Origin of the sequence: Stutzerimonas stutzeri, assembly GCF_024448935.1 — a bacterium.
Taxonomy (GTDB): Bacteria; Pseudomonadota; Gammaproteobacteria; order Pseudomonadales; family Pseudomonadaceae; genus Stutzerimonas; species Stutzerimonas stutzeri_AO.
Genome location: NZ_JAMOIE010000001.1, coordinates 1 through 57671, shown reverse-complemented (window position 1 = coordinate 57671; position 57671 = coordinate 1). Strand labels below are relative to the sequence as shown.

Annotated in this window: 44 protein-coding genes and 4 pseudogenes (1 of these 48 running past the window's edge); 19 read left to right on the top strand and 29 right to left on the bottom strand. The window is 63.7% G+C overall.

The features are described from left to right. Positions 1-166 carry the end of a dihydroxy-acid dehydratase gene (ilvD, locus tag NA637_RS00235; RefSeq protein WP_256070363.1) on the top strand. The gene continues 1673 nt to the left of window position 1, outside the view, so 166 of the gene's 1839 nt are visible here — the last part of the coding sequence; its start codon lies beyond the left edge, outside the window; the stop codon is at positions 164-166. 304 nt (positions 167-470) lie between these two features. Here the strand turns inward: ilvD and NA637_RS00230 are convergent, their stop codons facing one another. Next, complete coding sequence (locus tag NA637_RS00230; protein WP_256070362.1) at positions 471-1598, bottom strand: NAD(P)/FAD-dependent oxidoreductase; 1128 nt, start codon at positions 1596-1598, stop codon at positions 471-473. A 104-nt stretch (positions 1599-1702) separates the two neighbouring features. On the opposite strand from NA637_RS00230, the gene NA637_RS00225 reads away from it, so the two are divergent. Next, entirely contained in the window at positions 1703-2158 is a 456-nt protein-coding gene (locus tag NA637_RS00225) for a metallophosphoesterase family protein (protein WP_256070361.1), read from the top strand. Positions 2159-2264: 106 nt separating this feature from the next. On the opposite strand, the gene NA637_RS00220 is transcribed toward NA637_RS00225, so the two are convergent. Together NA637_RS00220 and NA637_RS00215 are read right to left on the bottom strand one after the other, a co-directional pair. Further along, the gene (locus NA637_RS00220) at positions 2265-3002 is read right to left on the bottom strand and encodes a YitT family protein (protein ID WP_256070360.1); all 738 of its coding nucleotides are present in this window, start codon (positions 3000-3002) and stop codon (positions 2265-2267) included. 90 nt (positions 3003-3092) lie between these two features. Then, positions 3093-3608: a dihydrofolate reductase gene (locus NA637_RS00215; protein WP_256070359.1), complete on the bottom strand. Its 516-nt coding sequence runs from the start codon at positions 3606-3608 to the stop codon at positions 3093-3095. 153 nt (positions 3609-3761) lie between these two features. Between NA637_RS00215 and NA637_RS00210 the strand changes: the two genes are divergently transcribed. Beyond that, positions 3762-4874, top strand: a complete 1113-nt coding sequence (locus NA637_RS00210; protein ID WP_256070358.1) for a glycerophosphodiester phosphodiesterase — start codon at positions 3762-3764, stop codon at positions 4872-4874. An 87-nt stretch (positions 4875-4961) separates the two neighbouring features. Here NA637_RS00210 and NA637_RS00205 read toward each other — a convergent pair whose 3' ends face one another. Further along, positions 4962-6152: a CaiB/BaiF CoA transferase family protein gene (locus NA637_RS00205; protein ID WP_256070357.1), complete on the bottom strand. Its 1191-nt coding sequence runs from the start codon at positions 6150-6152 to the stop codon at positions 4962-4964. A 231-nt stretch (positions 6153-6383) separates the two neighbouring features. On the opposite strand from NA637_RS00205, the gene NA637_RS00200 reads away from it, so the two are divergent. The 5 genes from NA637_RS00200 to NA637_RS00180 all read left to right on the top strand — a co-directional run bounded on the left by NA637_RS00200 (position 6384) and on the right by NA637_RS00180 (position 12324). Then, on the top strand, positions 6384-7364 hold the full coding sequence (locus tag NA637_RS00200) for a Bug family tripartite tricarboxylate transporter substrate binding protein (protein ID WP_256070356.1): 981 nt from the start codon (positions 6384-6386) through the stop codon (positions 7362-7364). A gap of 13 nt (positions 7365-7377) precedes the next feature. After that, complete coding sequence (locus NA637_RS00195; RefSeq protein ID WP_256070355.1) at positions 7378-7878, top strand: tripartite tricarboxylate transporter TctB family protein; 501 nt, start codon at positions 7378-7380, stop codon at positions 7876-7878. A 24-nt stretch (positions 7879-7902) separates the two neighbouring features. Next, positions 7903-9381, top strand: coding sequence for a tripartite tricarboxylate transporter permease (locus NA637_RS00190; protein WP_256070354.1), 1479 nt, complete (start codon positions 7903-7905; stop codon positions 9379-9381). Positions 9382-9444: 63 nt separating this feature from the next. Next, on the top strand, positions 9445-10839 hold the full coding sequence (locus NA637_RS00185) for a DUF2868 domain-containing protein (RefSeq protein WP_256070353.1): 1395 nt from the start codon (positions 9445-9447) through the stop codon (positions 10837-10839). A gap of 111 nt (positions 10840-10950) precedes the next feature. Then, a complete protein-coding gene (locus NA637_RS00180; protein WP_256070352.1) occupies positions 10951-12324 on the top strand; it encodes a GTPase/DUF3482 domain-containing protein in 1374 nt (457 codons plus the stop codon). A 120-nt stretch (positions 12325-12444) separates the two neighbouring features. On the opposite strand, the gene NA637_RS00175 is transcribed toward NA637_RS00180, so the two are convergent. Continuing rightward, on the bottom strand, positions 12445-13383 hold the full coding sequence (locus NA637_RS00175) for a DMT family transporter (protein ID WP_256070351.1): 939 nt from the start codon (positions 13381-13383) through the stop codon (positions 12445-12447). 90 nt (positions 13384-13473) lie between these two features. Here NA637_RS00175 and NA637_RS00170 point away from each other — a divergent pair, with 90 nt between their 5' ends. Next, a complete protein-coding gene (locus NA637_RS00170) occupies positions 13474-14421 on the top strand; it encodes a LysR family transcriptional regulator (protein WP_256070350.1) in 948 nt (315 codons plus the stop codon). 81 nt (positions 14422-14502) lie between these two features. On the opposite strand, the gene phoU is transcribed toward NA637_RS00170, so the two are convergent. From phoU to NA637_RS00145, 5 genes are all read right to left on the bottom strand, one after another. Continuing rightward, entirely contained in the window at positions 14503-15225 is a 723-nt protein-coding gene (gene phoU, locus NA637_RS00165; RefSeq protein ID WP_256070349.1) for a phosphate signaling complex protein PhoU, read from the bottom strand. Between the two features lie 106 nt (positions 15226-15331). After that, entirely contained in the window at positions 15332-16162 is an 831-nt protein-coding gene (gene pstB, locus NA637_RS00160) for a phosphate ABC transporter ATP-binding protein PstB (protein WP_256070348.1), read from the bottom strand. Between the two features lie 101 nt (positions 16163-16263). After that, the gene (pstA, locus tag NA637_RS00155; protein ID WP_336605485.1) at positions 16264-17934 is read right to left on the bottom strand and encodes a phosphate ABC transporter permease PstA; all 1671 of its coding nucleotides are present in this window, start codon (positions 17932-17934) and stop codon (positions 16264-16266) included. A gap of 54 nt (positions 17935-17988) precedes the next feature. Further along, the gene (locus tag NA637_RS00150) at positions 17989-20265 is read right to left on the bottom strand and encodes an ABC transporter permease subunit (protein ID WP_256070347.1); all 2277 of its coding nucleotides are present in this window, start codon (positions 20263-20265) and stop codon (positions 17989-17991) included. A gap of 217 nt (positions 20266-20482) precedes the next feature. Next, complete coding sequence (locus NA637_RS00145; protein WP_256070346.1) at positions 20483-21457, bottom strand: PstS family phosphate ABC transporter substrate-binding protein; 975 nt, start codon at positions 21455-21457, stop codon at positions 20483-20485. Positions 21458-21676: 219 nt separating this feature from the next. On the opposite strand from NA637_RS00145, the gene NA637_RS00140 reads away from it, so the two are divergent. Next, positions 21677-22078 (top strand): acyl-CoA thioesterase, encoded by a 402-nt coding sequence (locus NA637_RS00140; protein ID WP_256070345.1) that lies wholly within the window; start codon positions 21677-21679, stop codon positions 22076-22078. 7 nt (positions 22079-22085) lie between these two features. On the opposite strand, the gene NA637_RS00135 is transcribed toward NA637_RS00140, so the two are convergent. After that, on the bottom strand, positions 22086-23267 hold the full coding sequence (locus NA637_RS00135; protein ID WP_256070344.1) for a GGDEF domain-containing protein: 1182 nt from the start codon (positions 23265-23267) through the stop codon (positions 22086-22088). A gap of 173 nt (positions 23268-23440) precedes the next feature. On the opposite strand from NA637_RS00135, the gene NA637_RS00130 reads away from it, so the two are divergent. Then, positions 23441-24349, top strand: coding sequence for an AEC family transporter (locus tag NA637_RS00130; RefSeq protein WP_336605484.1), 909 nt, complete (start codon positions 23441-23443; stop codon positions 24347-24349). Between the two features lie 73 nt (positions 24350-24422). Here NA637_RS00130 and recD read toward each other — a convergent pair whose 3' ends face one another. The 3 genes from recD to recC form a co-directional block, all read right to left on the bottom strand. Beyond that, entirely contained in the window at positions 24423-26273 is a 1851-nt protein-coding gene (recD, locus tag NA637_RS00125) for an exodeoxyribonuclease V subunit alpha (RefSeq protein ID WP_256070342.1), read from the bottom strand. Between the two features lie 477 nt (positions 26274-26750). Next, a complete protein-coding gene (gene recB, locus NA637_RS00120) occupies positions 26751-30305 on the bottom strand; it encodes an exodeoxyribonuclease V subunit beta (protein WP_256070341.1) in 3555 nt (1184 codons plus the stop codon). Then, positions 30302-33769 carry an exodeoxyribonuclease V subunit gamma gene (gene recC, locus NA637_RS00115; protein ID WP_256070448.1) on the bottom strand — a complete coding sequence of 1156 codons (3468 nt, stop codon included), beginning with the start codon at positions 33767-33769 and terminating at the stop codon, positions 30302-30304. Before recC ends, recB begins: the two co-directional genes overlap by 4 nt. Positions 33770-33992: 223 nt before the next feature. Between recC and NA637_RS00110 the strand changes: the two genes are divergently transcribed. From NA637_RS00110 to NA637_RS00105, 3 genes and pseudogenes are all read left to right on the top strand, one after another. Continuing rightward, the gene (locus NA637_RS00110; RefSeq protein WP_256070340.1) at positions 33993-34883 is read left to right on the top strand and encodes a cache domain-containing protein; all 891 of its coding nucleotides are present in this window, start codon (positions 33993-33995) and stop codon (positions 34881-34883) included. 153 nt (positions 34884-35036) lie between these two features. Then, positions 35037-35236: pseudogene (locus tag NA637_RS25590) on the top strand (Na/Pi cotransporter family protein); the annotation flags it as partial. Then, positions 35190-35586, top strand: a pseudogene (locus tag NA637_RS00105) (Na/Pi cotransporter family protein); the annotation flags it as partial. The pseudogenes NA637_RS25590 and NA637_RS00105, both read left to right, overlap by 47 nt. 164 nt (positions 35587-35750) lie before the next feature. On the opposite strand, the gene NA637_RS00100 reads toward NA637_RS00105, so the two are convergent. Further along, the gene (locus NA637_RS00100) at positions 35751-38303 is read right to left on the bottom strand and encodes a TRAP transporter permease (RefSeq protein ID WP_256070339.1); all 2553 of its coding nucleotides are present in this window, start codon (positions 38301-38303) and stop codon (positions 35751-35753) included. Between the two features lie 124 nt (positions 38304-38427). Further along, the gene (locus NA637_RS00095) at positions 38428-39393 is read right to left on the bottom strand and encodes a TAXI family TRAP transporter solute-binding subunit (RefSeq protein WP_256070338.1); all 966 of its coding nucleotides are present in this window, start codon (positions 39391-39393) and stop codon (positions 38428-38430) included. Between the two features lie 124 nt (positions 39394-39517). On the opposite strand from NA637_RS00095, the pseudogene NA637_RS00090 reads away from it, so the two are divergent. After that, a pseudogene (locus NA637_RS00090) lies at positions 39518-39953 on the top strand (AbrB family transcriptional regulator); the annotation flags it as partial. A 40-nt stretch (positions 39954-39993) separates the two neighbouring features. Here the strand turns inward: NA637_RS00090 and NA637_RS00085 are convergent. From NA637_RS00085 to NA637_RS00070, 4 genes are all read right to left on the bottom strand, one after another. After that, a complete protein-coding gene (locus NA637_RS00085) occupies positions 39994-41223 on the bottom strand; it encodes a nucleoside recognition domain-containing protein (RefSeq protein WP_256070337.1) in 1230 nt (409 codons plus the stop codon). 474 nt (positions 41224-41697) lie between these two features. After that, positions 41698-41868, bottom strand: a complete 171-nt coding sequence (locus NA637_RS00080) for a DUF1328 domain-containing protein (protein WP_003282841.1) — start codon at positions 41866-41868, stop codon at positions 41698-41700. 71 nt (positions 41869-41939) lie between these two features. Beyond that, the gene (locus NA637_RS00075) at positions 41940-42176 is read right to left on the bottom strand and encodes a hypothetical protein (RefSeq protein WP_256070336.1); all 237 of its coding nucleotides are present in this window, start codon (positions 42174-42176) and stop codon (positions 41940-41942) included. A gap of 181 nt (positions 42177-42357) precedes the next feature. After that, positions 42358-42801 (bottom strand): ferritin-like domain-containing protein, encoded by a 444-nt coding sequence (locus NA637_RS00070; RefSeq protein WP_256070335.1) that lies wholly within the window; start codon positions 42799-42801, stop codon positions 42358-42360. Positions 42802-43106: 305 nt separating this feature from the next. Between NA637_RS00070 and algB the strand changes: the two genes are divergently transcribed. From algB to NA637_RS00055, 3 genes and pseudogenes are all read left to right on the top strand, one after another. Further along, entirely contained in the window at positions 43107-44453 is a 1347-nt protein-coding gene (gene algB / locus NA637_RS00065) for a sigma-54-dependent response regulator transcription factor AlgB (protein ID WP_256070334.1), read from the top strand. After that, a complete protein-coding gene (locus NA637_RS00060; RefSeq protein ID WP_256070333.1) occupies positions 44450-46237 on the top strand; it encodes a KinB sensor domain-containing domain in 1788 nt (595 codons plus the stop codon). The genes algB and NA637_RS00060 overlap by 4 nt, the downstream gene beginning before the upstream one ends. A gap of 35 nt (positions 46238-46272) precedes the next feature. Further along, positions 46273-46680: pseudogene (locus tag NA637_RS00055) on the top strand (DUF1330 domain-containing protein). Between the two features lie 9 nt (positions 46681-46689). On the opposite strand, the gene NA637_RS00050 reads toward NA637_RS00055, so the two are convergent. The 5 genes from NA637_RS00050 to NA637_RS00030 form a co-directional block, all read right to left on the bottom strand. Beyond that, positions 46690-47466: an N-acetylmuramoyl-L-alanine amidase gene (locus NA637_RS00050; RefSeq protein WP_256070332.1), complete on the bottom strand. Its 777-nt coding sequence runs from the start codon at positions 47464-47466 to the stop codon at positions 46690-46692. Between the two features lie 149 nt (positions 47467-47615). Then, positions 47616-47975 (bottom strand): GGDEF domain-containing protein, encoded by a 360-nt coding sequence (locus tag NA637_RS00045; protein WP_256070447.1) that lies wholly within the window; start codon positions 47973-47975, stop codon positions 47616-47618. Then, complete coding sequence (locus NA637_RS00040) at positions 47944-48813, bottom strand: endonuclease/exonuclease/phosphatase family protein (RefSeq protein WP_256070331.1); 870 nt, start codon at positions 48811-48813, stop codon at positions 47944-47946. Before NA637_RS00040 ends, NA637_RS00045 begins: the two co-directional genes overlap by 32 nt. Positions 48814-48819: 6 nt before the next feature. Further along, a complete protein-coding gene (locus tag NA637_RS00035) occupies positions 48820-49449 on the bottom strand; it encodes a thiol:disulfide interchange protein DsbA/DsbL (RefSeq protein ID WP_256070330.1) in 630 nt (209 codons plus the stop codon). 181 nt (positions 49450-49630) lie between these two features. Next, positions 49631-50263 carry a c-type cytochrome gene (locus NA637_RS00030; protein WP_256070329.1) on the bottom strand — a complete coding sequence of 211 codons (633 nt, stop codon included), beginning with the start codon at positions 50261-50263 and terminating at the stop codon, positions 49631-49633. A gap of 267 nt (positions 50264-50530) precedes the next feature. Here NA637_RS00030 and yihA point away from each other — a divergent pair, with 267 nt between their 5' ends. Next, positions 50531-51169, top strand: coding sequence for a ribosome biogenesis GTP-binding protein YihA/YsxC (yihA, locus tag NA637_RS00025; protein WP_256070328.1), 639 nt, complete (start codon positions 50531-50533; stop codon positions 51167-51169). A gap of 163 nt (positions 51170-51332) precedes the next feature. Here the strand turns inward: yihA and gcvP are convergent, their stop codons facing one another. From gcvP to NA637_RS00005, 4 genes are all read right to left on the bottom strand, one after another. Then, on the bottom strand, positions 51333-54209 hold the full coding sequence (gene gcvP, locus NA637_RS00020) for an aminomethyl-transferring glycine dehydrogenase (RefSeq protein WP_256070327.1): 2877 nt from the start codon (positions 54207-54209) through the stop codon (positions 51333-51335). Positions 54210-54315: 106 nt separating this feature from the next. After that, positions 54316-54705, bottom strand: coding sequence for a glycine cleavage system protein GcvH (gene gcvH, locus NA637_RS00015; RefSeq protein ID WP_256070326.1), 390 nt, complete (start codon positions 54703-54705; stop codon positions 54316-54318). 80 nt (positions 54706-54785) lie between these two features. Further along, positions 54786-55868 (bottom strand): glycine cleavage system aminomethyltransferase GcvT, encoded by a 1083-nt coding sequence (gcvT, locus tag NA637_RS00010; RefSeq protein ID WP_256070325.1) that lies wholly within the window; start codon positions 55866-55868, stop codon positions 54786-54788. Between the two features lie 142 nt (positions 55869-56010). After that, entirely contained in the window at positions 56011-57627 is a 1617-nt protein-coding gene (locus NA637_RS00005; RefSeq protein ID WP_256070324.1) for an ABC transporter permease, read from the bottom strand. Positions 57628-57671 lie beyond the last annotated feature (44 nt).

The window sequence follows — 57671 nt, the reverse complement described above, 5'->3', positions numbered from 1 at the left end:
CAGCGATGAAGAGCTGGCCCACCGCCGCATCGAGCAGGACAAGAAAGGCTGGAAGCCCGCCGCACCGCGCGCGCGCAAGGTGACCACCGCGCTCAAGGCCTACGCCCTGCTCGCCACCAGCGCCGACAAGGGCGCGGTGCGCAACAAGGCAATGCTGGACGGCTGATTCAGCGTCGAAAAGAGCCCGGCGCGCCGGGCTCTTTCATGGTTCGCCGATGGCCGGTTCCAGGCGAATCCGTCCAATCGCGTTGAAGCGGGGCGCGACCAGTTCGAATTCCCCCGCTCACGAACCTCGCCTAGCGCCTCGCTGTCCGGAAGCGCGTCTCCGCTGATGCGCAACTGACCAAGCCAACGCCAGCCTTCCGCCGCAACCCGTCCCGGCACCGGCACCACGCTGGGCTCGCCGCGAAGCAGCAGGACTTCGGCTTGGCCGTCCCGATCCAGATCCGCCGCAAACAACCGACACTCTGTTAGGCATCCCTGATTGCACGCGCCTCCTGAGCGAGGCGCTGGCAGACCTCATCGGCGATCGCCAGGGCCGCGGTCAGTCCTGGCGACTCGATGCCGAACAGATTCACCAGCCCCGCAACGCCATGCTCGGCAGGCCCGTCGATACGAAAATCCGCTGCCGGTTCGCCGGGGCCGCTGATCTTCGGGCGAATGCCGGTATAGGCCGGTTGCAACGCACCATCGGGCAATCCCGGCCAGTAACGGCGGATGGCGGCATAAAAACCGTCAGCGCGACTTTCATCCATCGTGTAATCAAGGCCGTCGACCCACTCCACGTCCGGGCCGAAACGAGCCTGTCCGCCGAGGTCCAGGGTCAGGTGTACGCCCAGCCCGCCAGGCTCGGGCAACGGATAGACCAGATGGTGGAAAGGCGTTGCAGTCGCCAGGCTGAAATAGCTGCCCTTGGCGAAGTAGCGCGCCGGCACCGATTCGGCGGCAAGCCCCACCGTACGCGCGGCGATCTCGGGGGCGGCATGACCGGCACAGTTGATGACGCTGACGGCAGCCAGCGTCATGGGCGCGTCGCCACCGACGTCGACGCGCAACCCCGCGTCCATCACTTCCATTTCCGTGACCGGTGCATGCAGCGCCAACAGCGCGCCCGCGGCTTCGGCATCGCCTTGCAGCGCCAGCATCAAGGCGTGGCTGTCGACGATCCCGGTGCCGGGCGAGAGCAATCCAGCCACGGCATTGAGCTGCGGCTCCAGCATCTTCACCTCGTCCGCGTCGAGTCTGCGCAAGTCGTCGACGCCATTGGCCAGGGCATGAGTCTGCAGCGCGTCGAGCCCTGCCAACTGTGATGCGTCGGTGGCGATGATCAGCTTGCCGCAGCGCCGACAAGGCACGCCGTGGCTGTCGCAGAACCCATAGAGCGCGTCCCGCCCGGCCACGCACAGCCGCGCCTTCAACGACCCTTGCGGATAGTAGATGCCGGCATGAATGACCTCGCTGTTGCGCGAACTGGTGGCTGTGCCGATGGCTGACCCGGCCTCCAGAATCAGCACTTCACGCCCAGCCTGGGCCAGTGCCCGCGCTACCGCCAGCCCCACCACGCCAGCACCGATGACCACGCAATCGACCCGCTCCATTCCTGTTCCCCTTCGATAAGGCGAGCGCCAGACTGCCGCAAGATCGAACCGCGGCCAAGCCTCGCTTGCCCAACATCCATACACTCACGAAAACGGGAGCCACCATGCGCATCGGCATCATCTCCGATACCCACGGCTTGCTGCGCCCCGAAGCGCTCGCCGCGCTCCAGGGTTGCGAGCGGATCATCCATGCCGGCGACATCGGCAAACCCGAGGTGCTGGACAGGTTGCGTGAGCTGGGGCCACTGGACGCAATTCGTGGCAATGTCGACAGCGGTGACTGGGCCACAGCGATCCCCGAAACCCTTGATCTGCGGATCGATGGGCTTCGCATCCACGTCACCCACGACGTCAAGACCATGCAGATCGACCCGGTCGCCGAGGGGGTTGCCGTGGTGATTGCCGGGCACTCGCACCAACCCAAGATCGAGCAGGTCAACGACGTGCTCTACCTCAACCCGGGCAGTGCCGGCCGCCGGCGCTTCAAGTTGCCGATCAGCCTGGCTTTGCTGGACATCGAAGACGGGCAGCCGCGCGCGCAACTGGTCACGCTGGGTTAGGCCGGAGCGCGGGTCTCAGGACGGATTTATCGGTCTGCCCAGGAACCGCACCAACCACCAAGGGGCGAATTCATTCGCCCGACGGGGCCCACGGAACTCCGGCGCGTCAGCTGACCCCCATGTAGCGATCGGCACGGTGATTGACCGCCAGCACCAGATTCAGCGCCACCGCGCCGAGCACCGAAAGGGCCACCTTATCCAGCGGCACGATGAACACCGCCGCCAGCACGATCAGCGCATCGATGCCCATCTGAAAGGTCCCGGCGCGCAGGCCGAACCGCTCCTGCAGGAACAGCGCAAGGATATTCACACCCCCGAGGCTGGCGCGGTGGCGGAACAGCATCAGCAGCCCGATGCCCATGGCGAAACCGCCGAACAGTGCGGCGTAATAGATGTTCAGCTCGGCAAAGCGAATCCACTGCGGCGTCAGCTCCGCCAGCAGCGAAACCAGGCCCACCGCGATGATGGTGCGCAGCGTGAAGCTCCAGCCCATGCGCCAGATCGCCAGCAGGTAGAAAGGGATATTGAGAGTGAAGAACACCAGCCCGAACGGCCAGCCGGCGACGTACTTGAACAGGAACGCAAGGCCCACGGTGCCGCCGGTGAGCAGCCCGGCATGGCTGTAGAAGGCAATGCCCAGCGCCACCATCGCGGTGCCCAGCAGCAGCGCCAAGGCGTCCTCCCAGAGCGGATGACGGACGAAGATGGCAGCGATGGTTTCGGGCTGCTCCGTGTCCGCATGATCAGTGTCAGGTTTCACCGCGTTCGCTTGCGTAGTGCCAGCTTGCACTGCGCCACGTTGCACTACGCCACGTTGCACTACGCCACGTTTGTCATTCGGCATCGGAGATGTCTCGTGTGAAGCGGACGGAAAGCATAAGCGCTGATGCCAGGCCAGGACTTGGCAACAGTCAAGGAAGCTTGCGGGACGGGCTCAGCGGCGCTGCCAGGTCTCGAAACGGTACGCCGGGGCGTCGCCCTCGGCCGGATGTGACTGGCTCTCGGTACGCTGCCATTCGGCTTCTTCGAAGGCGGGGAAAAAGGCGTCGCCTTCAGGGGCCGCATCGATTCGGGTGAGGTAGAGGCGCTGAGCTTGCCCCAATGCCTGGGCATAGAGCTGCGCGCCGCCAATCAGCATCAGCTCGTCAACGCCCTGCTCGCGCGCCCACTGCTCGGCGCGAGCCAACGCGGCGTCGAGTGCAGGGAAGGTCTCGGCACCTTCGACTTGCAGATCGGCCTGACGACTGACCACCAGGTTCAGCCGGCCCGGCAACGGGCGACCAAGCGAATCCCAGGTCTTGCGCCCCATGATGATCGGCTTGCCAAGGGTCATGGCCTTGAAGTGTTTGAGGTCGGCCGGCAGATGCCAGGGCATCCTGTTGTCGAGGCCGATGACGCGGTTGTTCGCCAGGGCCGCGATCATGGCGAGGGGAAGTGAGGTCTGATTCATGGCGGCGAGAATAACAGAGCGCCCGCGGCGCAGTCAGCGCCGTCAGATACACGTCAACATCATCGAACGGTCATCTTCGCTTTACCAAAGTGTCAAGCGGTCGTCATTCTCAGGTTTCAGGCTTACCGCTCCCCTTCCACGAAGACGCCGACAATGGCCCGCCACAGCCGCCCTACCCTGCGCCACCTGTTTGCCGCCTGCAGCCTGCTGCTGCCGATCGCCGCCTTTGCCGCCACGCCCGACGCCTCGGTCGCGGCCAAGAACGCCCGCGACGAGCCCCATCCGCTGGTCATTGCCCACCGCGGCGCCAGTGGCTATGTGCCCGAGCACACCCTCGCCTCTTACGCGCTGGCCATCCTGCTGGGTGCCGACTATATCGAGCCGGATCTGGTCATGACCCGCGACGGCGAGTTGGTCGCCCGTCACGACAACGAACTGGGGCTGACCACCGATGTGTCGCAGCACCCCGAGTTCGCCGACCGCAAGCGCACTCAAATGGTCGACGGTGTGAAGCTCACCGGCTGGTTCAGCGAAGACTTCACCCTGGCCGAGCTGAAAACCCTGCGCGCCATCGAACGCATCCCGGACATCCGCCCCGGTAACGCGCGGCTCGACGGCAGCCTGGAAATTCCCACGTTGCAGGAAATCATCGATCTGGTGAAAACCATGCAGCTGAGCGAGCGCCGCCGCATCGGCCTGTACCCGGAAACCAAGCACCCGACGCACTTCCAGCAACTCGGCCTGGCGATGGAAAAGCCGCTGGTGCGCATCCTCCACCGCAACGGCTATGCAGGCCGCAGCGCGCCGGTGTATATCCAGTCGTTCGAAGTCGAGAACCTCAAGACCCTCAGCGGCTTGACGCAGCTGCGCCTGGTTCAGCTGTTCGGTGGCGGTCAGCCGTACGACCAGCAGGTGCGCGGCAGCAAACTGACCTATGCGCAGATGGCAACCGCAGAAGGCCTGGAGGCCATCTCGCGCTACGCCGCGGGCGTCGGCCCCGAAAAGAGCTACATCATTCCGCGTGACGCCAATGGCAACCTCGGCCAGCCCACCGACTTCGTGCCGAACGCCCACGCCGCTGGCCTGAAGGTGCACCCGTACACTTTCCGCGCCGAGAACCTGTTCCTCCCGACCAACCTGCGCAACGGCGACTCCCCAACCGAGCGCGGCGACATAGAAGCCGACATACAGGCCTTCCTCGACGCCGGCATCGACGGGCTGTTCATCGATCAGCCGGATATCGCGGTAAAGGTGCGCGGGCAGTGATACCCAGCGCCACCCCGCCCGGCCAGGATGGCCGGGCACTCCTACGTCCGGGTTGTCATGTAAAGTGATCGGCGCTGAGCGAGCGAATCAGCCGATCACGCCCGCCTCGTGCAGCTCGGCCAGTTCCGCTTCGCTTTTGCCGAGCACACGGGTGAGCACGCTGTCGGTGTGCTGACCGTGCAGCGGCGGCGCCTTGGCGACAACCGTTGGCGTACGCGAGAAGCGCAGCGGGCTGCGCACCATGCGCACCTCCCCGGCGACCGGATGCTCGGCACTGATGACGAGGTCGCGATAGCCTGCTGTTTCCGACTCCAAGGCTTGAGCGACATTTTTCACTTCACCGACCGGAATCGCCTGGGCGCGCAGGGCTTCGATCAACGCCTCGCTGTGCCATTTTCCGAACGCCTCCTGTAACAGCGAGATCAGCCGCTCACGATGCTCGGTGCGGCCCTTGTTCTGGGCGAAGCGCGGATCGCTGTACAGCTCTGGACGCTTGAGCACGTCCAGACACAGGCGGCGATACTGCTCGTCGTTGCCCACGGCCAAGGCGATGCTGCCATCGGCGGTGTTGAACAGCTGGTAGGGCACGATGCTCGCGTGCGCATTGCCGTACCGCTGCGGCACCTTGCCCGTGTTGAGGTAGCCGGACGCGACATTGGCCAGGAAGTGCAGCGCACTGTCGGACAGCGCGATGTCCACCGACTGACCGAGCCCGGACTTCTCCCGCTCGAACAGCGCCGCCAGGATGCCCTGAACCGCATTCATGCCAGTGACCAGATCGATGAAAGCCACACCCAGGCGCATGGGCTCGCCCTCCTTGTCACCCGTGATCGACATGAAGCCGCTCTCGGCCTGGATGATGAAGTCGTAGCCAGGCCGGTTTTCCATCGGGTTGCCGCGCCCGTATCCGGTAATCGAGCAATGGATGAGTCGAGGATTGACCGCTGCAAGCGTCTCGTAATCCAGCCCGAGGCGCTTGAGGCTCGCCGGCAGGAAGTTCTCGACCACGACGTCGGCTTGCGCGGCCAGATCAAGGATCAGCTGACGCCCCTCGGGTTTACGCAAGTCCACCGCCAGGCTCTGCTTGTTGCGATTGGCGCTGAGGTAGTAGGTGGAGATGCCGGCCTTCGCCGGCGGCATCCAGCTGCGGGTGTCGTCACCCTCCAGGCTTTCGATCTTCCAGACCTCGGCACCGAGGTCCGCCAGGGCCATGGTCGACCAGGGCCCAGCGAGGATGCGTGTCAGATCCAGTACCTTGATGCCTTGCAGAACACTCATCGACTCTCCTTCTAATCTGATCGGGCAATGGAGTCGAAACTGGCGCAAGCGGGTCAAAACCACAACCAGCGGCAGACGCAGTAGCGTTCGATAATCGAACACCATTTCCGTCCAGCGGAGCCTCGGCAGGGCGGCTTCCTTTATGGTGAACGCGTCCGAGCCGCTGGCGATGGCCTATGCCAGCCAGTAGTCGTCGGACACTCACAACAATTACAGGACGGGATTTTTCCTATGGCTCTGACTCTCAAGCGCACCCTGCGCCTGCTTCTGCTGGGCACCATGCTCCCGCTCGCTTCCGTTGCGGCTCAGGCCGCCGAATGGCCAACCGATACCGTTCGCCTGGTGGTGCCCTATGCGCCGGGCGGCACGACGGATGTGCTGTCGCGCAAGGTTGCCGATCTGCTGCAACAGGAAATCGGCTCCGTGGTGGTCGAAAACCGTCCGGGCGCTGGCTCGACCATGGCCACCGGACAACTGGCCCGCGGCGGGCGGGGCGCCGACCACACCATTCTGATGGCGTCTCCCGGGCACACCATCGGCCCGGTGATCTACAAGAAGTTGCCCTACGAGCCGGTGAAAGACTTCAAATTCATCCGCAACATCATCGAAATCCCCAACGTGATGGTGGTGCCGGCCGACAGCCCGTACAACTCGGTCGAAGAATTCATCGAGGCGGCCAAGACCAAGGAGATGACCTTCAGCTCCGCCGGCATCGGCAGCTCGATCCATATGTCCGGCGAGTTGTTCAAGGCCATGACCGGCACCCAGATGACCCACGTCCCCTTCCGTGGCAGCGGCGAGGCACTGCCTGCGTTGCTCAGCGGCGACGTCGACGTCTCCTTCGAAAACATGCCCACCGTGCTCGCGCACATCCAGTCCGGCAAGCTCAAGGCGCTGGCCGTCACCTCCAAAGAGGCCTCTCCGTACCTGCCGAATGTCGAGCCGCTGTCCAAAATCGGCGCGGACCTGGGCCTGGGCGAATTCGTCACCACCGCCTGGTTCGGGCTGATCGCCGATGACCAGATGTCCGACCAGGCCGTCCAGACGCTGCAGACCGCACTGGACAAAGTCATGGAGGATCAGAGCTTCAAGGATTTCGCCGCACAGATCGGTGGCGAGCCGGCGACCGAGGAAGGCGATGATTTCCGTGACTATGTCGCTGAGGACGTTCAGCGCTGGCAGCGTGTAGCCGGTCAGGCCGAGCTGAACTGATCGGAGGCCCGTCATGACCACCGATGCTGCGGTGAGCCGCCCGCGCCGGGCCAATCTCAACACATGGCTGGGCGTGTTCTGGTTGATCGCGGCGCTGGTGTTTCTGTTCTACCTGGTGCCGAACCATATCGACGAAGCCCCCATGGTCGACAACCCCATGCAGTCGCCACGCTGGCTGCCCAGTGTGGCGGGCTGGCTGATCGCGGCGTTGTCGCTGGCGTTGATCGTTGAAGGCTGCTTGCGACCGCCGGCCCGGACCGCAGCCGTCGAATCCGAACGCGCGCCGGCCCGGCGCTGGCTGCTGATGTTGGCCGGGCTGGGCGCCTATTGGCTGCTGTTCGATCTGCTCGGCGCCATCGTCGCCGGTATTCTCGGCACGCTGCTGCTGTTTGCCGCCCATCCGGTGCGCAAGCCCTGGCTCTATCTGCTGGCGATTGCATTGCCGTGGCTGGTAAGCCTGCTGTTCATCCACGTACTGAATGTCCCGCTGCCCTCCGGCACGCTATGGAACTGACGGCGCCCTTACGCGAGTAACCGAATGGAAGGTTTTTCCGAAGTCCTGGACTTGTTTCTCAGCGTCGACAATTTCATCGCCATCTTCATCGGCGTGTTGATTGGGGTGGTCATCGGCGCGATTCCTGGCCTTACCGCGACCATGGCCGTTGCGCTAGCCCTGCCTTTCACCTTTTCGCTGGAGCCGGTGACGGCGATCCTGCTGCTGGTGGGCATCTACAAGGGCGGCATGTACGGCGGTTCGATCACCGCCATTCTGATCCACACGCCCGGTTCGCCGGCCGCCGCCTGCACGTTGCTCGACGGCTATCCGTTGACGCAGCAGGGCAAGGCGAAGAAGGCGCTGCAGATGGCGCTCTACTCGTCATGCATCGCCGATGTGTTATCGAACCTGGCGCTGATCCTGTTCGCCTCCTACCTGGCCAAGGTCGCGCTCAATTTCGGGCCGCCAGAGTTCTTCTGGCTGATCTGCTTTTCGCTGACCATCATCGTCTCAATCGCAGGCGACTCGCCGGTCAAGGGTCTGATCGCTGCCAGCTTCGGCGTCATCGTGTCCATGATCGGCATGGATGCGGTATACGGCAGCCAACGCCTGACGTTCGATAACTACAACCTGATGGACCGGGTCTCCTTCGTGCCGTTGCTGATCGGCCTGTTCGCTATCCCCGAGGTGATCGATTTCTACCTGAAGAAGGCCGGCCCGCATATCCGCGCCGCCTCCAGCGGGGCTGGCCTGACGCTTGGCGAACTCAAGTCCAGCCTGGTCACCATCGTGCGCGGCTCCTTTATCGGCGTAATCATCGGCGCCATTCCAGGTGCCGGCGCCACCGCGGCATCTTTCATCTCCTATAGCGAAGCCAAACGGCGCTCGCCGAACGCCGCCAACTTCGGCAAGGGCGAGCTGGAAGGCGTGGCCGCGGCCGAGTCAGGCAACAACGGCGTGGCCGGCGCAACCCTCATACCGCTGCTGTCGCTGGGCATCCCCGGCGACGTCATCACCGCGATCATCCTCGGCGCCTTCATGATCCATGGGCTGACGCCCGGCCCGGTGCTGTTCCAGGAAAACCTCACCCTGATCTATGCACTGTTCTGCGGGATCATGCTGAGCTCGGCGGTGCTGCTGTTCGTCGGTCACGGCGTGATCAAGTATTTCTCACTGATCGCCGAGATCCCCAAGGCCATCCTGCTGCCGATCGTGCTGATGTTCTGCGTCTATGGCTCCTTCGCGGTGAACAACAGCCTGTTCGACATCGGCCTGATGCTGCTCTTCGGCGTGATCGGCTATCTGTTCAACCGCACCGGCTTCGCCACAGCGCCCTTCCTCCTCGGTTTCATTCTCGGGCCCATGTTCGAGGACAACCTCAGGCGCACGCTGCTGATCGGCCGCGGCGATCCGATGATCTTCTTCCGCGGGCCGATTACCTGGATCTTCATCGTGCTCACCGGCTTGTCGCTGTTCTTCGCCGTTCGGCGTTATTGGCAGGAGCGAATCCGGGCGAGCTGACCATTTCACCCTTGTGACCGGCAGCGGTTATCCTCAGGGCCGAGCCCTTCCCCGAGAAACCGTGTGCCTGCACCTCTCCCACCCTCACCGAATCCCCTCGACCGTCTCTGGCTGACCGAAGCCGTGCGCCTGCGCGAAGAGCACGCCGGGCCGCTGGATGATGCCGAAGCCAATCGCCAGGCCCGCGCGCAGGGCGGCACGCTGCCGGAGCTGATCGAGTTCCGCGCGCTGTGGCTGGCGCGCCGTGACGGCCTGATCGATGCCTTGCAGCACTGGCGCCAGGGCGCACGGCTGGCCGGCTTTGCGCTGGTGCTGCTGGCGCTGTTCACCGGGGCCGGGCTGGGGCTGGCGGCGCTGGGTGATGGCGTGCGACCGGTCAACGTGTTCTGGGCGCTGGGCAGCCTGCTCGGGCTGAATCTGCTGACGCTGCTGGGCTGGCTGCTGGGCTTCTTCTTTGCAGGCGATGCCGGTGGTGCGCTGGGCCGGCTGTGGCTCTGGCTCAGCGAAAAGCTCGCCCGCGACGCCCGCGCGGTGCAGCTGGCGCCGGCCCTGCTCGCGGTGCTGGAACAACGCCGCCTCGGCCGCTGGCTCTTGGGGCTCGGCGTACACGGCTTGTGGCTGGTGGCGATGACCAGTGCGGTGGTGACACTGCTCGCGCTGCTCGCCACGCGGCGTTACGGCTTCGTCTGGGAAACCACCATCCTTGGCGAAGGCGCGTTCATCAGCCTGACCCAGGCGCTCGGCACGCTGCCCGCGCTGCTGGGCTTCAGCGTGCCGGATATCGAGCAGATCCGCGCCAGCGGCGCGCTCGGCAACGGTGCCGACGGCGCCCGGCAAAGCTGGGCCGGCTGGTTGGTCGGCGTGGTGCTGATATACGGGCTGCTGCCTCGCCTGCTCCTGGCGCTGTTTTGCCTGTGGCGCTGGCGACAGGGCCGTGCCCAGCTGCGGCTCGATCTGCAACTGCCGACCTATCGCCTGCTGCGTGAACGCCTGCAGCCCCCTAGCGAACGCCTCGGCATCAGCGATCAGGCTCCGGCGCAGTTGCACGCGCCCAGTGCTGGCACGCAGCTGGACGGCAGCGAGGGCGCGGTACTGGTTGCCATCGAGCTGGACCAGAGACATCCCTGGCCGCCAAAACTACCCAAATCCGTGGCCGATGCGGGCGTGCTGGATGACCGCGAGCAACGTCGGCGGTTGCTCGAGCAACTGACCCGCTTCCCACCGCAACGCCTGGCCATCGCCTGCGATCCGCGTCGTTCGCCGGACCGCGGCACCCTGGCGCTGATCGGTGAGCTCAGCCGCTGCGCTGCCGAGACCCGCGTCTGGCTGCTGCAGCCGCCCGCCGGCGAGGCTCTGGACAGTTATCGATTGCAGGACTGGAAACAGGCGCTGGACGGCCTCGCCTTGCCTTATTCCACCAGCGCGCCACTGACCTGGCTGGAGAGTGGTCATGATTGAGCAGCTCCGCATTGCTCCAGTAGGAGCCAGCTTGCCGGCGGCAGCGACCTTGCACAGGGGATCGCCAGCAAGCTGGCTCCTACAAAGGCGAGCGCAGCGGAGCAATAAGCCATGAGCGCGCCCCTGAAACTCGCGCTGGTCGGCCACACCAATGTCGGCAAGACCTCGCTGCTGCGCACCCTGACCCGCGATGTCAGCTTTGGCGAGGTCTCGCACCGGCCGAGCACCACGCGGCACGTCGAAGGCGCACGGCTGTCGGTGGACGGCGAGCCACTGCTGGAGCTCTACGACACGCCCGGCCTGGAGGACGCCATCGCCCTGCTCGACCATCTCGAACGGATCGAACGCCCCGGCGAGCGGCTCGACGGCACGGCCCGCACCGCCCGTTTCCTCGATGGCAGCGAGGCGCGCCAGCGCTTCGAACAGGAGGCCAAGGTATTGCGCCAGCTGCTGGCCAGCGATGCCGGACTCTATGTGATCGATGCCCGCGAACCGGTGTTGGCCAAATACAAGGATGAGCTGGCAGTGCTGGCCGGCTGTGGCAAACCGCTGCTGCCGGTACTCAACTTCGTCGCCCAGACCGGCCACCGTGAAGAGCAATGGCGCGAAGCACTGGCGCGCCTGGGCCTGCATGCGCTGGTACGTTTCGACAGCGTGGCCCCGCCGATCGATGGCGAGCGTCGCCTGTATGAAAGCCTGGCGCTGCTGCTGGAGCAGTCGCGTCCGAAGTTGCAGCGCCTGATCGATGACCATGAGGCCCAGTCCTTGGCCCGGCTGAGCGAGGGCCACCGGCTGATCGCCGAGATGCTGGTTGATGTCGCGGCATGCCGACGCAGCGTCGCCGCCCAAGCGGAGCTGGAGCGCGGCGCCATCCGGGAATTGCACGACGCCGTGCGGTCCCGGGAACAACGCTGCGTCGAAGCCTTGCTGCGGCTGTACGGGTTCCGTCCGCAGGATGCCGCGGCAGCCGATCTGCCGCTGCTCGGCGGCCGCTGGGGTGACGACCTGTTCAATCCTGAAACACTCAAGGAGCTGGGTGTGAAGATCGGTGGCGGGATGGCCGCCGGTGCGGCTGCCGGTGCAGGCATGGATCTGATGGTCGGCGGCATCACCCTGGGCGCGGCCGCGCTGCTCGGCGCCATTGCCGGCGGCGGCGCACAGACAGCCAGGCACTACGGCAACCGCCTGCTGGGCAAGCTCAAAGGCCAGCGCGAACTCACCGTCGATGATGCCGTGCTGCGCCTGCTCGCCCTGCGCCAGCGACAGTTATTGATCGCCCTCGCCGCCCGTGGGCACGCGGCAATAGAAGCGATCCGCCTCGGTGCACCGGACGACAAGACCTGGCGCGAAGGCAAGCTCCCCGCAGCGTTGCACCGATGCCGCGCGCATCCGCAATGGTCGTCGCTCAATCCCGGCGCACGCCTGGAACAGGCCGAACGGCAACAGCAGTTGACGGAACTGGTCGCCAGTCTGCAGCGCAGCTAAGACGCTGCGGAAGATAGCCACTGCTGGTGGGCTGAAGCCCACCCTACATGAAGACACCATGCTCGGCCGTAGGGTGGGCTTCAGCCCACCGTAGCGCTACCGCATAATGCTTCTCCTCCCCTAATGCACGGACGCGCCTGGATGGGCGGTCTGCGCTTTGCCCTCACCCACGACTGGCGCCGCCACGCTACCGAAACGCAACGCGCCCAGCGTCGCCAGCATGATCAGCAGCCCGCCGGACCATTCCGGCAGCGTCAACCGCTCCCCCAGCCAGAGCCCGGCGATAATCGCGCCGAACAAAGGCTCGGAGCCCATCAACAAAGAAACACGCGTCGCGCTGGTCCGGCCCAGCGCCAGGTTCTGTGCATAGAGCGCAAACAACGTGGCGAAGGCCACCAGGTACAAGGTCGCGGCCCAGAATGCCGGACTCTGCGGCAACGTCGGCAAGCCACCCGGCAGTGATAGGCCCAGTATCAGGCAACCTGACGCCACCACTCCACTCTGCACCGCCGTGAGCGCCAATGCTGGAACCTGCAGATCGGCGGTCAGCCGGCGCGTAAGGCAAACCAGCACGGCACGCAGCAGCGCCGCCGCGAGCATCAGCCCATCCCCCGGATTGAGCGAGATGGCCATGCCTCCGGTCAGCAGCCAGACGCCGACCAACGACAGGGCACAAGCCACAAACAACAGATTGCTCGGGCGCTGACGCAGCAGCGCCCATTCCACGAAGGGCGTGAAGACTACGCACAGGCTGATGAGAAAGGCAGCGTTACTGGCACTGGTCAGCATCACGCCCCAGGTTTCGCAAAGGAAGATCCCGAGCATGACCAGCCCCAGCGGCAGGCCCGGACGAATCGCCCGTCGCCCCTCACCGCGCAGCTGTGGCAGCAGCAGGATAAACGTCAGTCCGAAGCGAATTGCCAGAAACCCCAGCACTGGATAGAACCATAGCGCCTGCTTGGTCAACGCATAGCTGCTGCCCCAAATGATCGCGACGACCAGCAGCATGGCATCGGCCAGCCAGAGGTTGCGTCGCACCACGCCTTGCCAATCGCTCATGCTGCCCGACCTCTTTATCTGCAATGCGTGGATTGTCCATTGCTACGTTAAGATTGATAATCCAGCCATTCGGAAAAGGATTTGTGCAGCATGAGAACAAATGACAAGGCCGCGTTGCTGCCGGGTATGGCGGTTTTCGTACGCGTGGTCGAGGCCGGGAGTTTCTCCGCTGCGGCCCGTCATCTAGGCACCACCGCCTCGGCAGTGAGCCGCCAGGTGGCGCGCCTGGAGCAGGCGCTGTCGCTACGACTGATGGAGCGCACCACGCGACAATTGCGGCTGAATGAGGCCGGCAGCGAGTTCTATGCCGACTGCCGCACGATGCTGGACGCCGCCGACCAGGCACTGGCCATCGGTGAGCGCCTGATGAGCAGCCCACGTGGGCTGGTGCGCCTGAGCGTACCCAAGGGTTACGGCAAGTTTGTCATCAGTCCGCTGATGCCAGGTTTCCTCCGGCGCTACGGCGAGGTCGATGTGCAGTTGCAGGTCAGCGATCAGAGCCCGGACCTGATCGAAGATGGCTTCGACCTGCTGGTCAAGGTCACTGATCAACCACCCGAAGGCCTGGCCGGCAAGCCGCTCGGTCCGGTCCGGCAGCTGCTTTGCGCCAGCCCGGCGTACCTGCAACAGCACGGCACGCCCCAGCATCCACAGGAACTGCTGCGCCACAGCTGCCTGTATCTGGGCGAGCACGCGGGCGATAACCGCTGGCATTTCAGCGATGGCGAACAGGAGGAAGTGGTGACGGTGCGTGGTCGCTACATCAGCAACCACAGTGAAGCGCGGCTCGAAGCCGCGCTGGTCGATCTCGGTGTCACCGTCTTGCCACAGTTCACCGCCGCGCAGGCCCTGGCCGAAGGCCGCCTGCGTGAAGTGCTGCCGCAGTGGCGTTACACCGGATCGTATCAGGGCGCCGCCTGGCTGCTGTGGCGACCGAATCAGCGCCTGCCGCCGAAGCAGCGGGTGCTGATCGACTACCTCAGCGAGGCATTGGCGTTGCGCGGAGCAGATCGACGGGCCCTGCCTCCGGTGGGCTGAAGCCCACCCTGGTGATACAGCGAGGGCCTATCACTGGGAGCGCTGCTGGCCCACCGCTGAGCCAGGCCTCGCTGCGATGGATCAGTCGCGCTTGGCGACCTCCGCGGCCATCCGCTTCAGACCCAGATGGCGCACGTCCGTACCGTGCACCAGATAGATCACCATTTCGGCGATGTTGCGCGCGTGGTCGCCGATACGCTCCAGCGAGCGCAGCACCCAGATCACGCTGAGCACGCGGGAAATCGAACGCGGGTCTTCCATCATGTAGGTGACCAGTTCGCGCAGCGCGGTCTTGTATTCGCGGTCGACCGTCTTGTCGTACTGCGCCACCGACAGCGCCAGATCGGCGTCGAAGCGGGCAAAGGCGTCCAAGGACTCCTGCACCATGCGGCGCACCTGATCGCCGATATGGCGCACCTCGACATAACCGCGCGGCGATTCGCCGTCCTCGCACAGTTCGATGGCGCGGCGGGCGATCTTGGTCGCTTCGTCACCGATACGCTCCAGGTCGATGACCGACTTGGAGATGCTGATGATCAGGCGCAGGTCGGAGGCCGCTGGCTGGCGGCGGGCGAGAATGCGAATGCACTCCTCGTCGATGTCGCGCTCCATGTGATTGATCTGGTCATCCACATCACGGACCTGCTGCGCCAGTCCGGAATCCGCCTCGACCAGCGCGGTGACCGCATCGTTGACCTGCTTCTCCACCAGGCCGCCCATGGCCAGAAGATTGCTGCGCACCTCCTCCAGCTCGGCGTTGAACTGCTGGGAGATGTGTTGGGTATGGCTGTCTTTGCTGATCATCTCAAGCTCCTAAAAGCCGCTGGAGGCTAAAGGCTGAGGGCTGAACGAAACGGAGTCGCCTGTCGTCCAGCTTCCAGCCTTGAGCGCTGTTGTCGTCTGTCGACCGTTAGCCATAACGCCCGGTGATGTAGTCTTCCGTCTGCTTCTTGTCCGGATTGGTGAACAGCGTATCGGTATCGCCATACTCGATCAGCTTGCCCATGTACATGAACGCCGTGTAATCGGAGACCCGCGCAGCCTGCTGCATGTTGTGGGTAACGATGACGATGGTGTACTTGGCCTTCAGTTCGTAGATCAGCTCTTCGACTTTCAGCGAGGAAATCGGGTCGAGCGCCGAGCTCGGCTCGTCCAGCAGCAATACCTCGGGCTGCACGGCAATGGTACGGGCGATCACCAGACGCTGCTGCTGACCACCGGAAAGGCCGAGGGCCGATTCGTGCAGGCGGTCCTTGACTTCTTCCCACAGCGCGGCGCCCTTGAGCGCCCATTCGACGGTTTCGTCCAGCACGCGCTTCTGCTTGATGCCCTGGATGCGCAGGCCGTAGACGACGTTCTCGTAGATGCTCTTGGGGAACGGGTTCGGCTTCTGGAACACCATGCCGACGCGACGACGCAGGTCGGCGACGTCCTCACCCTTGCGGTAGATGTTGTGGCCATCGAGGTTGATGGCCCCTTCGATACGGCAATCGTCGACCAGATCATTCATGCGGTTGAAACAGCGCAGCAGGGTCGACTTGCCACAACCGGACGGGCCGATGAAGGCCGTCACACGCTGGCGCGGAATGTTCATGCTGACGTTGTACAGCGCCTGCTTTTCACCGTAATAGAGGCTCAGGTCAGGCACTTCGATGGCCATGGCTTCATTGGCCAGGTCCAGTACGCGCTTGTCACGACCCAGCGCCGAGATGTCGATGGAATGCGTCTTTGCTTTTGACATGAAATGTCTCCGTAATCGCTGGAGGCCAGAGGCTGAGAGCTGGACGCGGTCGATGCCGCTTTGTTCGTCCAGCCTCAGGCCTCCAGCGCTTTTATCGGCTGTCAGTGGTCGAGCGCTTTGTATTTTTCGCGCAGGTGGTTACGGATCACGACGGCCGAGAGATTCAGCGTCGCGATCACCAGCACCAGCAGCAGCGCCGTCGCATAGACCAGCGGCCGCGCCGCCTCGACGTTGGGGCTCTGGAAGCCGACATCATAGATATGAAAGCCCAGGTGCATGATTTTCTGATCCAGGTGCAAGTAGGGGTAGTTGCCGTTGAGCGGCAGGCTCGGCGCCAGCTTGACCACCCCCACCAGCATCAAGGGTGCGACCTCGCCGGCGGCACGGGCCACGGCGAGAATCAGGCCGGTCATCATCGCCGGGCTGGCCATCGGCAGGACCACTTTCCACAGCGTCTCCGACTTGGTCGCACCGAGGGCCAGCGAACCCTCACGGAGAATACGCGGAATACGGGCCAGGCCTTCCTCGGTGGCCACGATGACCACCGGAAGCGTCAGGATCGCCAGGGTCAACGATGCCCACATCAGGCCTGGAGTGCCGAATACCGGCGCCGGTGCTGCTTCGGGATAGAAGATCCGGTCAAGCGAACCACCCAGGACGTAGACGAAGAAGCCCAGACCGAACACGCCGTAGACGATCGAGGGAACCCCGGCGAGGTTGTTCACCGCGATGCGGATGATGCGGGTGAGCACGCCCTGCTTGGCATATTCACGCAGGTAGACCGCAGCGATCACGCCGAACGGGGTGACGATCACCGCCATGATGATGGTCATCAGCACGGTGCCGAAAATCGCCGGGAAGATGCCGCCTTCGGTGTTCGCCTCACGTGGCTCGTCGCTGACGAACTCCCACACCTTGGCAAAGTAGAAACCCAGCTTGTCGAGCGTCGACATGGCGTTCGGGCGGTAGGCACGGACGATCTTGCCGAGGCTGATCTCCTTTTCCTGACCGTCCATGGTGCGCATGGTGATGCTGTCGCGGTTGAAGCCTGTGTAGAGCGCGACCAGCTCGCTTTCGAGCGCCTTGTATTCGGCGTCCCACTGCGCCCGCTCGGCATCGAGCTCGGCCTGGGCGGCCGCGTCGAGCTTGTCGTCCAGCTCCAGCTTGCGGGTCTTCAGACGCAGGCGTTCGAGGCCATGGTTGATGCGACCGATGTCGACCTTTTCCAGCTTGGCGATCCCGGCATGCAGGTCGTCGATGCGGTCAATCCGCTTTTGCAGCTCCGGCCATGCGGCATCGCCCTCGGCCACCAGTTGACCGCCTTCTTTGACGTTCAACAGCTCGCCATAGAAGTTACCCCACTCGCGGCGCTCCAGCGCCACCAGATCGGCCGGCTTGCGCGGATTGCTCAGCCACTCGCCGACGACCCAGGAAAAGTCCGCGCCATAGACTTCACGGTTGCCGACCTTGAGCAGCTCACGGGTCATGAATTCGCCGCCCTCGACGTCCACCGGCAGGCCGCTGGCCGCCAGACGTGCACGCGGCACTTCTTCAGCCTGCACCACCTCGCCAGCCATCACCCGCGGCTGCGATCCCGGTACCTGATAGTCGGCCACGATCACGTCGTCCGGCCAGAAATGCTCGAGGCCGCGCACGGCGATTACCGCCAGCAGGCCGAGTGTCATGATCACGGCGATCGCCACGGCGCCCGCGTTCATCCAGACCCAGGGGCTGCCGCTCTTGATCCAGGTTTTCAGCGAATCCTTTTTCACGGATCGATACCTTTGTCGAAAACTTGTCGCAGCCGTCACCGGCTGCGTTCTTTATTACAGGCTGGCGTACTTGCGGCGCAGGCGCTGGCGGATCAGCTCGGCCAGGGTGTTCATCACGAAGGTGAACATCAGCAGCACCATCGCGGCGAGGAACAGCACGCGATAGTGAGTGCTGCCCACTTCCGATTCGGGCATTTCCACTGCAACGTTGGCCGCCAGGGTGCGCATGCCTTCGAAGATGTTGGCTTCCATGATCGGCGTGTTGCCGGTGGCCATCAGCACGATCATGGTCTCGCCCACCGCGCGACCCATGCCGATCATCAATCCGGAGAAGATGCCTGGGCTGGCGGTCAACAGCACCACGCGGGTCAGCGTCTGCCAAGGGGTTGCGCCGAGTGCCAGTGACCCTAGCGTGAGGCTACGCGGCACACTGAACACGGCATCTTCGGCGATCGAGTAGATCGTCGGGATCACCGCGAAACCCATCGCCAGACCGATTACCAGGGCGTTGCGCTGATCGAAGGGAATGCCCATGTCGTTGGACAGCCACAGGCGCATGTCACCGCCGAAGAACCAGTTTTCCAGGTGACCGCTGACCGCCAGCGAGCCCCAACCCACGAACAGGATCACCGGGATCAGCAGCAGCGCTTCCCAGCCATCCGGCACGCTCAGGCGAATGTTTTCCGGCAGCCGGCTCCAGAACCAACCGGCCAAGAGAATCCCCACGGGCATCAGCAACAGCAGGCTGAAAATGCCAGGCAGGTGGTTTTCCAGATAGGGCGCGAGGAACAGGCCGGCAAAGAAGCCGAGAATGACCGTTGGCAGCGCCTCCATCAGTTCGATCACCGGCTTGACCTTGCGGCGTAGCGCCGGTGCCATGAAATAAGCGGTATACAGCGCGGCGCAGATTGCCAGCGGAGCGGCCAGCAGCATCGCGTAGAACGCCGCCTTGAGCGTACCGAACGCCAGTGGCGAGAGGCTCAGCTTGGGTTCGAAGTCACCGGTAGCCGACGTGGACTGCCAAACGTAGTCCGGCTCCGGGTAGCTTTCGTACCAGACCTTGCCCCAGAGCGCGCTCCAGGAAATCTCCGGGTGCGGATTGTCGATCACGAAACGCTGTAGCTGGTCATCTGACTCAACCAACAGGCGCGTGGCCCGAGGCGACATGGCGGCGACGGCAGCGCCCTCTGCGACCTGTTCGGTCAGCAGCTCGCGATGCGCCGTGCTGTGGAAGATGCCCAGGGTGCCGGCGCTGTCGAGGGCAAGGAAGCCCTTGCGGCGCTCTTCGGGAAGAATTTGTGTGATCGGTTGATCGGCCAGCTGAAAGTTGCGCACATTCTTCAGTTCAGCCTGGCCGTCGTTGCTGCGCACCATGAACCACTGACCGATGCCGCCATTCGAGTCGCCAACCATCAACGAGATACCGCCCAGCAGCGAGGCCACCGTAGTGATCTCGCCTTTACCGCCAAGCAGCTTGTAGCGACCGTTGAGTTGCTTGCGGCGCAGATCAATGACGTCGACGCTGGCGCGACCGCTGACGGCGAACAACCACATGTGCCGCGGGTCGATGCGCAGCCCCTTGATTGGCTCGGAGAGCTGCGGCAGATCCATGCGCTCCTCTTCCAGGCTTTTTTCACCGGTCATCAGATTTTCAGTGGAAACGATTTTCAAGGCATGCAACGCGCCATTCGTAGCGCCAGCGACCATCAAGGTCGAGCCGTTGAGACTGATGCCGGCATGCTCGATGGGCCGCCCTTGCGGATCAAGGTTCAATGGTTGCTCACCGAAGGGGTAGTCCAGCTGCGGCGTGATGGTCTTCTTGCCTTCCGGGTAGCTGACTTTGTAATTGTGCTCTGCAACCAGCACCTGGCCGTTGCTCAGGCCCAGCACCATGCGGCGATTGCCCGGCGTGTCCTGGCCGACCGAGACGATCTGGCTGCCCGCCGGCAGCGGCAACTCTACGGTACGCAGCAGTTCGCCCGTGGGTACGCTGAAGAAACGCACGGCTCCGTCGCTGCCCAGACGCATCGCCACCTTGTTCTGCTCTTCCACGGCCAGCAACAGCGGCTCGCCGGCATCGGCCAGCCAGGCCGGCTGCTGCACTTCACGGGCTTCAAGATCGGCGCCCTGGAACATGGGCGCAACGACTTGGGCAAGGTAAAAGAAGATAAGGCAGATCGCGCCGAGCACGGCGAGGCCGCCAATGGAGACATACCAGCGCGCCAGCTTGTCTTTAAACGCGCGGATACGGCGCTTGCGCTGCAGGGCTGGGGTGTTGAAATTCAGCCGTTGCACATCGGAATTCGCGCTCATGGTCTCGATATCGTTCATGCGAAGGTTCCTGGCCACTCAGAGGCCGCTTGAACTGCTGCGCCGTTGGCGCGAGTCGTTTCCTGGCTTGCTGGCCGGTCGGGCGCCTAATTTAATGCAGCTGTGTGACAGAAAAATTACAGCTAGGTGACGTGACAACGCCCACCGGCGCAAGAAGCGTGGCGGGCGTCGTACTCAAGCCTTGCAGCGGTCGCTGCAAGCCTGAATGCTGCTGAGTTTAGTCGTTCTGCAGACCCAGGTCGCTGAGAGTCTTGTCGACCACTTTCTTCGGCAGCGGGATGTAGCCGTCCTTGACCACGATTTCCTGACCCTGCTTCGACAGCACCAGCTTGAGGAACTCGGCGTCGATCGGGCTCAGCGGCTTGTTCGGCGCCTTGTTGACGTAGACGTAGAAGAAGCGTGCCAGCGGGAACTTGCCAGCCAGAGCGTTCTCTTCGTTGGCTTCGAAGGCTTCGCCACCCTTGGACAGGGGCACAGCGCGGACGCTGGAAGTCTTGTAGCCGATGCCTGAGTAACCGATGGCGTTCAGGGTGCTGGAGATCGACTGCACCACCGATGCCGAGCCCGGCTGTTCGTTGACATTGGACTTGTAATCACCCTTGCACAGCGCCTCTTCCTTGAAGTAGCCGTAGGTACCGGATACCGAGTTACGACCGAACAGCTGAATCGGCTTGCTGGCCCACTCGCCGGTCAGGCCCAACTGGCCCCAGTTGGTGATGTCTTGATCGCCACCACACAGGCGGGTGCTGGAGAAGATCGCATCAACCTGCTCGATATCCAGGCTCTTGATCGGGTTGTCCTTGTGCACGAACACAGCCAGGGCGTCGATGGCTACCGGTACTTCGGTCGGCTTGTAACCATATTTTTCTTCGAAGGCCTGGATCTCGTTGTCCTTCATCGGGCGGCTCATCGGACCGATGCTGGCGGTGCCTTCGGTCAGCGCCGGCGGTGCAGTGGAGGAGCCAGCAGCCTGAATCTGGATGTTGACGTTCGGGTAGTTGCGCTTGAAGTCTTCAGCCCACAGCGTCATCAGATTGGCCAGGGAGTCGGAACCGACGCTGGACAGGTTGCCGGAAACGCCGGAAGTCTTTTCATAGGTCGGCAGTGCCGGGTCAACGGCAGCCACTGCATTGGCAGCGCCTACACCAGCGGCAACGAAAGTCAGGGCCGCCATCAAACGATTCAGTGTCATACCTTGCTCCTAGCAGGGGTGTGCTCGAGTGTGTTGGAACGGGGCCATTCTCTGCAGGCCGTGTGAACACACTATGAAAAGAATATGACAATCTGGTGACGATACTGAACTTTGGGCCTGCCCGGTCGCTGTCACTCCCTGCAGCCGCTATACTCGCCCCCGCCCGCGCTGCTGCGGGCTTTTCGTGCAGGTAAAACAAACGCACCGCGAGTCCAACCGATGAACGAATACGAACAGGAAGATCCAATCCCGCAGGGCGACCTGGCCCTGCAATTGACCGCCCTGCCCCGTGAGACCAACGGTTTCGGCGATATTTTCGGGGGCTGGCTGGTATCACAGATGGATCTGGCCGGAACCGCCATGGCCAGCCGCGTTGCCGCTGGCCGCGTGGCGACGGTATCCATCGACCGCATGGCCTTCATGGTGCCGGTGGCAGTCGGCGCGCAGCTTTCGTTCTACACCCAGACGCTGGATGTCGGCCGCAGCTCGATTCGCATGCTGGTGGAAGTATGGAGTGATGACCCGCTGTCCAGCGAATGGCGCAAGGTCACCGAGGCGGTATTCGTCTTCGTCGCCATTGATGGCGGCGGCCGCACCCGCCCGGTCATGCCACGCCGCTGAAAGCCGATCAGTGCACCACGTAGCGGTTCTTTCCGGCCTGCTTGGCCTGGTACAACGCCGCATCGGCGGCCTGATAGAGTTGCTCGGCGGTCTGCCCTGGCTGCCACATCGCAATGCCGATACTCGTTGTGACGCATGCGCTCTGCGCCGATGCCGGATGAGGGATGGCACGCTCAGCGAGTGCAGACAGAAGCTGCGCCGCAATGGCCTGCGCTGAGCTCTCATCGCAATTGAACAGCAGCAATGCGAACTCTTCCCCCCCGACCCGCGCCGCCAGGTCCATCGGCCGCCGGGCGAAACGGCCCAGTAAGCCACCGAAATCGTGGATCAGCGCATCGCCAGCCGGGTGCCCCAGGCTGTCGTTGTAGGCCTTGAAGTTATCCAGATCAAGCAGTAGCAGGGCGAGCGGCTGGCGGTCCCGCCGGGCTTGCAACAGCGTCTGCCGCAGAGCTGCGTCAAAGCTACGGCGGTTGGCCAGGCCAGTCAGCGAGTCGTGCTGCGCGACCCAGCCGAGCAGTTGGCGTATCAGGAATTGCTCACGCTGCGAGTATTCATGGATGTAGCGGCTGATCGCTCCGACCGTCAACAGCAACACGTAATAGCTGACCGCTATCCAATGCTCCTGCATTTGGCTGGACGACAGGATGAGCGCCGCCATCAGGATATCGATCAGGATGATTGACGCCGCACTGATCAGCGCGCGCCAGAAGGTGATGCCGAGAAAGAAGAATGAACAGACGATCAACAGCCCAGCACCGTAGCGGAACGCCAGTTCCGTCTGGGAAGCTTCGTAATGGATATCGATGCGCGCCGCAACGATCCCAACCAGCACCAACAGCAACGGAAACAGTCGGTTGGCAACCAGCCGGAGCCGCCGACGAAAAGCCGTCATGACCAGGATCACTACACCCGGCGCCATTTCCACCAGACGCAGCAGGGTCAACTCGCGCAGCCAGCTCGGGTCGGCCCCGGCATACAGCTGCCGTTCGGCATAGTGATAACCGGTCACCACCAACAGCAAAAGGCAGGCACCCAGCACCTGCGCGAAGCGTGCCTGACGTCCTAGATAATGACGAAATTCGCGCTCTAGTTCTGGCGCAAACAGCAGGCCCCGAAAGCCTGCCAGCAGCTGCCTGCCATGCGGGGTATCGCGGAAATCTTCAGCAGACTGCTGTTCTAGGGATTGCATCGGCGTTGCTCAGGTCATGGCGCGGGCAATGATATCACTTGGTCATCACCCTGACGGCTTTCCCGATGAACGTGCAGCATCCACCCTGGGCAGCTCCGTCCGCGTCGCTCACCGCTTGCCGACGCCGTCACGAGACTCCACTATCGAGTCACCTGCCCTGTTGGATGTATCGCGTGACCAGCCTTCTGCTCGCCCTATGGCCTCTGTTTGCCCTGATCATTGCCGGCTACTTTCTGCGCCTGCGCGACTTCCCCAACGAAGCCTTCTGGCCTGGCGCCGAGCGGATCAACTATTTCGTGCTGTTCCCGGCGCTGCTGTTCAGCAGTCTGGCCAGCGCCCCCCTGGACAACCCGGCGTTGCCCCGCCTGGCTGCTGCGGTGTTGCTGGCCCTGGGATTGGCGTGGATCGTACTGCTGATCATGAAGCGCCTGCGCGGCTGGTCGGCGGCGCGCTTCGGCGCCTTTGCCCAGGGTGCCCTGCGTTTCAACACCTATCTGGGCCTGGCGGCTGTCGGCAGTCTGTTCGGCAAGGAGGGCCTGGCCATGGCCGCGCTGATGCTGGCGTTGATGGTGCCAACCGTTAACGTGATGTCGGTCTGGGCGCTGACCGCTGAACGCGGTGTCAGCGCGCGCGGCCTGCTGCTGCCGATCGCGAAAAACCCCTTGATCGTCGCCTGCGTCACCGGCGCACTGGTGAACCTGTCCGGGCTCGGCCTGCCTGGCGGCACTGACCGGCTGCTGGGTCTGCTGGCCGCGGCCAGTTTGCCCTTGGGTTTGCTCTGCGTCGGCGCCGCCCTGAAGCCAAAGGAACTCGGCGGGGAAATTCCTGCACTGGGCTGGAACAGTGCTGTGCGCCTTCTGGCAGTACCGCTACTGGCCTACGCCGTCGCTCGCCTGCTCCAACTGCCCGCCATGGAAACCACCATCATCGTCCTGTTCTTTGCCCTGCCCACAGCGCCCACCGCCTACGTGCTGACCCGCCAGCTCGGTGGTGACAGCCATCTGATGGCCGGCATCATCACCCTGCAGACGCTGCTCGCTGCGGCCAGCTTGCCACTGGTGCTGACCCTGCTCGAACGCTGAAAACCGTGACCGAGCGCCAGCCATCGCGGCAGTCATTGCGCTGTCGTGGTGCGGTCCACTGGCGGCGCACGCATCAGAACAGGCTGAGCTGATCGCCCGCCGGCTCGCTGGCCGGCTTCGGCAGGCTGTCCCCCTGGTTTGTGCGCTTCGTGTCGCCCAGGCTCAGCCGTTCAGCAAGCCCGGCCGCGCGCTCGGCGCGGGTGATGACCGCCTCGGCCAGCCGCGCCGGCAGCGCCCAGATCTCCACCTTGTGCTTGGCGCGGGTGATGCCGGTGTAGAACAGCGAGCGCGTCAGCAGCGGGCTGGGCTGCTCGGGCAGCGCCAGCAGCACTTCGCTGAATTCCGAGCCCTGGCTCTTGTGCACGGTCATGGCGAAAGCGCTGTCATGGCTTGGCAGCCGCGCCGGGGCGAAGCCGCGATAGCCCTCGTCCCCTTCGAAGAAGACCCGCAGGCCCTGCTCGGTTTTCAGGCACAGGCCAATATCGCCGTTGAACAGGCCCAGGGCGTAGTCGTTCTGCCGCACCATCACCGCACGGCCGGGGTACCAGCGCTCGCGCGCCGGCACGCTGAGGCGCCGCTTGAAGCGCGCTTCCAGCGCCTCGTTGATGCCGGTCACGCCGAAGACCCCTTCACGCTGGGCAGTCAGCGCGCGAAAGCCGTTGAAGGCCTCGAAGACCGCGTGCGGGTCCGATTGCCGTGCAGCCTGCAGATAGGGCGCGTAGCCCTGCTCCAGTCGCTCGACCAGTGCCGCGGGGCTGGGCGCTGCGTTCCAGGCCAGATCCGGCCGGCCTTGCTGCAGCAGCGCAACAGTGCCCTTGGCGTCGCCGCCGTTGATCCGCCGCGCCAGCTCGCCGATGCCGCTGTCGCCGGCGAAGCGGTGGCTGTGAGTGAGCAGCACGACCGCGTCACCCAGTTGCGAGCCGGGCGTTTCGGTCGGCACGCGTTGGCCGGTGATGCGTTGCAGATCGGCCGCCGCCTGGCTATCGAAACCGCGGCTCTCGCAAAGCTCGGCGAACACCGCGCCGGCTTCCACGGCGGCCAGCTGATCCTTGTCGCCGAGCAGGATCAGCCTCGCCTTGGGCGGCAGCGCAGCGACCAGCTTGGCCATCAGCGCCAGGTCGACCATCGACGCCTCGTCCACCACCAGCACGTCCAGCGCCAGCGGGTTGGTCGCGTCATGCCGTACTTTCGGGCTGTCGCCGCGGCTGCCGAGCAGGCGATGCAGGGTGCGCGCCTCGTCCGGCAGCGCGGCCTTGATTGTGTCGCTGACCGGCAGCTCGGCCTTGGCATTGCGGATCGCCTCGGCCATGCGCGCCGCGGCCTTGCCGGTGGGCGCCGCGAGACCGATGGCCAGGCGCTCGCCACCGGGCTGTTCCAGCAGTGCCGCCAGCAGCCGCACCACGGTGGTGGTCTTGCCGGTACCGGGACCGCCGGAGATCACCGCCAGGCGCCGGCGTACCGCCTGTGCTGCCGCGAGGCGCTGCCAGTCGGGGCTCTGCTGGTTGAAGGCGAACAGCCGCTCAAGGCTATCGCTCAGTTGTCGTTCGTCCACCGCTGGCGTGTCCGCCGCGCGGGCCAGCAGCTGCTCGGCCAGCTGCTGCTCATAGACCTGGTAACGGGCCAGGTAGAGTCGGTCGCCAACAAGAGTCAACGGCGCGTAGTCCCCTGGCTCGCCAATCAGGGGCGAGGCCTCCAGTTGAGCGCGCCAGGTTTCCAGCGGCGGCAGGCTGAGGTCGACCTCAGGCCAGGGACGCTTGCCCGCCAGGCGCCCGAGCGGCAGGCAAACGTCGCCAGCCGCCAGTGCTTCGCAGCACAGCGCGGCGGCGAGCAGCACCATCTCCGGCGTCTCTGGCTCGAGACGCTGCAGGCTGGCGATAAACGCACGCTCCAGTGGGCCGAACGGAAGCTCGCATAGATTCGTCATCGTGGCGACCTCGATCCGGCAGCGGTCCCAGCCGTGAGAATGAATTGGTTGGGGATGCTTTCGCTTTCGGTATGCCCCCGGATCGCCAGCAAGCTGGCTCCTACAAAAGCAGGAAGCAGGCTGGCGATAAACGCACGCTCCAGTGGGCCGAACGGAAGCTCGCATAGATTCGTCATCGTGGCGACCTCGATCCGGCAGCGGCCCCAGCCGTGAGAATGAATTGGTTGGGGATGCTTTCGCTTTCGGTATGCCCCCGGATCGCCAGCAAGCTGGCTCCTACAAAAGCAGGAAGCCCCAACGAAACGGGCACAGGCGCCAACGATAGAGCCTGAAAACCGTGGCCGAAAACCTCTCCGACCGTAGGAGCCAGCTTGCTGGCGATGCTTTGCCCATGCACCCGGATCGCCAGCAAGCTGGCTCCTACAAAAGCGGGTGATTTCCCTTTGCGGGGGAGGGCTCCTGCGAATATGAGGCGCATCATCTTCCCTCCTCGAACAACCGATCCAGCGTGTCGAGCAGCGCATCGTCCGGCCGGGCGAAATACACGCCGGCTTCCGGCATGCCGCGCAGGAACAGGTAGAAGGCGCCGCCCAGCTGTTCGTCGTGGAAGTCCGCCAGACGCTGGCGCAGGAAGCGGCGCAGCGCCACCAGATAGATCAGGTATTGCAGGTAGTAGTGCTCGCCGGCCAGCGCCTGCAACAGCCGTTCACCACCGTAGTAGCTGGCATCCGGGCCGAGCCAGTTGGATTTGTAATCGGCGATGTACCAGCGGCCGTCGTGCTCGAAGGTCAGGTCGATAAAGCCTTTGAGAAAGCCCCTGAGGCTGTCGAATTCCAACCGCGCCGCCGCCTCGCGCAAGGGTTCGGCGAGGCCGTTGGCCGGATCGACCAGCAACGTGCGCAGCCGCACCACGTCCAGATCCCGCACCGGAAAGGTGAAGCCCAGTTCCGGCAGGCGTCTGGCCGATTGCAGCGCTGCGAGGGTCAAGCCGGCGCCATCGAGATCGGTTTCAATCACCTGCTGCAGTTGCGCGGTGGCGATGTCCGTCCATTCCAGCGGCAGGCCGTAGGCTTGCAACGCTGGCTCGACCAACTGGGGCAATTCGCCCTTGCCCCGCGCCCAGTCTTCGAGAATCGCGTGCAGACAGGTTCCGGCCCGCGCGCCGCGGGGAAAGGCGAAGAAGCCGCTGCCGGGCTCGCCGGCATCGGGGATGGCCAGGGCGTCGCGGTCCGGCGCTTCCATATGCATGCCGGCTGCAAGACCGGAAAAGCTGCCGATCCGCCAGGCACTGTGCAGGCTGCGATTGAGCTGCGACAGCTGCTGAGGCGGCGCGGCGCGGCCGGGGCCTTGTGCACTGGCTTCGCGCGACTCCAGCGACAGGCAGGCCATATGGCCACTGCTGCCCTGCACCAGCCTCTCAATGGCCAGGCGCAGGCCACCACCGTTGAGGTCGGCCAGATGGTTGCCCAGCTCGCTCAGAGGTTGCTCGCCAGGCAGTTCGCGGCCGTGCAGCAGCCAGGCCAGAGCGTTGCTGTGCAGGCCTTCATCGGCGAGCGTGCCGTCTTTCTTCGGTTTGCACAGGTTGACCGGCCCCCAGTGCAGCCAGAGCCGGTCACGGGCGCGGGTCAGGGCCACGTACGCCAGCCGCAGCTGCTCGGCGAAGACTTCCTGGCGGGCGCGTTCGAGGTGGTCTTCCAGCTCGCCGCTGCCAAGATCCAGCAGCGGCTGACCCTGCGCGTCGTGGCAGCGGGCGCTGTCGCGGTTCCTGCCGAGCAGCTTGCCGTCCCAGAGGAAGGGGCAGAACACCAGCGGGTATTCCAGCCCCTTGCTGGTGTGGATGGTGACGATCTGCACCCGCTCGGCATCGCTTTCCAGGCGCAGCAGGGCTTCCTCCCCGGCACCTTCGCTGCCGCGCTGGGCATTGAACCAGGCCAGCAGCGGCTCCAGACCAGGCCGCAGCAGGCTCTCGGCCTGCAGCAGTTCGCCCAGGTGCAGCAGGTTGGTCAGCCGGCGTTCGCCATCGACCCGCGCCAGCAACCGGTCGGCAACCGCCTGCTCGTCGAGCCAAGCCCGGAACACGCGCATAAAGCCCTGCTGCTGCCAGAGCTGGTGATAGCGCTCGGCGGCTTCGCGTTCAGTGTCCCACTCGTGTTGATCATCCTGACAGCGGGCGAGATCGGCAGCGCTGCGGCCCAGCAGACGCGTGGCCAGCGCATAGCGCAGCAGGCCTTCACGGCCGGGCTCGGCGTAGGCGGCCAGCACCGCGGCCAGCTCACCGGCCTCCTCGCTGCGCCAGACACTGTCGCGCCCACGGCGCACGCTGGGCACGCCGCGCGCCGCCAGCTCGTCGGCAATCATCCCAGCCTGACGGTGATTGGCCACCAGCACGGCAATGTCACCACCTTTGAGCGGGGTGAAGACGCCGTCCTTGTCGAAGCCAGCACGACCCTCTGCGGCGCCCGCCAGTTGCAGGGCGATGCGCCGCGCGGTGTCGCTCGCCGCCAGTTGCGCGGCCTCGCCCTTGCCCAGCGGATCGTCACCGAGCCAGACCAGCGACAGCGACAGCGGCGCGGCCTCGCCCTCTTCCACCAGACGCAGCGCGGCGCGCGGCTTGTCGGCGGCGCCCACCGGCGGGTACTGCAGGTCGCTCTGCGCAAAGGGCTGCGGATGGTCGAACAGCTGGTTCAGCGCGGCGATCAGCTCGGGCGTCGATCGGTAGTTGGTCGGGAGGTTGAACGGCTCGCGGTCGGCCTGCTGCTTGGCCGTCATGTAGGTCGCCAGGTCCGCACCTCGGAAGGCGTAGATCGCCTGCTTGGGATCGCCGACGAAACACAGCGACGCCTCGCTGGCCTTGGCATAGATGCGGTTGAAGATGGCGTACTGGATCGGGTCGGTGTCCTGGAACTCGTCGATCAGCGCCAGCGGGTAGGTGGCGCGCAACGAGGCCGCCAGGTCTTCGCCGACCGGACCTTGCAGCGCTTGATCCAGACGATTGAGCAGATCATCAAAGGCCAGCAGCCGCTGCGCCGCCTTGCGCTCGGGCAGCTCGCGGTTGAGCCGTTGCAGCAGCGCGACCTGCAGCGCGATCAAGCGCTGCTTACCCGCTGGCAGCGCCTCGGCCACCTGATCGGCCAGTTCGTCCAGCGCCTGGGCCAGTTCGCAAGCGGGCGCGTCATGACCCTTCTTGCAGGCCTTGGTCAGCGCGCGGACGCCGAACTTGGCGGCGCCCTCGGGAAGGTCGAACATCACCGCCGGGTCGGCGAAATAGGCGTCGAGCTCCGCCTGCCAGGGCGCGAACTTGATGGACTTGTGGGTGCTCTGGCTGAGGCCGCCGTGGTCCAGCAGCTCGGCGACCCAGGCGGTGCCTGCTTGCTTCCAAAGATCAGCGGCGCGCTGCCAGGCAGCTTCTACCGGACGCAGATCAGCGGCGACCGGCGCACCCTGCGGCTCGACGCGCAGATAGGGCTTGCCCAAATGGCTACGCAAGCGCTGACGTAACCACACCGGCGTGATCCGGCTCTTGGCCAGGAAGCGCGCCCAGGCCGGATCGGCATCGGCCAGCTCGCTGCGCCAGGCATCGGCGAGCAGCGCGTCGATGATCTCGCGGTCATCGGCAGTCAGCTCGCTGTCGAAATCGCCACCGGCTTCGAACGCGGCATCCTGCAAGGCACGCTGGCAAAAGCCGTGGATGGTGAAGATCGCCGCCTCGTCGAAACCATGCACGGCCAGTAGCAGGCGGCGGCGCGACGCTTCGTCCGGGTAGCGCGCGTGAAGACGGTTGAGAAAATCGTCGCTGCTCGGCGTGCCGTCGTAGACGGCCAGCAAGTCGGCCAGCCGCGCACGGATGCGCTCGCGCAGCTCGGCGGTGGCCGCGGTGGTGTAGGTCACCACAAGGATCTGCCCCACCGACAACTGCCGCTCCAGCAGCAGACGGGCGTAGAGCGCGGTCAGCGTCCAGGTCTTGCCGGTGCCGGCGCTGGCCTCGATCAGCGAGCGGCCGTCGAAGGGCGAATCGAGCAGGTCGAGTTTCATGCTTCCTCCTCGTCTTCAGCCAGGGCGTCGAGTGCCGGGCCGATCAATTCCTGAGCCAGGCTTTCGAAGCGCTCGTCCAGCGGATCGCGATCGCGGAAGGCCAAGGCGTTCCAGGGGTCTTCGGCTTCGGCGGCGATGGGACTGAACTCGGCGCCGAGCCAGGCTTCGCGGGCGCGTTTGCGGGCGCAGTCCAGCGGCTCGCTGCCGCGGCTCGGCCTGCGGTAGCCCCGGGCGAAGGCATGGCTGCTGCGCGGCAACAGCGGCAGAGGCTCGCGGATGGCGCAGCGATAGGCGGCGAGCCAGGGCTCCAGCAGCTCGGTGGCATTGGCCAATGGCCCGAGTTGCCAGTCACCGGCCGGCGACAGCATCAGGCTGTGGCGTTCGATACCGGGCGTGGCGGACAGGTTGAGCAACAGGTGACGCAGCCAGAACGGTGGCAGGTCCCATTCGCCGAGGCGGCCGAGCTTCCAGCCGAACAGTCCGGCCGGGGTCACGCCATCGAGCCAGCCATGGATACGCACGCCCGCCAGGGTGATGTTCACCGGCAGCGGCTCGGGCACCGCTTCCGGGCGCAGTTCGAACAGCCGCGGCGCAAAGGCACGCACCGGCCCGCGCAGCTTGCCCCACAGCGCCTGGCCCAGCTCGCCCGTCGGCAGCCAGCCTGCGGCGCAGGCCATGCGCCGTTCCTCTTCGTCGCTCCAGCCATGCTCCATCGCCTGCAATGACAAGCGCCGCAGGCCATTCCAGGCCGGCATTTCCAGATCGAAGGGCTCGTCACTGGCTAGCGATTCCTCGGCATCGGCCAGACGCAGACCCAGGCGCTGCTCAAGCAGGAAGCGCGCCGGATGGCGGAAGCACTGCAGAAGCTGCGACGGCTCGATAGTCAGCCAGGCCTCATCGGGCTCGGCGAGCAGGCTGGCGAAGGGCTGCGGCTGGGTCTGCGCTGGCTCGGCGAGGCGCTGAGCGGCGCGGAACCAGGGCAGCGAGAAACCGGCACAGAGCCGATCGCCGAAATTGCGCGGCGAGAATGGCTGCAGCGGATGCGCGATAAGGATCTTTTCGCTGGCTTTGGGCGCTTTCGGCTGCGAGGTATCGGGGCTGGCAGGATCGCGAGCAAGCTCGCTCCTACAGACAGCGGTCATGTCCACCGCCTCGAGCACTTCACTGAGCAACACGGAAGGCGGCAGCACGGCGTTGTCCCGCGGGTCGCGGCCGACGTAGGACAGGTACAGCGCCTCGCGCGCCGAAAGCAGGGTTTCCAGCAGCAGATAGCGGTCGTCCAGCCGCCGCGCACGGTCACCGCGCCTTGGGTGCCGTCCGATCAGGTCGAAACCCGACGGCGGTGTGCGCCGCGGGAAGGCGCCATCGTCCAGGCCGAGCAGGCAGACCACGCGGAACGGCAGGCTGCGCATCGGCACCATGGTGCAGAAGGTCACCGCGCCGGTAAGAAAGCCCGAGGCGCCGCCGCCCTGCTGCAAGGCAGCGCTGAGCTGCTGGTGCACCAGTTCCAGCTCGATGGGCCGCGTCAGGTCCGCGGCCTGCGCCTGGTCGCGCAACGCCGCGCAGGCCTGGGACAGCAACAGCAGCGTGTCGCCGGCTTCGCGCTCGTCGAACAGCGTGTCGATCAGGATTTGCAGGTCGTCCGCCCATTCGGCCAGCGGGCGTGGCCGGGCCAACTGATCGGCCAGGGTGCCGAGCCGCTCGACAAACGCCACCAGCCGCCCCAGCAACTGCCCTCGGGCCCCTTCCAGCGCATCCAGCGGCCAGTGCTCGCCGAGCAGCGGCGCGTTGTCCCCGGCCAGTTGCGGCGGCGCGGCAAAGCCCAGCAGCAGGCGGTCCAGCCCCTGGCGCCAGGTAAAGGCCGATTCGTCCGGCAGGCCGAGACGGGCCCGCTGGCTGCCATCACGACCCCAGCGCACGCCCGCTTCACGCAACCAGTCGCGCAGCAGCGGTAGGTCTTCGCTTTCGATCCCGGCACGGCGGGCGATGGCCGGCTGTTCCAGCCAGGCGAGGATTTCCTCGGCGGCGAAACGACTCTGCGCCAGCATCAGCAATTCAAGGAAGGCCTCGATCAGCGGCATCTCGGCGCGCAGGCTGCGGTCGGCGAGGCTGTAGGGAATCCGCGGGCTGCCCTCGCGCGGGGCGAACACCGCTTCGATAAAGGGCGCGTAGCGCTCGATATCAGGGGTCAGCACCACCACCTGATCGGGCGTCAGCGCCGGGTTGGCAGCGAAGCGCGCCAGCAACTGGTCATGCAGGATTTCGACTTCGCGCAGCGGCGAATGGGCGATATGGACTTCCAGCGAACGGTCATTGCCGTTGAGCGTGATGCGCTCTTCGGGCAGTCGGGTGCGCAGGCGCAGGATGTCGTTCTGCAGCGCGTGCAAAAGGCTGTCGTCGCGCAGGTCTTCGTCTTCGGAATACAGGCCGAACTCCTGACTACCTTCGCTGGCGGTCAGGCTGAACAGCGAATCGAAAAAGTCCCGGCCCTGCTTGCCGAGACTCGCCAGCAGCGGGTGGCCCACGTCGAGATACCAATCATCAGCGCCGGACGGCTGGGAAGCTACTCCGCTCGAGGAGGCTTCGTTAAAGCCCGGCTGGAGCGCCAGCCCGGTCGGATGCTCATGTACGACCTGTACACTCCGCTCCCTCGCCGGGCTTTGCCTAGCCTGCTCTTCGCTCGCTACGCTCCCCAACCGTCCGGAATTGGGTAGTTGCCGTGCCAGCTCGCGGATATCGCGAATCTCGCCCCAGGCCTCGCGGCTCGGGTTGAGCGCACAGACCACCACGTCGATATGCCGCGCCAGCCCGTCGAGCACGCGCAGGTGGTGGGGCGGCAGGCTGCTGATGCCGAACACCAACAAGCGCTCAGGCAGATCGGTCAGCGGTTCGTCGCGGTAGAGCCGCTGCAGCAGATCGCCGAGCAGACGCGCGCGGTGCGGGTGGCCGTCCTGGGTCAGCTCGCGCCAGAGCAGCGCCTGCCAGGCTTCGTCGGGACCGAGGTCGAGGGTTCCGCCGCGCTCCCAGGCCGCCAGCCAGTCGTCGCGATAGAGCAGGTATTGGTCGAAGACATCGGCGATCTTGGCCGCCAGGGACAGGCGCCGGCGCTCGTCACCGCCATCGAGGTACTGCGCCAGGCGCGGCGCCAGCTCAAGGTTGGCCGCCTCGCAGAGCCAGCCGTAGAGGCGCCAGGTCAGGGTCGTGGGGGAGAACGCCGACTGCTCCGGCAGGCTGCCCAGTACGGTGCGGCTCAGATCCCAGACGAACTTGGCCGGCAGCTGCATCTCCAGCTGCATGGCGATGCCCTGCTTGCGCGCCAGCTCCAGGGTCAGCCAGCGACCCATGCCCTGGCTCGGCACCACCACCCGCGCCGGGGCGAAGGGATCGGCGAGTGGCTGGGCGAGCAGGCGCGTGGCCAGTTCGCCGAGGGTTTCCAGATCGGGAGCGTGATAGAGGCTGAGCATGGCGGCGGCTTCGACGGATTCAGCGGCCAAGGGTAGCAAGTTCCGCTCGTGCCGCGGGCGGTGTCGCGGATGGCTGGTGCGAGGTTTTTCCCTACTCCTTTCGCAGGAACTCAACGGTTCTTGTGATCAATATCAATTCCCCTACCCGCCATAGAATATTCCATGACAGGCATTCCCCATGCACCTCTGCAGCCTGTCGCCTGCCTCAGGCTAGGAGCAATCGATGAAACTGAACAACCGGAACCTGCTGATCCTCACGCTGGGCGCAGCCCTCTGTACCTCACCGCTGGCCTATGCCACCACCGACGGTGCCCAGACCAAAGGCTCGGTCGAGCGCAGCCATGCGCGCCAGGCCAGCGCTCTGCTCGATCGCGCGGTCGCGCATCTACAAAGCAACGGGCCGGAGCTGGCCATGGCATCCTTCAACGACCGCCAGGGCGGCTTCGTCGATGGCCAGCACTACGTTTTCGCTCTCAGCCTGGACGGCACCATGCTCGCCAGCAACGGCGCGTCGCGCGCGCTGGTCGGGCTCAACGTGATGGACCTCAAGGATGCCGCCGGCAAGCCGTTCATCCACGCGATCATCGAGCAGGCCAAAGCGGCCGACAGCGGTCAGGTCGAGTACCACTGGCTGAACCCGGCCGATAACAAGGTGGAAAACAAGGTCAGCCTGTACCGCAAGGTCGGCGACCGGATACTCGTGGTCGGCTATTACATACCGCGCTCCTCCGCCGAGCACGCGCAGAAGATGCTCGACAAGGCCGTGGCGCTGATGAAGCGTTCGGGTGGCGAGGCGGCCTTCAAGGCTTTCAACGATCCGCAGGGCGGCTTTGTGATGAACGACGAATATGTTTTCGTCATCGGTCTGGAAGACGGCCAGTACCGCGCCAGTGGCGCCTCGCCCAACCTGGTGGGTGTCGATGTTCGCGAGATCACCGACGCCGCCGGCACCCCTTTGTTCAAACAGATGATCGCACTGGCCAAGGACAAGGGCACCGGTACGATCGACTACGTCTGGCGCAACCCTGCCACCAATGCCGTGGAGCAGAAGCACTCGCTGATCCGCCGGGTCGACGATGTGTTGCTCGGTGTGGGTTACTACGCGCCACGCTGAGCGACAAGCGCTTCCGCGGCGTCGCCGTGGATGAACCTTTCGTGAACATCCGGCTTCCGGAAATGGCCAACCGATCACCATCCATCGTTCACCAGCGCCTCTGGCGGGGCGTGTCGTGGCCGTTGATCACTGAACAGCCGGGCGCCGTGCCTGATGTTGACGCTGTTGCACCTGCTGTCGTCCATCGCACTGCTGGTCTGGGGCACAGATATCGTGCGGACCGGAATCATGCGCGTTTACGGCTCGCATTTGCGGCGGCTGCTGGGCACAGCATGGCCAACTCGCCGCTGGCGTTCAGTGCCGGTATTGGCGTCACCGCCCTGGCGCAAAGCCGTAACGCGACGGCACTCCTTCAGCCAGCTGCACGGTTTGCTCAGCGCCAACCTGGCGCTGGGCCTGTCGGTGTTCCCGTCCGGCGACTCGCACAGCGCCCGCCAGCTACTGCAGCAAAAGCTGCCAGTTCCGCAAGCGCGAGCGTGAGCTGGCCCATGCCCACGTGCATCGCCTGCATCAGCAGGTGGTGGCAAGCATCGAGACCAGCGCCGCTCATCTGGAGCTGATCGCCGATATGAAGCGCCTGAACTCATTGTTCTGCAGTGCGGCCTATGCGGCGCTGGAGGGCCAGGGCGGCAAGGGCCACGCCGTCGAGGCGGGCCGCGACAGGCTGCCGGTAGAGCAGCATCTGCCGGGCAAGCCTGCCTAGGACATAGGAGCGGGCCATGCCTGCGAACGAGGGCGATGCACCCGCATGGCTGCCCTTCGCGGGCATGGCCCGCTCCTACGAGAGCCGATTCGTGCGACCCGCCCCTCCAGGGCACAGAAAGAACCCCGGCGATGCGCAAGCACGGCCGGGGTTGGAGGACGCGATCAGCGTTGCGTGCGCCGTCGCTGCATCCAGACGACCAGGCCGAACAACAGCAAGGCCGGCACCCACATCCACTCTTTAGCCCAGCGATCGGTCGGCGCACGTACGGCCAGGATTTCCTGATCGAATGCCAGTCCAAGCTCGGCGGCTGGACTGCCGAAGGTCACACTGTCGACCAGCACCTTGCCGCCTTCTTCGTAGGTCATCAGGCCAAGCTTCTCCAGCTTTTCTTCGCCGGTTTCACCGTCCGGGATCGCTACCAGAAGACTGAACTCGCGCAGGTCGCCAACGGCATCTTCACCGCGGATCCGCAAGCGCAGTTGGCTGTCCTCGTCGACCGACTCCAGCGCCTGCATCAATTGTGTCGGCGGAATGTCGCGATAGGGGTCGTGCACCATGTCCATCCAGAAGCCGGGACGGAACAGGGTGAAGGCAATCAACAACAGCAAAATGCTTTCGTGCCAACGACTACGCACCAGGAAGTAGCCCTGGGTGCCCGCTGCGAAAATCAGCATCGCCACCGTCGCGACGATGAAGATCACCACGCCGTGCCAGAAGTCCACATCAATCAGCAACAAGTCGGTGTTGAAGATGAACAGGAAGGGCAGCGCGGCGGTGCGCAGGCTGTAGTAGAAGGCCACGATGCCGGTCTTGATCGGATCGCCCTTGGACACCGCCGCGGCGGCGAACGAGGCCAGGCCAACGGGCGGCGTGACGTCGGCCATGATGCCGAAGTAGAAGACGAACAGGTGCACCGCGATCAGCGGCACGATCAGGCCGCTCTGCTGCCCCAACGCCACGACCACCGGCGCCAGCAGGCTCGACACCACGATATAGTTGGCCGTGGTCGGCAGCCCCATACCGAGAATCAGGCTGAGGAATGCCGTGAGCAGCAGCATGAGCATCAGGTTGCCCATGGACAGCAACTCGACCAGGTCGGCCAGCACCAGCCCGACACCGGTCTGCGACACCGCACCGACAATGATCCCGGCTGCCGCCGTGGCGATGCCGATGCCGATCATGTTGCGCGCGCCAGCGATCAGGCCTTCACGCAGGTCGACCATGCCATCCATGAAATTGCCGTGGTCGTGTGTACCGTCACGGCGCATCCAGCTGAGCAGCGGGCGCTGGCTCAGCAGGATGATGACCAGTATCACCGAGCCCCAGAAAGCCGACAGGCCGGGCGACAGTCGCTCGATCATCAGGCACCACACCAGCACCACCACCGGCAGCAGGAAATGCAGCCCGGACAGCAAGACCGGACGCGTCTGCGGCAGCTTCTCGAGCGGCGCGTCGGGGTCCTCAGGCGGCAGCGGCGGATTGCTTGCAGCGACTTTCAACAGCCCCAGATAGACCGCCGCCACCAGCGCGCCGATCACCCAGATGGCGGCGCCGCCGAGGGCTGGCTTCAGCCACCCAAGGCCGTAATACACGCCGAGCGATATACCGGAAATCAGCGCAACGCCAAAGGCAAAGCCGATCAGCCGCTGCATCCACGGCTTGGCCACGTTGGCCCGCGGCAACGCGGTGAGGCCGAGCTTGAGCGACTCGAGATGAACGATGTAGACCAGCGCGATGTAGGAAATCAACGCCGGCAGGAAGGCGTGCTTGATCACCTCGACGTAGGGAATGCCGACGTATTCGACCATCAGGAAGGCCGCGGCGCCCATGACCGGCGGCATGATCTGGCCGTTCACCGAAGAAGCCACTTCCACCGCGCCGGCCTTCTCGGCTGAGAACCCGGTGCGCTTCATCATCGGGATGGTGAAGGTCCCGGTGGTGACCACGTTGGCGATCGAGGAACCGGAAATCAGACCGGTCATGCCCGACGCCACCACCGCCGCCTTCGCCGGGCCGCCGCGGAAATGGCCGAGCATGCTGAAGGCCAACTGAATGAAATAGTGCCCCGCACCGGCGCGCTCGAGCAGCGCACCGAACAACACGAAGAGGAACACGAAACTGGTGGAAACGCCCAGGGCGATACCGAACACACCTTCGGTGGTGATCCACTGGTGGTTGGCCAGAGCCGTGAAACTGACGCCACGGTGCGCCAGCAGACCTGGCATGTACGGCCCCGCCAGACTGTAGCCGAGAAAAATCAGCGCGATGATTGCCAGGGCCGGGCCCAGCGCGCGACGGGTGGCCTCGAGCAGCAAGGGTATGCCGATGCAGGCGGTAACCAGATCCATGGTGGTGAGATTGCCGGGCCGCTGAGCCAGTTGCTCATAGGCGACGAAGAGGTACCCGGCGCTCGCCGCGGCGATCAGCCCCAGGGCGATATCGATCAGCGGCACGCGATCGCGCGGCGACCGTTTGAATGCGGGGTATGCGAGAAAAGCCAGGAGCAGGGCGAACGCCAGATGAATCGCCCGGGCTTCGGTGTTGTTGAACACGCCGATGCGCAACATGAAGGGCAGCGGCGAGGCGATCCACAGCTGGAACAGCGACCAGAGCAGCGCCAGCCCCGCGATCAGTTTCGCCATGCCGCCTTCGGGCATCCGCGCACCGACGTCCTTGGCGATCAGCTCTTCTGTGGAGAGTTCTTTGTCTTGCATGGAATGTGGCCTGTTATTTCAGGTAACGGAAACCGCGAAAACCCGTGGCACCAGGCGCACGGGTTTTCAGGCAAAAGCCGCGGACGGCAGACTTGCCGCGATGATGCAGCAAGCCTATTGGCCGTTACATCCAGCCACGTTCCTTGTAGTAGCGCTCGGCACCTTCATGCAGCGGTGCGGACAGGCCGACCTTGATCATGTCTTCCGGCTTGAGATCCTTGAATGCCGGGTGCAGACGCTGGAAGCGTTCGATGTTCTCGAACACCGACTTGACCAGCTTGTAAACCACATCGGCATCGACCTTGGAGGTGGTCGAGAGAACCGCCTTGCCACCGATCGACTGGGTAGCGCTGTCGTTGCCCTTGTACATGCCACCCGGGATCTCAGCCTTGGTGTAGTAGCTCTTCTCGGACAGCAGCTTGTCGATTTCCGGGCCAGTGATAGGCACCAGAACGGCATCGACGGTGGTGGTGGCTTCCTGGATCGCGCCGTTGGGATGACCGACGAAATAGGTCATGGCATCGATGTTGTTGTCGCCCAGCGCGCTGGCCTGTTCGGCCGGCTTCAGTTCCGCGGCGAGCGAGTACACCGACTTGTTCCAGCCCTTCTCCTTCATGATCTCTTCGAGGGTGTCGCGCTGGCCGGAGCCGGGGTTGCCGATATTGACGCGCTTGCCCTTGAGGTCATCCAGGCCCTTGATGTTGGCGTCACGGCGCGCAAGCACGGTGAAGACTTCACTCTGCAGGGAGAACACCGCACGGATGTCATCCATCGCGCCTTCGTTCTGGAACGGCTCCAGACCTTCCATCGCCTTGTACTGATGATCCGACTGCATGATGCCGAAATTGAATTCGCCACTGCGCAGACCGTTGACGTTGGCTACACCGCCGCCACTGGCAGGCGCGTTGCACTTGAGGTCTTCGGCGTTACGGTTGACGAAGCGGCAGATCGACTGGCCGGCGACGTAGTAGACGCCCGTCTGACCACCGGTACCGATGGTCACGAATTTGTCTTGCGCCTGAGCCACACCGCTCAGACCAGTCCCCGCCAATGCGGCGGAAAATATCCATGCCAAGGATTTGCCTTTCATGGATTCACTCCTTAATGGTTGTTTTCGAATGCCTCGCGCTGCCTCGTGAGCGCTGGCGAGAAGGTGGGAGTTTAGCAGGCCATCGCTTTACGCGAGACGCCCTCTCAGACACGCGTGAAAAAGAATCGCGGTGCGCTGCAGTGGCTGACTGTTCGTCGATATGCCGCGTGGCCGGCAGACCGGCCAGTGGCTGGTGGCGAGCGCCATCGGCCTGCACTTCACCGGCGAGGTGATGCGGCAGGTGGTCGAGCACTTCGGGGTGATTCTTGCCTGGCGCGCTGGTGAGCTGGGGCTGGCTGGCGGTGCTGCTACCCGGCGGTGCGCTGCTGGCGATGCTTGCCGCGGCAGGCCTGGCCGAAGGGCTCGGCTGGCTGGCGACGCTGGACCAGACCTCGTTGATGCTGGGCATGATGCCTGGCGGCATCACCGAGCCGTGTCTGACCGCCGAAGCACTGCAGCTGTTGGTCGCTCTAGTGACTGCACTGCAGGTGTTGCGATTGTTTCTGGTGATGTTTCTGGCCGAACCTGTGTTTCGCCTTTGGCAACGGACGGCGGACTAGCTTGCGACGATGCGGACGAATCATCCGCATCGTCGCCCCATTACCCGAAAAACCAGTAGCACACCATAATCGCCGCCACAATCCCGGCCGCATCCGCCGCCAGTGCGCAGCCCACCGCATGCCGTGCCCGCTGGATACCCACGGCACCGAAATACACCGCCAATACATAGAAGGTCGTCTCGGTACTGCCCTGCACCGTCGCTGCGACCAGTGCCGGAAAGCTGTCGACACCCTGACTTTGCATGGTCTCGATCAGCATCGCGCGGGCAGCGCTGCCGGAGAAGGGCTTGACCAGCGCAGTCGGCAGCGCATCAACGAAACGGGTGTCCCAACCCAGGGCTTCGACTGTCCAGCGGATGCCATCCAGCCCGAAATCCAATGCACCGGAAGCCCGCAGAACGCCAATCGCACAGAGCATGGCGATCAGATAGGGCAGCAAGCTCTTGGCGACGTCGAAGCCTTCCTGGGCACCTTCGACGAAGCTTTCATAGACCGGCACTTTACGCAGGGCACCGATGATCAGAAATGAGATGATCAGGCCAAACAGGGTGAGGTTGCCGAGCAGCGACGACAAGGATGACAGCGCGGTAGCTGAAAGCCCCGCCAGCAGCGCCATGAAGCTACCCAGCAGCAGCGCGCCGGGCAACAAGTAAGCCAGCACCACCGGATCCCAGATGCGCAATCGCTGGACCAAGGACACTGCCAACAGGCCCGCCAGAGACGATGCAGTAGTTGCCAGCAGGATCGGCAGAAACACCAGGGTGGGGTCTTCTGCGCCCTGCTGCACGCGATACATGAATATCGACACTGGCAGCAGCGTTAGGGACGACGTGTTGAGCACCAGAAACAGGATCTGCGCATTGCTGGCCACCGTCTTGCTGGGATTAAGCTCCTGCAGTGCACGCATGGCACGCAGGCCGATGGGCGTGGCGGCGTTATCCAGCCCCAGGCCATTGGCGGCGAAGTTCAGGGTGATCAGCCCCAGCGCCGGGTGGCCGGCTGGCACCTCGGGCATCAATCGGCGGAACAACGGCCCTAGCACCTGCGCGAGCTGTTCGATCAGGCCAGCCTTTTCGGCGATACGCAAAAAACCGAGCCAGAGTGTCAGCGTACCGAACAGCACGATCATGATTTCCACGGCCAGCTTGGCCATGGCGAACAGGCTCTCGACCAGCGCGGCAAACACAGCCGGATCGTCGCCGAGCAACCAGCGCGCCAGCGCGGCAATTGCAGCAATCAGAAAAAAGCCCAGCCAGAGGCCGTTGAGCATAGGGTTCTCCAACGAGTGGCTGCGCGCGATGATAGCGGTGCGGCTGGAAAACGGCCATGAACCAAACAGGGCGAAGCTATGGAAGGTGCAGCGAAATCTGACTGGGGCGCTGCACTGGATCGTGCAGCAGCCGCTATTGCCAGCGGCCGGTACGCCAATGAGAGGGTGAGCGAGATTCCCGCCAGGGGCGCGCTGCAGTGGAGAAATCGCAAACCGAAGGTGGCCTCCCACCTTCGGTTGCCGTGCGCCGAGCCCGGTCCATGACGGAGGTACTCCCTGTACCCCTAGGTCGCTCCGTTAAAGAGCGTCCCGACCCCTTGGCTCCCCCGCTGTAAGGGCTGATGGGTAATCACCCAGATGGATGATTGACCTCAGTACCAGCACTTCGCTTTTTTTGCGAAAGCCTTGGAAAAGGCATCCAGCCGCTGTTGCTTCCCTACTATCTGCAGCCGCCCTGACGAGCGGCGTTCCGCATCAGACCCGTGGGCCGCGGCCTCGTCCGAAAATCAGCGAAGCAACAAACAACACCAGGAATACTACGAACAGGATCTTGGCGATACCTGTTGCAGTGCCCGCGATACCACCGAAGCCCAGTACTGCAGCGATGATGGCAATGATCAGAAACGTAATAGCCCAGCTCAGCATGGTGTAACTCCTCTTCGGTTCAGGACATCTTCAGCGGACCGACCAGCAAGGATCGGGTCGCCTATCTCCAACTAGAAAACCCAACGTTGTTCCGACCGCTCCTGCAAGTAATCAATCGTCTGCGGGGCAGGTCCGGCTTGCACTATCCCTACAGGTTGAGCGTCGTACATGTGAATTCGTTCCACTGACTCATGCTGTGTCTGGCTGAGCGGTTGCCACATTGGCTGTTCGGCTCCGATGAACAACGTGACCGCAGCGGCGGTAAGAAAACCTTTTCCAACCAGTAGGAAACGTGCTTGACGATTCATCCTCAACTCCTTCTAAGCATGCGGGGCATGTCTGTCTTAGCGGTTATGTTGCAGGGCGCGTGCCATCCGTTAGATTTCCTATTATCGCTATAAATTCAACAACTTAGATGCACAAAACATCGCTTCGCCAATTTATATTGCACGATACCCATGCGCAGCGTCGGGCGATCTGCACGACGGACTAATCCTTGCGGTTCCTGTCGCCGTGATTGAGGGCATGAATGCGCTCGTGACAGGCCCGGATTTTCGGCAACTCAATGGCTAGCAATGCCTTCACATCAGGGTCAGCTGTTTTCAGCGCATCCTCGAAGGCTGCCAGGATGCGCTCTTCGGTCTGGTCAAGCTGGTCGATGTAGACCGCGTCGCCGTCGCCGAGCCTCGCCTTGGTGTCGGCGTACATCTCGCGCAGCTTGCCCGCCGTAGTGCCGCCTTGTGCAGGTTGCTGCTGATTGGCCGCAACCTTCACCGAGAGCGCCTGGATGATGTGCGTCTTGGCCTGAGCCATATCGCGGAACAGATGCTGCAATTCGATCTCTTTTACTTCGTCAATCGCGTGCTGATAGAAATGCTGACCGTCACGGGTGATCTCGATGAGCTCGTTGAGTTGGGTCATGTTCTGTTTCATGGGGCCTCCAAATACAGATCCGATGCGCCTCGACTGCTGTCGACCACGCGCGTTGCCGGTAACCCGTCGCAAGCCCCATGCCAGCGCCAAAAAAGCGCTCTATGGCCTTATAATCAACAGCCTGCATCGCCGTTGCGTTTGGAGTGCGATTGCAGACTGCAGGAAAGGGCCCGTGTATACCGTGCAACTTGCAGGACTTTGCGTAGACTAACGCAGGCGCTGAACCACCTGGCGCCAACGCAGCACACAGATTCCACCCAAACGACTCGCCAAACATTCACCGCTTTTGCCTGATTGGAGCATTCATGGACCAAACGACCGACACCGGCGGCCGCATCCTACTGGTGGACGACGAGGCAGCGATCCTGCGCACGTTCCGCTACTGCCTCGAGGACCGCGGTTATACGGTGGTCACGGCGGCCAGCGCTGCACAGGCCGAAGCGATCCTGCAGCGACAGGTGTTCGATCTGTGCTTTCTGGACCTGCGCCTCGGTGAAGACAACGGTCTCGATGTTCTGCAGCAGATGCGCGTACTCGCGCCATGGATGCGGGTCGTAATCGTCACCGCTCATTCGGCCGTGGACACCGCTGTAGACGCGATGCAAGCAGGCGCTGCGGATTACTTGGTCAAGCCGTGCAGCCCCGAGCAGCTGCGCCTGTCGGCCGCCAAGCAGTTGGAAGTCCGTCAGATGGCAGCGCGCCTGGAGGCCCTGGAAGGCGAGGTGCAAAAACGCAGCGATGCGCTGGGCTCGTACAGCCCGGCGATGATGAGCGTGCTGGAGACCGCCCGCCAGGTGGCCGATACCGACGCGAACATCCTCATCCTCGGTGAGTCAGGCACGGGCAAGGGCGAATTGGCGCGTGCGATTCACAACTGGAGCCGGCGCTCTAAAAAAGCCTTCATCACCATCAACTGTCCGTCCCTGTCGGCAGACCTGATGGAAAGCGAGCTATTCGGACACAATCGGGGCGCTTTCACCGGCGCTACCGAAAGTACCCTGGGACGCGTCAACCAAGCCGACGGCGGCACGCTGTTTCTCGACGAAATCGGCGACTTTCCCCTCGCTTTGCAGCCGAAACTCCTGCGTTTCATCCAGGACAAGGAATACGAGCGCGTCGGTGACCCGGTCACCCGGCGGGCCGACGTGCGCATTCTTGCCGCCACCAATCTGAATCTCGAGGAAATGGTACGCGAAGGGCGTTTTCGGGAAGACCTGCTCTACCGTCTGAATGTCATCACCCTGAATCTTCCGCCCATGCGCGAGCGGCCGGAAGACGTGCTGACCCTCGCCGAACGCTTCCTGGCGTTCTTCGTGAAAAGCTATGGCCGACCGGCGCGCGGCTTCAGCGACAACGCGGTTGCCGCACTGAAGGCCTATCGCTGGCCAGGCAACGTCCGTGAATTGCGCAACGTGGTCGAGCGCGCCAGCATCATCTGCCCGCAGGACATGATCGAAGTCAGCCATCTTGGCCTGGCCGATCAGGCCGTCAGCAACGCTCCACGGATCGGTGAACCGCTGAGTTTGGAAGCGCTGGAAAAAGCCCATATCTCGGGTGTATTGAGCACCAGCGACACACTTGAGCAAGCCGCCCGGATTCTAGGCATCGACGCCTCGACGCTTTATCGGAAACGCAAGCAATACGGCCTATGAAAATCCAGATGAAGCTGAGGACCCGGCTGTTCCTGGGTTTCTCGGCGTTGATGACGGTGGCCTTGCTTGGGCTACTGCTGGCGCTGGTCAGCGTCGTGCAAATGGCGAAGAGCCAGGAAAATCTCATTCGCGATAACTTCAGTGTCATCGAGGTCAGCCAGCAGCTGCGCCAGGCGCTGGGAAACCAGCTACTGCTGCTGGTCCGCGAAGAGCGCGACGCTGAAGCCCTGAAGGAATCTCGCGAAGTCTTTCTGGGCGCTCTGGCGCGCGGCATGGCGGACGCCAACGACAAGCACGACCGCAACGCTTATGAAGCCATCAGCGACGCTTATACTCGCTTTGCCGTGCAGCTGGAAACACCCTCCAACCTGAACGCGACACTGCTCGAGGATAACCCCCTCAGCCGATCCTTCAACCGCGTTCGCGAGTTGATGGTCGACATGCAACAGGCCGCCTACAACCAGATTCGCGACACCGAGATTCGCAGCCGCGAACGGGCCCAGTTGCTCGCCGGGCTGCTCGGGTTGACCGGCATTGCGGTACTGTTGATCGGCTTCGTCACCGCGCACAGTTTCGCCCGGCGCTTCGGTGACCCGATCGAACAGCTGTCACGCGTTGCCGACCAGATCGGCCGCGGCGACTTCAATATCAATCTGCCCAGCTCGCCCATCGCTGAGCTGTCGTCGCTGATTCGTCGCTTCGGCCTGATGGCGCAGGCGCTGCACCAGTTCAAGCAGACCAATGTCGAGGCGCTGGTCAACGGTCAGCAACGCCTGCAGGCCCTGCTCGACAGCATCGATGACGGCCTGTTGATCATCGACCGCCAGGGCCGTCTGGAACATGCCAACCCGGTTGCGCAGCGCCAACTGGCCTGGGAAACAGAGCATCTGGGCTCAACGCTTGGTCAAGCCCTCGGCTATCCGGAGCTGGACGAGGCCGCTCAGCAAGTGCTGGCCGACACGCCGCTATCCGGGCCGCCGGAAGACCTGGTGATCGAGGCCGACGGCGAGCGCCGGCTGTTGTCATGGCGCATGAGCCCGGTGAACCATCACGACGGCCGCATCAGCGGCGCGGTGATGGTGCTCCACGACGTGACCGACCAGCGAACCTTCGAACGGGTGCGCAACGAGTTCGTGTTGCGTGTCTCGCATGAGCTGCGCACCCCGGTGACCGGCATGCAGATGGCCTTCAGCCTGCTGCGCGAACGAACGCACTATCCGGACAATAGCCGCGAAGCCGACCTGTTCACCACCGTGCATGAAGAGATGCAGCGCCTGGTCACGCTGATCAACGATCTGCTGAACTTCTCGCGCTACCAGAGCGGTCAGCAAAAGCTCGAACGCGTGCCGTGCGACCCGGCCGAACTTCTCCAGCAAGCACAACAGCGTTTTGCGCCCGCCGCCGCGCACAACGATATCGAGATCAAGCTGGAACTGCAGGCACCACTGCCCACCCTGCTGGTGGACCGGCAGCAGATGGAGCGGGTGCTGGACAATCTGCTCAGCAATGCGCTGCGACACACGCCGGACGGCGGTGAGATCCGCCTGCTGGCGCGGCATCACGGCGAACGGGTCATTCTCAGTGTCGAAGACAATGGCGAGGGCATCCCCTATAGCCAGCAGGCGCGCATCTTCGAGCCGTTCGTGCAGATCGGTCGACGCCGCGGCGGCGCCGGACTGGGCCTTGCCTTATGCAAGGAAATCGCTCAGCTGCATGGTGGTCGTATCGGCGTGCACTCGCGCATCGGCCACGGCACCATCTTCTATATCGCCCTGCCCATCTGAGCCTGGCACGGCGGGAAGAATAAAAAGGAGCCACCATGCCCAGCCTCAACCCCAGCCAAGAGCAGCTGAAGCGCTTCGCCGAGCAGATGCCCCGCCAACCAACCGATCCTCATGCTCAACTTGCTGCGCTTTAACGATCAAGCCGCCTATACCCTGGCGAGAGCGGTCACCCGCCTGGTTCCGGCAGGGAAGCCTATGCAGGCTACAGCCGCACCGCCATCAAGAAGGTGCGCTCAGCCGCTGGCGAGGTGGCGATCATGGCCAACGCCCGCGTCGCGCTGATTGCGCCGGACCAGGAGCATTGGGATGAGGTGCTGCTGCGCCACCCCTCGCCTGAAGCCTTTCTGGCAATGCTGGCGGACCCGGGATACCGCGCCGCCACGATCCGGCGTACCGCGGCACTTGCCGACTCGAGGCTGACCGGCTGCCACCCGCGCAGTTGAGCCGAAGCCTCAGCCTGCTGCGTTGAGCACTGCGAGCAGCGCTGCGGTTTCAGCGTCCGGTTCGCCATCGAAGCGTGCCGGACGGTATTTCATCTGGAACGCCGCAATGACGTTTCGGGTTTCCAGATCGAGATAGCCGTGCTCGGGCACCTTGTATCCCTGCTCCGCCAACTGCGCTTGGAACCAGGCCACGTCCGGTATCGCTGTCGCAAACAGGCTGCGCTGGCGCGCTACGGCTTGGGCGTCCGGCCAGGGCACCAGACCGGCGTCCGCCAGTCGCTTCCAGGGAAACAGCGGGCCCGGATCGACCTTGCGCTGCGGGGCAATGTCACTGTGCCCGATGATCGCGCCCGGCTTCAGACCGTGGCGCTGCATGATGTCCTTGAGCAGCACGATCAGCGCGTCGATCTGCTCATCGGAATAGGGATACCAGAGCCGCCCCCGTTCGTCTTCGATATAGCCACGATTGACCAGCTCGATGCCGATGGAGCTGGCGTTGAGCCAGGTCCGGCCGTTCCATTGGCTTTCGCCAGCGTGCCAGGCACGACGATCTTCATCGACCAGACGGTAGATGGTCGCGGGCGCTTCGCCGATCAGGTAGTGGCTGCTGACGCCGTCGCCCTTGAGAATGTCGAGCGAACGCTGCAGGTCACTCGAGGTGTAATGCAGAACGATAAACTGCGCCCGGCTGTCCTGCCCCAGCGATGTATGACGGGTATCGATACGCGGACCGCTGGCGCAGCCGGCGAGCAACAGGCCAAACACGGCGAGGATCAGACTTTTCATGCGGGGCCTCTGGTCGACAGCGTGATGACGCAGACTCGGGGTATTCGATCGGACCGAGCAGCGGCCCGCAGAGAAACGCCGAGAGAGTCGGCGCCAGAGCATATAAAGCAATTGTACCGGGGTGACCCTTGGGCTCCCAGGGCGGTCGGTCAGTCCGCTTCGATACGGTTGCGACCGGAATCCTTCGCCCGGTACAGGGGCTCGGTCGGCGCGCTCGGACACCGGCTCGGCTCGGCTCGATCGGCTGCAGCGAAGCTTGCAAGCCCCCCTGAGAGGGTCATCTGGACGCGAGCGCCCTTGAAGTGGAAAGGACAGCTCTCGAGACCTGTACGCAGGTTATCGAGCAGCTTAAGCCCCGCCGCAGCGGGCGTCTCGGGCAGCAACAGCGCGAACTCCTGGTCACCGAACCGGGCTGTAAAATCGGCTTGCGCAACCGGTGCAGGTATTTGTCTTTCCAGCGTTGCGCGTCGTCGCTCATCAAATCCTGTCCGTGGATACAGGCAATGCATCAGCATCATGCAGCGCGTCAGGCAGGCGGATCTCCACCGCGACCGGCAGGTGGTCCGAAGTTGCCTGGGCCAGTACGTCGACGCGTTCGAGCGTCAGGCTTGGGCTCAGCAGAATATGGTCCAGGCAGCGTTGCGGACGCCAGCTGGGGAACGTCGCCTGGATCTGCGGTGCTTGCAGGCCAAGATCACGCAGGGGTGAGTGCTCCAGCAGATCGCTGGCATGGGTATTCATGTCGCCCATCAGAATCTGATGGCGGTAGCCACCTATCAGGTCGCGGATATACGCCAGTTGGCGCGTGCGTGCGCCACCGCCAAGCGCCAGATGCATCACCACCACGACAAGGGCGTTCTCACCCTGGCCAAAGCGGAGCAGAATCGCGCCACGGCCGGATGGTCCTGGCAACGGATGGTCTTCCAGCCCCTGCGGTTCCAGGCGACTCAGCACGCCGTTGCTGTGCTGAGCGAAGCGTCCCAGGTTGCGGTTGAGCTGCTGGTACCAGTACGGAAAAGCGCCGAGCTGCGCAAGATGCTCGACCTGATTGACATAGCCCGATCGCATACTGCCACCGTCCGCTTCTTGCAGCGCCACCAGATCGTAGTTGGCCAGCAAGTCGCCGATTCGCTGTAAGTTCCGCGCGCGCCCGGTGTGTGGCAACAAGTGCTGCCAGCTACGGGTGAGGTAATGGTGATAGCGCTCGGTGCTGATCCCGACCTGAATGTTGAAGCTCAGCAGGCGCAACCGGCCGTCACAGGGCAGACCGCTGGAATCCAGGCAAAGCGGATTGACCTGCGCCTGGCCGGGGCCGGCCAGGCGTGGTGAGCTCCAGCGACGAAGCACCCGTGCTTACCGGGCCGCGCGTTCTTTTTCGATGAGGAAGTCAGCAACATCCAGTGCCCGCTCGGGGCCACCGGCGGAGCCGATATCGAAACGGTACTTGCCGTTGACGATCATCACCGGAACACCTGTGATCTGATAAGCCATCGCCAGCTTCTTCGCCTGCTCGGCACGGCTCTTCACGCCAAAGGAGTTATAAGCCTTGAGGAAAGCTTGCTTGTCGACACCCTGCCCCTCGAGGAGCGCCGCCATCTTTTCCGGCGTGTCGAGCTTGTTACCGTCTCGATGATAAGCATTGAACACGGCGTCATGGACTTTCTGCTCGACGCCCATGGACTCCAGCGCGAGGAACATCTGACCGTGGGTGTTCCAGACGCCGCCGAACATCGCCGGGATGCGCTTGAAATCGACATCGTCAGGCAGTTGCTTGATCCATGGATTGATCACCGGCTCGAACTGGTAACAATGCGGGCAGCCATACCAGAACAGTTCGACCACCTCGATCTTGGCCGGCTCGGCAACCGGTACCGGATTCTTCAGCTCGACGTATTCCTTACCAGCCTGGAACTCTGCCGCACTGACTGAAAAGCCGAACAGACTGGCGGTAACGAGCAGGGCACTGAGGACGAGTTTACGCATGATGACTCCCTTGTAATGAACGGCTGACCGAATAGCGCCACAGGCTGCAGCAATTCAAGCTTGCTCGCCAGCGCTTTCCGCCGCTTTTCAATATCTTGACAATCATTATAGCGAGGCCGAAAACAAAAAAAGGCGTTCAGACTCATGCCCTGAACGCCTTTTTAGGCTGATCGGAAAACGATCAGTGCAGGCCTTGGATGTAGCTCGACAGGGCCTGGATGTCTTTGTTGCTCAGCTTCGAGGCGATGGTGCGCATGATGGCCGCGTCGCCATCGTTGGTGCGATCGCCTTCGCGGAAATCGGTGAGCTGCTTGGCCGTATAGGCCGCGTGCTGACCGCCCAGACGCGGAAACCGCGCCAGGCTGTTGCCGACGCCGTCCGGTGCGTGACAACCGGAGCAAGCCGGCATGCCCTGTTCCAGCTTGCCACCGCGGAAAAGCTGCTCACCCTGAGCGACCAGAGCCGGGTCGGCCGTGCCGATGGTCATCTTCTGGCTGGCGAAATAGGCGGCCATGTCCTGGAGATCCTGATCGCTGTAGGGATCGAGAATACCGGTCATTTCCAGCACCTTGCGACCGACGCCAGGCTCGGCTGTGGGGCTGCTGCCCGCCTTGATATCCTGCAGCTGCTTGAACAGATAGTTCGGGCCCTGGCCTGCGAGTTTCGGGAAGTTCGGTGCGGCACTGTTGCCGTCGGCACCGTGGCAAGCACCACAGACGGCGACCTTTTCTTTTCCTGCTTCTGCATTTCCAGCCGCGTGGGCGATACCGGTGATGCCAAGGGTCAACAGCAGACTCACGAGTACTTTGTTCATCAGCTCATCCAACTACGGCTAAGGGTTTAAAGAAATCAGTCCGACCGCTAGGGCCATGGCGACGCTCGTTATAAACAAGGCGACGTCCGAGCGGGCGCTTGAGCAACGCCTTGCTCGCTTCCGGTCGGTCGCCGAAAGCGGCCGGCAGAGCGGCCACTCGGCCTCGTTTTTAGACCAAAGCGCACACAAAATCTGCGGCATTATATACTGGCGCTCCTGAAACGGAAATGAACCATTGCCGCACCCCGCGCACTCACCGGAAAGCCCATGCTCCCAAAAAACCCGATTCTAGGCCTCTGCCAGCAAGCCACGTTCATGACCAGTGCCGCCAAGGTCGATCAATGCCCGGCTGACGAGGGCCTGGAAGTCGCTTTCGCCGGGCGCTCGAACGCGGGCAAGTCCAGTGCGCTGAACACGCTCACCCATGCCAGTCTCGCCCGCACGTCGAAGACGCCCGGGCGCACCCAGCTGCTGAACTTCTTCAGCCTCGATGAACACCATCGCCTGGTCGATCTTCCCGGCTACGGCTATGCAAAGGTGCCGATCCCGTTGAAGCAGCATTGGCAGCGTCATTTGGAAGCCTACCTGAGCAGCCGCGAGAGTCTCGCTGGGGTGTTCTTGATGATGGACATCCGCCACCCGCTGACCGAGTTCGACCGTATGATGCTCGACTGGTCCAGCGCCAGCGAGATGCCGCTACACATCTTGCTGACCAAGTCAGACAAGCTTGCCTTCGGCGCAGCCAAAAACGCGTTGCTGGCGATCCAGCGCGACATCCGCAAGGGGTGGGGAGATGGCGTCAGCGTCCAGCTGTTCTCAGCGCCGAAGCGGCAGGGCGTGGAAGAAGCCCAGCTGGTGCTGGCGCAACTGCTGGGGATGCTGGAAGGGGGGCAGGCGGGAGGCTGAAGGCTGGAAGCTGGAAGCTGGAAGGGCTTTGGCTCAAACCCTCCTGGCGGGCGCTTTTCGCTTTTCCGCAGCTTTTGCAACTCGATGCCGCCTTTCCACGCGGGAGCTGAAGCCGCTTTGGCTTCAGGCCTGCAGCTTCAAGCGCTTTTATCGTCTTTTCGCTTCAACCCCTGTATTCCTCGACCGGCACGCAGGCACAGAACAGGTTGCGGTCCCCAAAAACATTGTCGACCCTATTCACCGCGGGCCAGTACTTGTGCGCCTGAGTGTGGGCGCTCGGCGTCACGCCTTCGGCAATGCTGTAGGGACGATCCCACAGGTTGGTCACGTCGGCCAGCGTATGCGGCGCGCGTACCAGCGGGTTGTCCTCGGCAGGCCACCCACCGTTTTCCACCTTGGCGATCTCAGCACGAATGCTCAGCATCGCTTCGACGAAACGATCCAGCTCGGCTTTAGACTCGCTCTCGGTCGGCTCGATCATCAGCGTGCCCGGCACCGGGAAAGACATGGTCGGCGCGTGGAAGCCGTAGTCGATCAGGCGCTTGGCGACGTCCTCCTCGGTGATGCCGGTCTGCGCCTTGAGCGGCCGCAGGTCAATGATGCATTCGTGTGCCACGCGACCGTTGCGGCCGCTGTAGAGAACCGGGAAGGCCTCGCCGAGACGCATCGCCAGGTAGTTGGCGCTGAGGATCGCGACCTCGGTGGCGTCGCGCAGCTGTGGCCCCATCATGGCGATGTACATCCAGCTGATCGGCAGGATGCTGGCGCTTCCCCAAGGCGCGGCGCTGACCGCGCCGTTCTGCGGATTCGGGCCCTGCAACTCGATCACCGGATGATTGGCAACGAAAGGCTGCAGATGCGCCTTGATACCGATCGGACCCATGCCTGGGCCGCCACCGCCATGCGGGATACAGAACGTTTTATGCAAGTTCATGTGCGAAACGTCTGCGCCGATATCGGCCGGCCGCGCCAGACCGACCTGGGCGTTGAGGTTGGCGCCGTCCATGTACACCTGGCCGCCCTGCGCATGAATCGCTTCGCAGATCTCCCGAACGCCTTCTTCGTAGACACCATGGGTCGACGGATAGGTGATCATCAGGCAGGACAGCTTGTCACCCGCCTCGGCCGCCTTGCGCTTGAGGTCCCCGAAATCGACGTTCCCCGCCTTGTCGCAGTCGACAATCACCACACGCATGCTGACCATTTGCGCCGACGCAGGGTTGGTGCCGTGGGCCGAAGATGGAATCAGGCAGATGTCACGCTGGCCCTCGCCGCGGCTCTCGTGATACTTGCGGATCGCGACCAGGCCGGCGTATTCGCCCTGGGCACCGGAATTGGGCTGCATCGAGATCGCGTCGAAGCCGGTGATCGCACAGAGCCAGGCTTCCAGCTCGTCGATCATCAGCTTGTAGCCCTGCGCCTGCTCCTGCGGTGCGAACGGATGCAGGTTGGCGAACTCCGGCCATGTAATCGGCACCATCTCGCTGGTGGCGTTCAGCTTCATGGTGCAGGAACCGAGCGGGATCATCGCCTGGTTCAATGCCAGGTCCTTGTTCTCCAGCTGCTTAAGGTAACGCAGCATCTCGGTTTCGCTGTGGTGGGTGTTGAACACCGGGTGAGTCAGATAAGCGCTGCTGCGCTGCAGTTGGTTCGGGATGCCGCTGAGGATTTCACCCGCGTCCAGCGTCGCGATGTTCAGTCCGTGATCGGCACCGAGGAACACCGCCAGCAGCTGCTCCACGGTCTGCTCGTTACAGGTCTCGTCGAGGCTGACACCCAGCTTGCCGCGACCGAGGATGCGCAGATTGATCCGCGCCGCGCGAGCACTTTCGAGGATCGCCGTCTGTGCGCCGCCCACCTCAAGCGTCAGCGTGTCGAAGAAATGCTGGTTGGTGCGCGTGATGCCCTTCATTTCCAGTGCGCTGGCCAGGATCGAGGTCAGTCGATGGGTGCGCTGAGCGATGCGCTTGAGCCCTTCCGGACCGTGGTAGACGGCATAACAGCTGGCGATGTTGGCCAGCAGCACCTGCGCGGTACAGATGTTGGAATTGGCCTTCTCGCGACGGATATGCTGTTCGCGCGTTTGCAATGCCATGCGCAGCGCCGTGTTGCCGCGGGCGTCCTTGGACACGCCGATGATGCGGCCGGGCATGGCGCGCTTGAAGGCGTCGCGGGTAGCGAAATAGGCGGCGTGGGGACCACCGTAGCCCATCGGTACGCCAAATCGCTGGGTTGAACCGAGCACCACATCCGCGCCCAGCTCGCCAGGCGGCGTCAGCAGCAGCAGGCTGAGCAGGTCCGCCGCGACGCAGGCCAGGGCTTGCTTGGCGTGGAGCGCCTCGATCGCCGGTCGCAGATCGCGAATCTCGCCATGAGTGTCGGGGTATTGAAGCAGCGCACCGAATACTTCCTGCCCGGCGATATCCTCAAGCGCACCGACCACCAGATCGAAACCAAAGGCGTCGGCACGGGTCTGCACCACCGAGAGCGTTTGCGGGTGGCAATTTTCATCAACGAAGAAGCAGTTGCTCTTGCTCTTGGCCGTTCGCCGCGCCAGGGTCATGGCTTCCGCTGCGGCTGTGGCTTCGTCGAGCAGCGAGGCATTGGCCAGATCGAGTCCGGTGAGGTCGATGGTCAGTTGCTGGAAATTCAGCAGCGCCTCCAGACGACCCTGGGCAATCTCAGGTTGATAAGGCGTGTAAGCGGTATACCAGCCCGGGTTTTCCAAGACGTTGCGCAGAATTACCGGCGGCGTGATGGTGCCGTGGTAGCCCATTCCGATCAGGCTGGTCCAGAGCTGGTTGTGTTCCGCGTAGCCTCGCAAGCGCGCCAGTGCTTCCTGTTCATCCAGCGCGGCCGGCAGCGCCAGATCGCCTTGCAGGCGAATCGCCGGCGGTACGGTCTGCTTGACCAGCTCTTCACGGCTGGACAAGCCGAGCGCATCGAGCATGGCCTGTTGCTCATCCGCATCAGGGCCGAGATGGCGACGCAAAAAGGCGTCAGGTTGCTGGAGCTGGGAAAGGCGCGGCACTTGAGACATCACTGCTTCTCTCGAAAAAGGCAAGCCCCGACATGCGGGCTGCTATGAAAATCGACTTCGCTCGGTTTGCACACGCCTGCATTGTGGGGCTTTAGGATTTGATCGCTTAGGCTTCGGCGTCGCAGGAGGCCTTGTAAGCCTCTGCATCGAGCAGCTTCTCCAGTTGCGAGGCATCGCTCGGCTGAATCCGGAAGAACCAGCTGTCATAGGGTTCGCTGTTGACGTTTTCCGGCGAATCGGTGAGTTGTTCGTTGATCGAGACCACCTCCCCGGAAATCGGCGCGTAAATGTCCGAAGCGGCCTTTACCGACTCCACCACACCCGCTTGCTGCCCCGCGGTCAGCCGCTGGCCGATCTCCGGCAGCTCCACATACACCACATCGCCCAACGCTTCCTGGGCATGGTCGGAGATACCGACGCTAACACTACCATCGGCTTCGAGACGGGCCCACTCGTGGCTCGCGGCGTAACGCAGATCGCTGGGGATGTCGCTCATTCGTAGGTCCTCAAAAAAGCTGTCGGTTGCGGGCACGAAGCAGGCTCTGCGGCCCGTTGCAAAATTGCACTTGGTCGAATTTACACCAGTACTTTGCCGTGACGCACGAAAGTCGGACGCACCACGCGCACGGGATACCACTTGCCGCGGATTTCCACTTCGGCACGATCAGCCGTCCCGGCCGGAACACGCGCGAGCGCAATGGCCTTGCCAAGCGTAGGCGAAAAACTACCGCTGGTAATTTCGCCTTCGCCAATACCATTGACCCGCACGGTCTGATGGGCACGCAGCACGCCGCGCTCTTCGAGTACCAGGCCCACGAGTTTCGGCAGATCGCGTTGTTCTTTCTGCGCCTGCAGTGCCGCGCGCCCGATGAAGTCGCGCTGGGTTGGCTCCCAGGCCACGGTCCAGCCCATGTTGGCCTGCAGCGGTGAGACGTCTTCGGTCATGTCCTGGCCGTAGAGGTTCAGACCGGCCTCCAGACGCAGCGTGTCACGCGCGCCCAACCCGATCGGTGAAATACCGGCGCCGACCAGCTCGGTGAGCAAATCGGGAGCCTGCTCGGCCGGCAGGATGATTTCCAGGCCGTCCTCGCCGGTATAGCCGGTGCGGCCGATGAACCAGTCGCCAGCGGCCCGGCCATGAAACGGTTTCAATTCCTGAATCAGCGCGGCCCGAGGCTGGCTGACCAGCTCAGCCGTCCTGGCTCGCGCCTGCGGCCCCTGGATGGCCAGCATCGCCAGCTCGGGCCGCTCGGTCACTTCGACGGCAAAACCCTCGGCCTGCGCCTGCATCCAGGCCAGATCCTTATCGCGCGTGCTGGCATTGACGACCAGGCGATAGCCCCAGTCCGTGAGATAGACGATCAAGTCGTCGATCACGCCGCCGCGCTCATTGAGCATCGCCGAGTACAGCGCTTTCCCCACCTGCCCGAGGCGACTCACGTCATTGGCGAGCAAGCGCTGAAGGTAGGCCTTGGCGTCGGGGCCCGTGACATCGACGACGGTCATGTGGGAGACGTCGAACACCCCACAATCACGTCGCACCTGATGATGCTCCTCTACCTGGGAGCCGTAATGCAGCGGCATGTCCCAGCCGCCGAAATCAACCATCTTGGCGCCGAGTGCGAGGTGCTGATCGTAGAGGGGAGTACGCTGACCCATGGGTTTCTCCTTCCGGGCAGGTCGCCGAAGCGGCGTGGGTGAAGCTCATTAGAGTCGAGCAGACAAGCCCGACGATTTTTGAATGGCGCGCATTGTAGCCCCAAGGTCGTGACAGGTCACTGCGAGGCGATGGAGCGAATGCTCAACCCGCTCGTCGGGCCGAACGCCGAATCAGCAGGATGACCGGCAACAGCCCGACCAGCACCAGCGTCAGCGCAGGCAGCGCGGCACGCGCCCACTCGCCTTCGCTGGTCATCTCGAAGATCCTCACCGACAGCGTGTCCCACCCGAACGGCCGCATCAGCAGCGTCGCCGGCATCTCCTTCAGCACGTCGACGAATACCAGCAATGCCGCACTCAGCGTACCGGGCAACAGCAACGGCAGGTAGACCCGGAAAAACAGCGCCGGCCCGCCTACACCAAGGCTGCGCGAGGCTTGCGGCAGAGAGGGTCGAATCCGCGCCAGTGCGCTTTCCAGCGGCCCGAACGCCACCGCCATGAACCGAATCAGGTAAGCCAGGAGCAAAGCGCCGAGGCTTCCCAGCAGGATCGGCTTGCCAGCGGCGCCGAGCCAGCCGGACAGCGGCACAACCAGTTCGCGGTCGAGGTAGCTGAACGCAAGCATGATCGACACGGCGAGCACCGACCCCGGCAGCGCGTAACCGAGATTCGCCAGCCCAACTGCCATCTTTATCGGACGCAGCGGTGCCTGGCGTCGGGCGAAAGCCAGCAACAGCGCCACAGTCACTGTGATCAGCGCCGCCAGGCCGCCCAGATAAAGGGTATGCAGGATCAAGCCGGTGTAACGCTCATCGAGATCGAAGCGCCCACGCTGCCAGAGCCAGACCAGCAACTGCAGCACGGGTATGACGAAGGCACAGAGAAACACCAGGCCACACCAACTACTGGCGGCCAGGGCCTTGACGCCACCAAGCCGGTAAAGCACCGCCGAGCGCGCCCGATCGTGCGCGGGCCGGGCTGCCCCGCGCGCGCGGCGCTCGCCATAGAGCACCAGCATCACCGCCAACAACAACAAGCTGGCCAGCTGAGTGGCGCTGGTGAGACTGAAGAACCCATACCAGGTCTTGTATATCGCGGTGGTAAAGGTGTCGAAATTGAAAACCGCCACGGCGCCGAAATCGGCGAGTGTTTCCATCAATGCCAAAGCCAACCCGGCACCGATTGCCGGTCGCGCCATTGGTAACGCGACGGTCCAGAATGCTTTCCAGGGCGACTTGCCCAGAACCCGCGCAGCTTCCATCAGCTCTTTGCCTTGAGCAATGAAGGCTGAGCGAGCAAGCAGATAGACGTAAGGATAGAACACCAGCACCAGCACGGTGATGACACCGCCGGTGGACCGGACCCGAGGAAAGCGCACCCCACTGCCGAACCACTCCCGAGCCAGTGTCTGCACCGGCCCGGCGAAATCGAGCAGCCCGATGAACACGAACGCCAGCACATAGGCGGGAATGGCAAAAGGCAGCATCAGTGCCCAATCCAGCCAGCGCCGCCCCGGGAACTCACACAACGAAGTCAACCAGGCCAGGCTGACCCCGAGCAGGGTCACACCCACCGAAACACCTAGAACCAGCGTTAACGTATTGCCCAGCAAACGCGGCAGTTGGGTCTGCCAGAGATGTGACCAGATGCTGGTGTCGATATCGCTCCAACTGAACAGCAGGACGCTCAGCGGCAGCAATACCAGCGCGGCAACTGCGAAAGTGATGGGATACCAGCGGCGCTCGACGGGGTGGGACACGCAAGCCTCGGAAGCAATAATGACAACGGCACTGCAAGCTGCAA

Coding starts and splice junctions, on each gene's coding strand:
- NA637_RS00230 (WP_256070362.1), bottom strand. CDS start 1,598: ATGGAGCGGGTCGATTGCGTGGTCATCGGTGCTGGCGTGGTGGGGCTG.
- NA637_RS00225 (WP_256070361.1), top strand. CDS start 1,703: ATGCGCATCGGCATCATCTCCGATACCCACGGCTTGCTGCGCCCCGAA.
- NA637_RS00220 (WP_256070360.1), bottom strand. CDS start 3,002: ATGCCGAATGACAAACGTGGCGTAGTGCAACGTGGCGTAGTGCAACGT.
- NA637_RS00215 (WP_256070359.1), bottom strand. CDS start 3,608: ATGAATCAGACCTCACTTCCCCTCGCCATGATCGCGGCCCTGGCGAAC.
- NA637_RS00210 (WP_256070358.1), top strand. CDS start 3,762: ATGGCCCGCCACAGCCGCCCTACCCTGCGCCACCTGTTTGCCGCCTGC.
- NA637_RS00205 (WP_256070357.1), bottom strand. CDS start 6,152: ATGAGTGTTCTGCAAGGCATCAAGGTACTGGATCTGACACGCATCCTC.
- NA637_RS00200 (WP_256070356.1), top strand. CDS start 6,384: ATGGCTCTGACTCTCAAGCGCACCCTGCGCCTGCTTCTGCTGGGCACC.
- NA637_RS00195 (WP_256070355.1), top strand. CDS start 7,378: ATGACCACCGATGCTGCGGTGAGCCGCCCGCGCCGGGCCAATCTCAAC.
- NA637_RS00190 (WP_256070354.1), top strand. CDS start 7,903: ATGGAAGGTTTTTCCGAAGTCCTGGACTTGTTTCTCAGCGTCGACAAT.
- NA637_RS00180 (WP_256070352.1), top strand. CDS start 10,951: ATGAGCGCGCCCCTGAAACTCGCGCTGGTCGGCCACACCAATGTCGGC.
- NA637_RS00175 (WP_256070351.1), bottom strand. CDS start 13,383: ATGAGCGATTGGCAAGGCGTGGTGCGACGCAACCTCTGGCTGGCCGAT.
- NA637_RS00170 (WP_256070350.1), top strand. CDS start 13,474: ATGAGAACAAATGACAAGGCCGCGTTGCTGCCGGGTATGGCGGTTTTC.
- phoU (WP_256070349.1), bottom strand. CDS start 15,225: ATGATCAGCAAAGACAGCCATACCCAACACATCTCCCAGCAGTTCAAC.
- pstB (WP_256070348.1), bottom strand. CDS start 16,162: ATGTCAAAAGCAAAGACGCATTCCATCGACATCTCGGCGCTGGGTCGT.
- NA637_RS00150 (WP_256070347.1), bottom strand. CDS start 20,265: ATGAACGATATCGAGACCATGAGCGCGAATTCCGATGTGCAACGGCTG.
- NA637_RS00145 (WP_256070346.1), bottom strand. CDS start 21,457: ATGACACTGAATCGTTTGATGGCGGCCCTGACTTTCGTTGCCGCTGGT.
- NA637_RS00140 (WP_256070345.1), top strand. CDS start 21,677: ATGAACGAATACGAACAGGAAGATCCAATCCCGCAGGGCGACCTGGCC.
- NA637_RS00135 (WP_256070344.1), bottom strand. CDS start 23,267: ATGCAATCCCTAGAACAGCAGTCTGCTGAAGATTTCCGCGATACCCCG.
- recD (WP_256070342.1), bottom strand. CDS start 26,273: ATGACGAATCTATGCGAGCTTCCGTTCGGCCCACTGGAGCGTGCGTTT.
- recB (WP_256070341.1), bottom strand. CDS start 30,305: ATGAAACTCGACCTGCTCGATTCGCCCTTCGACGGCCGCTCGCTGATC.
- recC (WP_256070448.1), bottom strand. CDS start 33,769: ATGCTCAGCCTCTATCACGCTCCCGATCTGGAAACCCTCGGCGAACTG.
- NA637_RS00110 (WP_256070340.1), top strand. CDS start 33,993: ATGAAACTGAACAACCGGAACCTGCTGATCCTCACGCTGGGCGCAGCC.
- NA637_RS00100 (WP_256070339.1), bottom strand. CDS start 38,303: ATGCAAGACAAAGAACTCTCCACAGAAGAGCTGATCGCCAAGGACGTC.
- NA637_RS00095 (WP_256070338.1), bottom strand. CDS start 39,393: ATGAAAGGCAAATCCTTGGCATGGATATTTTCCGCCGCATTGGCGGGG.
- NA637_RS00085 (WP_256070337.1), bottom strand. CDS start 41,223: ATGCTCAACGGCCTCTGGCTGGGCTTTTTTCTGATTGCTGCAATTGCC.
- NA637_RS00080 (WP_003282841.1), bottom strand. CDS start 41,868: ATGCTGAGCTGGGCTATTACGTTTCTGATCATTGCCATCATCGCTGCA.
- NA637_RS00075 (WP_256070336.1), bottom strand. CDS start 42,176: ATGAATCGTCAAGCACGTTTCCTACTGGTTGGAAAAGGTTTTCTTACC.
- NA637_RS00070 (WP_256070335.1), bottom strand. CDS start 42,801: ATGAAACAGAACATGACCCAACTCAACGAGCTCATCGAGATCACCCGT.
- algB (WP_256070334.1), top strand. CDS start 43,107: ATGGACCAAACGACCGACACCGGCGGCCGCATCCTACTGGTGGACGAC.
- NA637_RS00060 (WP_256070333.1), top strand. CDS start 44,450: ATGAAAATCCAGATGAAGCTGAGGACCCGGCTGTTCCTGGGTTTCTCG.
- NA637_RS00050 (WP_256070332.1), bottom strand. CDS start 47,466: ATGAAAAGTCTGATCCTCGCCGTGTTTGGCCTGTTGCTCGCCGGCTGC.
- NA637_RS00045 (WP_256070447.1), bottom strand. CDS start 47,975: ATGCATTGCCTGTATCCACGGACAGGATTTGATGAGCGACGACGCGCA.
- NA637_RS00035 (WP_256070330.1), bottom strand. CDS start 49,449: ATGCGTAAACTCGTCCTCAGTGCCCTGCTCGTTACCGCCAGTCTGTTC.
- NA637_RS00030 (WP_256070329.1), bottom strand. CDS start 50,263: ATGAACAAAGTACTCGTGAGTCTGCTGTTGACCCTTGGCATCACCGGT.
- yihA (WP_256070328.1), top strand. CDS start 50,531: ATGCTCCCAAAAAACCCGATTCTAGGCCTCTGCCAGCAAGCCACGTTC.
- gcvP (WP_256070327.1), bottom strand. CDS start 54,209: ATGTCTCAAGTGCCGCGCCTTTCCCAGCTCCAGCAACCTGACGCCTTT.
- gcvH (WP_256070326.1), bottom strand. CDS start 54,705: ATGAGCGACATCCCCAGCGATCTGCGTTACGCCGCGAGCCACGAGTGG.
- gcvT (WP_256070325.1), bottom strand. CDS start 55,868: ATGGGTCAGCGTACTCCCCTCTACGATCAGCACCTCGCACTCGGCGCC.